Here is a 55,742-nt window from a genome sequence, read left to right on the forward strand (position 1 = left end):
GGTGCCGGCCGGCACCCGCATGATGGACGACGACCAGCTCGAGATCCCGGCCTTCCTGCGCCGCCAGGCGAACTGACGGCACCCGGCGGGGCCCGGCCGGGCCCCGCCGGAAGGAGAGGCTGACCAGGGTGCTCCTGGGTCAGCGGGAGTGCCACGATCCCGCCACGGAGGCGGGAGGTGCCGCCCAAAAGACACACCCCGAGGCCACCCGGCCTCGGGGTTTACGCGTCGTTCAAGTGTTTGTGGAAAAACGGCTTTTCGCGACCCGACCGCGGCCGCTGGGCTGTTACAGAGCGTAAGAATCCGTGATTTGGCCGTGCTTGAGAGCGCGACTATAGGTGTCCTACGCACAAGGGCGAAGGCCGCGCCACCCGCCGGCACTGACACCCACAGGGGCTTCAAGCAACGGACGGATCGCCTCGAACGTGAGCCTGGAAACGGGCCACGCTGGTGAGTCGCGGCCGAGGGCTGAGGTAATGAGAACAAGTCAGCAGACGACCCTACGCTCGGCCGCGAGCCTTTCAGGCATCGGCGTCCATTCCGGTAACCCCGTCTCGATCACGCTCCATCCCGCGGAGGCGCATCACGGCATCGCCTTCCTGCGCACCGGCCTCCCCGGCGGCCACGACCGCCTGATCCAGGCCCATCACGCCCAGGTCAGCGCCACCGAGCTCTGCACCGTCATCGGCAGCCGCGAGACCGGCGCCGTCGCCACCATCGAGCACCTGATGTCCGCCCTCTACGGGCTCGGCATCGACAACTGCCTCGTCGAGATCGACGGGCCCGAGATGCCGATCCTCGACGGCAGCGCCGCGCCCTTCGTGACGGCGATCGAGGCAGCCGGCACCACCTCCTGCGGCACGCCCCGCCGCTTCATCAAGGTGCTCAAGACCGTCCGGACCGAGAAGGGCCGCGCCTTCTCCGAGCTGCGCCCGTTCGAGCGCGGCTTCCACCTCGACGTCGAGATCGATTTCGAGAGCCCGGTCATCGGCCGCAGCCGCAAGGCGCTGACCCTCACCCCCGCCGCCTACCGCCGCGAGATCGCCCGCGCCCGCACCTTCGGGATGATGCGCGACGTCGAGCGCTACTGGAAGGCGGGCTTCGCGCTGGGCGCGTCGCTCGAGAACACCGTCGCGGTCGGCGACGGCGGCGTCGTCAACCCCGAGGGCCTGCGCTACCCGGACGAGTTCGTCCGCCACAAGCTCCTCGACGCGGTCGGCGACCTGGCGCTGGCCGGCCTGCCGATCCTCGGTGCCTACCAATCCTACTGCGGCGGCCACGGCCTCAACGTCGCGGTCCTCACCGCGCTCTTCGCCGACCGGGCGAACTACGCCATCGTCGAGGGTGCGCCGTCCCGGCGCGAGCCGGTCTTCGCCGAGTTCGGCGTCGGCCTCGGCGCCGCGGTCTACGCGCCGGAACTCTGAGCTCGTCGCGGCGGGCTGTTGCGATCTGGCCACAGCTGGCCGTTTTCGCCGCCGTGCGGCGCAGGCTCTACCTCTCCGCGCCGTCTTGGCGCCCTATTCGCCCCGCAGGGTTAAGAGGTTCCTGACCGACGGCCGTCCGCCCCTGGGTACGGTGGCCGTCACGGGCTTGGCGCGCCGCGCCGGCCTGGGCTAAGGGGCTCGTGGATCAGCGGCATCACAAGCCGCCTGCTTGGGGAAGAACCCGAATGTCGTTCGCCCACCCGCTTCGCGACGCGAAGGTGACCGTTCTGCGGACCGTGCTGCTCGCGGCGTGCGGCCTGGGGCTCGCCGGCTGCGACGCGATCGATTCCATCAATCCGTTCGCGAACGAGAAGTACAAGACCGAGATCGTTCCCGACGTTCCGGCCGACAAGCTCTACAGCCAGGGCCTCGCCAAGCTCGAGGACCGCGACTACGACGCCGCGACGAAGAAGTTCGAGGACCTCGACAAGCAGTACGCCTATTCCGACTGGTCGCGGAAGGCGGTGCTGATGACGGCCTACGCCAACTACGAGGGCGCCCGCTACGAGGACGCGATCACCGCGTCGCGGCGCTACCTCCAGCGCCACCCGGGCTCGAAGGACGCGGCCTACGCCCAGTACCTGCTGGCGATGTCGCACTACAAGCAGATCCCGGACGTGACCCGCGACCAGGACCGCTCCGAGAAGGCCCTCGTGGCGCTCACCGAGCTGGTGCAGAAATACCCGACCTCGGAATACGCCGCCGACGCGAAGACCAAGATCCAGATCACCCGCGACCAGCTCGCCGGCAAGGAGATGGAGATCGGCCGCTACTACCTCGAGCGGCGCAACTTCCCGGCGGCGATCAACCGCTTCCGCGACGTGGTGAGCAAGTACCAGACGACCCGCCACGTCGAGGAGGCGCTGGAGCGCCTGGCCGAGGCCTACATGGCGCTCGGCATCACCGGCGAGGCGCAGACCGCCGCGGCGGTGCTCGGCCACAACTTCCCCGACTCGCCCTGGTACAAGGACGCCTACAGCCTGCTCCAGAACGGCGGCCTGCAGCCGCGCGAGGAGAGGTCGTCCTGGATCAGCAAGGCGTTCCGCGGCATCGTCGGGGTGGACACCCGCACCGCCGAGGCGCAGTAAGGCCCGCGCGGCTCCCCTGCCGGGACATGCGGCCGTGGCGCGCACTCGCGCCGCGGCCCGTTCGGCTCTAGATACCCGCCCCGTTCCCTCCTGATCGTCCCGGCAAGGGTGGCATGCTGGTTCAGCTCGCGATCCGCGACATCGTCCTGATCGATAAGCTCGAGCTGAACTTTCGCGAAGGCCTGAGCGTCCTGACCGGGGAGACCGGCGCCGGCAAGTCGATCCTCCTCGACGCCTTCACCCTCGCCCTCGGCGGGCGCGGCGACGGTCGCCTGGTGCGGCAGGGCGAGGCGCAGGGGCAGGTCACGGCGGTGTTCGACGTCGCCCCCGACCATCCGGCCCGGGCGCTCGCCGCCGCCGCCGAGATCGACACCGAGGGCGACCTGATCCTGCGCCGGATCCAGGTCGCGGACGGGCGCACCCGCGCCTTCGTCAACGACCAGCCGGTCGGCGTGCAGGTCCTGCGCGCCATCGGGGCGGCGCTCGTCGAGATCCACGGCCAGCACGACGACCGGGCGCTCTCCGACTCGACCACCCACCGGGCGATCCTCGACGCCTTCGGGGGCCTGAGCGCCCGCCAGGCCGCGGTGGCGGAGGCCGCCCGCCGGGTCCGCCAGGCCCGCAGCGCCCTCTCCGAGCATCGCGCCCGGGTCGAGGCCGCCCGCAAGGAGGTCGACTTCCTGCGCCACGCCGTCGAGGAACTCGCCGCCCTCGACCCGAAGCCGGGCGAGGAGACGGAGCTGGCCGAGCGCCGCACCGCGATGCAGCAGGGCGAGAAGGTCGCCCGCGAGCTCAACGAGGCCCTCGACGCCGTCGCCGGCCAGGGCTCGCCCACCGCCCACCTCTCGGCGGCCCTGCGCAAGCTCGAGCGGCGGGCCGCCCTCGCGCCGGGCTTGGTCGAGCCCAGCATCGCCGCCCTCGACAACGCGCTGGTCGCCCTCGACGAGGCCCGCACCAGCCTCGAGGACGCCCTGCAGGCGGCGGAGTTCGACCCGCGCGAACTGGAGCGGGTCGAGGAGCGCCTGTTCGGCCTGCGCGCTGCGGCACGAAAGTACAACGTCGCGGTCGACGATCTCGCGGCCCTCCGCGAGCGCTACGAGGGCGATGTCGCCGTCATCGATGCCGGCGAGGAGGCGCTCGGCCGGCTCGAGGCCGACCTCGCGAGTGCCGACGCCGCCTACCTCGAGAAGGCGCAAGGCCTGAGCAAGGGCCGGCGCAAGGCGGCCGCCGCCCTCGACAAGGCGGTGCAGGCCGAGCTGCCGCCGCTCAAGCTCGAGCGCGCCCGCTTCATCTCCGAGATCGCCACCGATCCCGAGGCCCGCGATCCCGCAGGCCTCGATCGCGTCGAGTTCTGGGCCCAGACCAATCCGGGCACCCGGCCGGGGCCGATGATGAAGGTCGCGTCCGGCGGCGAGCTGTCGCGCTTCATGCTCGCCCTCAAGGTCGTGCTGGCCGACAAGGGCTCGGCCCCGACCCTGATCTTCGACGAGATCGACACCGGCGTCGGCGGCGCCGTGGCCGACGCGATCGGCGCCCGCCTCGCCCGGCTCTCGGCCCGGGTCCAGGTCGTGGCCGTCACCCACGCACCCCAGGTCGCCGCGCGGGCCACGACCCACTTCCTGATCGCCAAGGAGGCGGTGAAGGGCTCGGACCGGGTCGCGACCCGGGTCAAGCCGCTCGCCGCGGTGCCGCGCCAGGAGGAGATCGCCCGGATGCTCGCCGGCGCCACCGTGACGGAGGAGGCCCGGGCGGCCGCGGCCCGGCTGCTCCAGGCCGCCGAGGCCTGAGGGCGGGCACCCGGTTCCGACCCGGGGCCGGTTCGGTCCTCGACAGGCGTTGCCGTTCGGTTAAGCTTTACCGGTGATTCGGCGGCCGGGCCTTACCGCCCGCGGTATGGTGAACAAAGAACAAATTTTAACACTTTCTTCACCATATCCGGCGAGGCTGTTTCGTCTCGGCACGGGTCGGCCTTCCCTCGGACCCGCGCCATCGCACGGGGCCAGCGGTCCGATGAAGCAGGTCGTGAGTCAGTCCAGAGAATCCACCCAGGAGCCGATCCTGCCGGCGCTCTGCACCGAGGCGCAGCACCGGCTCGGACGGACGCTGCGCTCATTCTACGAGCGCACGGTGGACGGCCAGCCGATTCCCCTCGATCAGGTCGATCTGCTCCTGCGCTTGCGGCATCGCGAGCGCGAGTTGCAGCGCCAGCGCTGACGCGCGGCGGACGTCACCGGGATCGGGGAAGGGGGCTCCGCCAGCCGGCGAAGCGAGGAAGCAACTTGTAACGAAGGACCGGCGGGCGCCGGTCCGACGCGCTCCACCGGGAAGAGGGGAGGGCGCGTTCAGCGCCGACGGCGGTCGCGCACCCGCACCGGGACGAGGGCCGGGGCCTGCGCCCGTGAGCCGGCGAGCGCGAGGGCCCCCGCGAGGCCGAGCGCCGCGACGACACCGGTGATGACCATCGGCGAGGCCGTCAGGAGACCCGCCAGCAGGGCGAGCAGCACGAGGCCGGCACGCGGGGCATTGGAACGGATCATCGTTAAGCCTCCATCCAGACGCCGATGAGAACGTGTGGTGCGAAACGGGAGTTCCGCGCCGCAGCCACCGGCCACAACCGAGATGTGGGGTGCCCAACCCGTTCGTGCCACCTGCGACAAAGCGGAACCTCAACTCAGGCTTGACGTTGTCTGCTCACGATCGGCCGAGGGCCGAGAGAGATCAGACAAGAGGGGTCGCGCCATGCTGGGTTGGGCTATCACGTTCCTGGTCGTGGCTCTGGTGGCCGCGCTGTTCGGCTTCGGCGGGATCGCCGGAACGGCCGTCGAGGCCGCCAAGCTCATCTTCTTCGTCGCCGTCGTGCTGTTCGCGATCTCGGCCGTGGTCGGCCTGATGCGGGGCCGCTCGCCGACGCTCTGAACGTCCCGGCGCCACCCTGCTCGCGGGGCGGCGTCATCGCGCCGTCGGACGAATCGGTTCAGGATTCCGACGGCGGCTTGCCGGAGCTGCGCTCCAGTTCGGCGAGCAGGTCGACGAACCGGTCGGGAATAGGTTGCTGCATCAGTTCGTCATACATGGCACGCAGGTGTGAGCCGATCCGTCCCTGCACGTTGCGGTCGAGAGCAGGCTGCTCGGGCCCGGCGACGGGGTCATCCTCCCCCGAGGCCGCCCGCTCCCCCCGGGGCGCCTGAGGGCCCTGCATCCCCTTGCAATCGATCATGCAATTCCCCTTCGCTCGTCCTGGACACGCGGACAGAGCGATGCCATGGCGCCCGGTGTGCCGGGTCGCGCGCTTGCGGCGACAACGCACGCCGGCGGCGTCAGTTCCGCGCCGGCTCGGAACGAAAGCGCCGTCAAGGCGTTGAGGGCCAGGGCCGACGCGCGAACGACAACACCAAGGGGACCTGAATGTCGACAGCACAACTCGTGGTGCAGCACCTGCCTTACCTGCGCCGCTACGCGCGCGCCCTCACGGGCAGCCAGGTGGCCGGCGATGCCTACGTGGCCGCGACGCTCGAGACGCTCGTGAACGAGCCCGAGACCCTCGGGCGCAGCACCAACGTCAAAGCCGACCTGTTCCGCGTCTTCACCCGGATCTGGAACTCGCTCTCGGTCAACGGCCAGACCGAGCAGGCGCAGCACGACCTGCCGGCCGAGGTGCGCCTGGGCCAGATCACGCCGCTGCCGCGCCAGGCCTTCCTGCTCTCCTGCCTCGAGGGCTTCTCCGAGGAGGACGCCGCGACCATCCTGGGCGTGGACGTCTCGGAGGTCCGCGACCTCGTCGACGAGGCCGGCCGCGAGCTCGCCGCCGACATGGCGACCGAGATCCTCATCATCGAGGATGAGCCGCTGATCGCCATGGACCTCGAAGCCCTGGTCGAGGGCCTGGGCCACAACGTCACCGGCGTCGCCCGCACCCGCACGGAGGCGGTCAAGCTCGCCTCGACCAAGCGCCCCGGCCTGATCCTGGCCGACATCCAGCTCGCCGACGGCTCCTCCGGCCTCGACGCGGTCAACGACCTGCTGAAGTCGTTCGAGGTGCCGGTGATCTTCATCACCGCCTACCCGGAGCGCTTCCTGACCGGCGAGCGGCCCGAGCCGGCCTTCCTCATCGCCAAGCCGTTCCAGCCCGCCAACGTTTCGGCGGTCATCAGCCAGGCCCTGTTCTTCCAGCAGAGCGCCCGGCGCCGCGAGGCGCGCGCGAGCGCCTGACCGCGCCCGCCGCCAGCCCAACGTCACGCGCGATCAACCGTCAGAAGTCCCGGGCCCGCCGCAGGCGGGTGCCGGGACTTCGTCGTTCCGGGGCTTCCCGAGAAGCGGGACAGCTCGGGTGGAGGGTGAGAGCCATCGCGGCGACGACGCCGGGCTCTCGCATTCGTGACATGGGGCCGGCGAACCGCCTCGCGACCGAATCGCCGATCGAAGCTTGGCCGAAAGGGGGAAGGGCCCGGGCTGCCCTGCGATCCTTCGGGTGATCTGGATCTTTGGATAGACTTGGCCTTAACGAAAAGGCGGGGTCCAATACAAAAGAACGGGCCGGATCGGGATCCGGCCCGTTAAAAGAGTTTCCGGCCAATGCACAAGGGGAATGCGGGGAGGACCAGGTGGCCGGGTTGCCATATCAACCGGAATCACGCCGGTAAGGTTCCGTGCGGCGGCGCGAATTCCATCTTTTCCGTTGCCTGTGGCGAAATTGCTTCGCTTGATTCCTGGCGCCGGCGCCTCCCGAGGGGTTAACGAGCGGTTGATGGGATGCTCGGCATTCTCGGTATGAACTGTCCCGTCCGGGCACGGGCGCGGGAACTACTTGGACGGCGAGCGCGTTAAGGAAGCATTCTCAAGCTTCGCCGCGAGGGCCACGCGTATGCTCCGCCCGCAATTCTTCCTCGGCATTACCGTTCCGGCCGCGTTCCTCGCCCTGGTCGGGCAGCCGCTGATCGAGCACTCCGTGGGCGCGCTCGCCCGTCCGGCCGGCGTGGAGCAGGCGGCGATCAAGGGCGACCGCCTCGAGCCCGTCCGGCCGGCCGCCAAGGTGCAGGTCCCGGTCGCGGTGGAGATCACCGGGCTCGGCGCCGCCAAGGTCACCCTGCGCAACGCGGCCGGCGACGTCCTCTACCAGACCGACGCCACCCGCAACACGACCCTGGTCGCCCGCGACACTGCCATCCCCCACGTGACCGTGCGCGAGCGCGCCGGCGCGCCGGTGGCGCAGCGCGAGCCCGCCGCATCCGGCCAGACCGGGCGGCGCATGCTGGAGGGCTGCGAGGGTGCGATCAGCGGGCTCGCCGGCCACGAGGCCCGCAGGCTGCTGCCGAGCCGCTGCCTGGCCGATGCCGGCGGCGTCATTCCCGCCCGGGTCGCGACGCTCTAGCGGGCGCGGGCCATCAGACAAGGATCGAGCACGCCATGCTGGACCTGCGCGAGTACGAGGCGCCCTCGCCTCAGCCGCTTCCCCCGGAGCGGGGCCACCGCGAGACGAACGTGGAGCCGGATGTCGACCGGCTGGTGAGCCTGCTGGCCGGCGTCACCGCAGTCCGGCCCGTCGACGACGTGATCTGCGCGGCTTTGGCGCGCCGCAACCTCGTGGTCACCGCCCGGCCGCTCGCCGCCTGACGAGGCTCAAGCTCGAACGAAGCACCCCGGGCGGTTCGCCGCCCGGGGTGCTTCGTCGCGTTCCGACCGCCGCTACGGCCCACGCTCATGCGCCGGAGGAGAGACGGGCTCCCTCCGGCGCATGAGCGTGGGTCTCAGGTGGTCCACGGTGCGGGCTGCCGCAGGCCGGGCCGGGCCCGGTCACGCGGGTGAGGTCTTCCGGCGGGCGAGGACCGCCCGAGGACGACCACGCTCCGCTCACTCCTCGTTGGCGCGGCCGCTGCCCGAAGCCTGGCCGCCCTTGCGGCCGGCGGACGAGGCCAGCTCGCGATCCTGCGAGAAGGACCGCTTCTCGGCCGGCACGCTGCGGCCGCCCTTGCTGGCGATCTCGCGCTGCCGCTCCAGGTCCATGGACGCGAAGCCGCGCTTCGAAGTCGAATTTCCGGTAGCCATGATTGCCTCCTTGGCCGGTGTTCTCAGTCCGGACAACCTTCAGCGGAAATGATGGTTCCTGCCACGCATGCGCGACGCGCGAGCCGAAGATCCCGATTCGGGGCAGTACAGCCCGGTCGGCGCGCCGCCGGGCCGGGTCCGAAACTTGATCCATCCCGCCCCGCACTGCGAAACCCGGCCGGCCGTGCTGCCGCAAGGGGGCCGGAACCGGGCGGGCTGACCGGCGTTCGCCCCTGACCCGAGCGCCGGGAGACCCGTGCGGACGTTGAGGCCCGCGGGCCGCGTCCCGGCGATCACGACCGCGTCCGGAGCAGCCCGATGACCAACAAGTCCATGGTGAGCCGCGAGGCCGCCGCGCACCCGGAAACCGCCCCGGCGCCCAACGGCGGCGCCTTGCCGCCGATGCCGGCCGAGGAGGGCAGCCCCCGCCCGACCACCCTCGAGGAGCCGCACGACTCGCCCCAGCCCAATCCGCAGTTCGGCGGCAAGCCGAAGGGCGGCCTGACGACCCGCAAGGAGTAGCGGCGCCCGGCCCCCGCGTGGCGGTTTCCAGTCCCGCTCCGGCCCTCTACACAGGCAGGCGGGATCTGGGGCGGCGGACCATGAGCGGCGGGGCGGGGGCGGCGGGGCAGACGGGCACGGGCGCGTCCCGGGCGGCGGGCGAGACCCCCGCCGGCGGGCGCACGGCGCCCGGCCGCGCCGTGGGCCAGGAATCCTTGGATAAGAAATCCGTCGACAAGGCGTCCGCAGGCCAGGCGTCCGTGGCGCCGGACCCCGCCGCCCGGGCCGGCAACGACCCGGAGGCGACGGACGCCGCCGGCGGCCTCGACCGCAGCCTGTTCCGCTACATCTGGCGGCACTCGAAGCGCGACCAGATCCTGATCTGCTCCGTCGTGCTGGCCTCGCTGCCGCTCTACTTCGCCTCCCTCGACCTGCCCCGGCGCATCGTCAACGAGGCGATCCAGGGTCACGCCTTCGAAAAGGGCAACGAGACCGCCAAGTTCCTGGTGCTGCGGCTGCAGATGCCGGACTGGTTCGGTCACGATCTCTCGCTGTTCAACGGCTTCGACGTCGACCGCTTCGAGCTCCTGTTCGGGCTGTCGTCGATGTTCCTGCTGCTGGTGCTGATCAACGGCGCCTTCAAGTACTGGATCAACGTGGCCAAGGGGGCGCTCGGCGAGCGCATGCTGCGCCGCCTGCGCTTCCAGCTGTTCTCGCTGATCCTGCGCTTCTCGCCGAACGCCGTGCGCCAGACCAAGCCGTCCGAGGTCGCCACCATCATCCGCGACGAGGTCGAGCCGATCGGCGGGTTCATCGGCGACGCCTTCATCCTGCCGGCCTTCCTGGGCACCCAGGCCGCCACCGCCATGGCGTTCATCCTGCTCCAGAACGTCTGGCTCGGGCTCCTGGCCGCCGGGGTGGTCGGCGTGCAGTTCGTGGTGATCCCGCGGCTGCGCCGCGAGCTCCTGCGCCTCGGGCGCCAGCGCCAGCTCGCCTCGCGCCGCCTCGCCGGCCGGGTCGGCGAGGTGGTGGACGGCATCGAGGCGGTGCATGCCAACGGCGCCGAGGCCTGGGAGCGGGCCGAGATCGGCCACCGCCTGTCCGGGCTCTTCGACCTGCGCCTGCGCATCTACCGGCGCAAGTTCATGGTCAAGTTCCTGAACAACCTGCTGGCCCAGATGACGCCGTTCCTGTTCTACTGCATCGGCGGCTACTTCGCCCTCAAGGGCCAGCTCAGCATCGGCCAGCTCGTGGCGGTGATCGCCGCCTACCGCGACCTGCCGCCGCCGCTCAAGGAGCTGATCGACTGGGACCAGCAGCGCCTCGACGTGCAGGTGAAGTACGAGCAGGTGCTGCAGCAATTCCTGCCCGAGCGGCTGATCGGCGCCGACGGGACCGGCCTCGACGAACCCCTGTGCGGCCGCCTCGCCGCGGAGGGCCTCGGCGTCCAGGAGCCGCACGGGCCGGTCCTCGCCGGCGTCTCGCTGACGCTGCCCTTGCCGGCCCTCGTCGGCATCGTCAGCGACGGGGGACCGGCGGCCTCGACCTTCGCGCGGGTCCTGGCCCGGCGGGTCGTGCCGTCGTCGGGCCGGATCACCATCGAGGGGCGCGACCTCTCGGACTGGTCCGGAGCGGCGCTCACCCGGCGCATCGCCTTCGCGGGGGTTGATCCGGTGCTCTTTCCGGGCTCGCTGCGCGACAACATCGTGTACGGCCTCAACCGCCGCCCGCCGCCAATGGCCGAGGCCGGCCCGGATGGCAGAGACCTCGCCAAGGACCTCGCCGAGGCGCGGCGCACCGGCAATCCCGTCGAGCCGTTCCCGGCGGACTGGATCGACTACGAGCAGGCCGGCGTTGCGGACGCCGCCGCCCTCGACGCCCTGATCCTCGACTGGCTCGCCCGGATCGGCATGGGCGAGGAGGTCTACCGCTTCGGGCTGCTCGGCCAGGTCGACCCCGACCGGCATCCGGAGCTCGCCGCCCGGCTGATCGAGGCCCGGGTCGCCTTCCGCGAGCGCCTGGCGGCGGAGGGACGGGCCCACCTCGTCGAGCCGTTCGACCCGGCCCGCTACAACCGCCAAGCCACGGTGGCCGAGAACCTGCTATTCGGGGTGCCGACGACCCCGTTCCTGACCGGCCGGGCGCTCGCCGAACACCCGGTGGTGCGCCTCGTGCTCGACCGGGCCGGCCTCACCGACGACCTCGTCACCATGGGCGAGCGGATCGCCGCCACCATGCTGGAGATCTTCCGCGGCCTGCCGAGCGGGCACCCCTTGTTCGAGCAGTTCTCCTTCCTCGCCGCCGACGAGCTGCCGGAATACGAGGCGATCCTCGCCCGCCGCACCGCCACCGAGGCCTCGGCCGCCCGCCACGGCGGCTCGGCGTTCAACCGGATCCGGCGGCGCTGGATCGGGCTCGGCCGCTACGGCTCGGCGGACGCGACCCGGCTGATCGCCCTGCCGCTCGCCTATATCGAGCCCCGCCACCGCCTCGGCCTCATCGACGACGCCTTCCGCGACCGGGTCGTCGAGGCGCGGGGAGAGCTGCGCACCGCCCTCGAGGAGGTCGGGGGCGTCGACTTCTACGATCCCGACCGGGTCTGCGCTGCCGCTCCGTTGCGCGACAACCTGCTGTTCGGCCGCATCAACCAGTCGGTCGCCGACGCCGTCGAGACCGTGACGGCGACGGGCACCGCCCTCGTCCAGGAGATGCGGCTCGCCCCCGCCATCACCCGGGTCGGGCTCGACCACCAGGTCGGCCCGGAGGGGCGCTTCCTGTCGAGCGGCCAACGGGCGGTGGTGAGCCTCGTCCGGGCCCTGATCCGCCGGCCGGACCTGCTCGTCCTCGACGGCGCCCTCTCGCCGATGGGCGAGAACCGCGCCCGCACGGTGCTGGGCCTGCTGCTGGAGCGGTTCGGCCGGGAGAACAGCCTCGTGGTGGTGCTGTCGAACGACCGCCTGGCCGACCGCTTCGACCACGTGCTGCGCGCCGCCGGCACGCAGATCCACGCGCCGGACGCGCCAGCCCCCGGCGCCGGTGGCGATGTGTCCGGCACCGGGAGCAACGCTTCCGGCGGACAGGGGCCGGCGGGGGCTGGCGCTGCGGCGCCGGCTGCGGCAGTCTCCGGGCGCGCCGGGACCGAGACGGGGCCGGGGCCGGCGCGCGTCGACCAGGATGTGAAGGCATGACGCTTGAGACCGAGGTGCAGTCGCTGCGCCAAGTGCCGATGTTCCGCGAGGTGGACCCGGCCCGCCTGAAGCTGCTCGCCTTCACCAGCGAGCGGGTGCACTTCGCCAGCGGGCAGCGCTTCTTCGACCGGGGCGACGCCGCCGACGCGGCCTACCTGATCCTTGAGGGGGAGGCGGCCGTGACCCTGGAGGGGCCGCAGGGGCCGATCCGCCTGGCGCTGCTCGGCGCCAACGCGCTCGTCGGCGAGATGGGCATCCTGGCCGACCAGCCCCGCTCCGCCACGGTGACGGCGGAGGTGCCGACGACGGCCCTGCGCATCGACCGGCGGGTCTTCCTCGAGCTGCTGAGCCAGTTCCCGCAGATCGCCATCGCGGTGATGCGCGAGCTCGCCCACCGCCTCGAGATGACCAACCAGCAGCTCGCCCAGATGCGGACCGGCTGACCGACGCGAATTGTGTGCAGGCGCGCCCGCCAAGAGACGCGCCCGACGATTGGGGAAACGCCATGGATCTCGGAGCCGGCCTGAAAGGCCGCCACATCCTCGTCACCGGCGCCTCAAGCGGCCTCGGCGACCATTTCGCCCGCCTCTGCGCCGGGTGCGGCGCCGCCGTCACGGTGGCGGCGCGGCGCAAGGACCGGCTCGATGACCTGGTGCGCGACCTCAAGGCCGCCGGCGCCGCCGAAGCCCGGTCCGTCTCCCTCGACGTCGCCGACCCGGATTCGATCGCGGCGGCCTTCGGGGCGCTGCACGCCCTGCCGGACACAGTGGTCAACAATGCCGGCATCGCCGAGGGCGGGGCGGCGATCGACCTCGACCTCGCGGCCTTCGACCGGGTGATCGACACCAACCTGCGCGGGGTCTGGGCGGTGTCCACCACCGCGGCCCGGGCCTGGCGGGACGCGGGCCGCAGCGGCGTCATCGTCAACGTCGCGTCGATCCTCGGCCTGCGGGTCGCCGGCGGGGTCGGGCCCTACACGGTGTCGAAGGCCGGCGTGGTGCAGATGACCCAGGCGCTCGGCCTCGAATGGGCCCGCTACGGCATCCGCGTCAACGCGCTGGCGCCCGGCTACATCGGCACCGACATCAACCGGGAGTTCTTCGAGACGCCGCCCGGCCAGGCGATGCTCAAGCGCATCCCGATGCGCCGGCTCGGCCGCCCGCAAGACCTCGACGGCGCCTTCCTGCTGCTCGCCGGCGACGCCTCCGGCTGGATGACAGGGGCCACGATCCCGGTCGACGGCGGCCACCTCGTGTCGGGCCTGTAGGGGCTCTCAGTTCGTCAGCCGGACCTGCGCGAAGGTGTTGACGAGCTTCGCCATCGCCTCGCCGATCGAGCCGGTCTTCGAGGCGTCCATGTAGAGGTCGCTGCTGCTGGCGCAGGCGGTCAGCCGGGCGGGGATGTCGTCGAGGCGCGTGCCCTTGCCGCCGATCTGGCTCGGCTGCCCGAGGGTGGCGTTGTAGCCCCAGTCCCAGGGCATCGCCAGGTAGGGCGTGTAGATCACCCCGACGGAGACCGGCAGCCTGGCCGGCCCGCCCGGGGTCTTGAGGGCCGCACACTGGGCCGGATCGAAGGGTGCGACGGCGGCGCGCTTGGGCACGTCCCAGGTCCAGGACCGGCCCGGATCGGCCACGCCGTCGGTCGCCAGGATCACGAGCTTCTTCGGCGTCGTGACGCCGTCCCCGCTCGTGCCGACCGCCTTGGTGAATTGCGGCATGATGGTGGTGAACAGCGTCGCGCCGTCGCTCTCGCCCGAGGCGCTCGGCGCCTTCGGCAGGTTGCTGGCCACCTGCGACAGGTCGCTCGTCAGGTCAAGCACCTTGGTGAGCGTCGTGCTGAACGCGTAGATCGAGATCCGCATCCGCTTGCTGACCGCATCCTGCTGGCGCAGCCAGCTGACGAAGTCGAGGATGCCCTGGTTCATCTCGTCCAGCCGCAGGGTGATGCCCTTCGACTTGGCCCATTGATAACTGTCGAGCTTGGTGTCCTTGACCTTCACGCCGTCGTGGCAGGCGAAGGCGCAGTTCAGGTTGGCCTGGAGCGCGCTGATGTCGGCCGGCGTCGCCCCCAGGGCCATCGAGCCCGACACGTCGATCAGCAGGTAGACGTCAATCAGCGGCGACAGGTCGACACTGGCCCTGGCGCTGCCGGAGAACCCCATCGTCCCGACGCCGGCGATGCCCATCACGGTCGTCCTGGTCGAGGCCGCGTAGGTGCCAGAGACCGTGACGCTGCGGCCGGAGAGGGTGACGTCGAAGCGCGGCTGCGGCGCGTTGGCGGCGATCGCGGCCGGCGAGAACGTGGTGAAGACCTGCTGGGCGGCGTTCGCGCCGGCCTGGCGGATTGCCGCGTCCGGCTGCCCCTGGGAATCCGCCGCCCTCACCGCCTGGGCGCCGGCCAGCACGGCGGCATCGAGGGCGGCATTGAGGCGCGCCTCGTCCTTGCGCACCCGGGCGTAGTCGATCCCGGCGCCCGTCAGGACCACGAGCACGAGGGCCGTCAGGCCCGTGACGACCGCGATCCCGCCCCGGCGGTCGCGCCCGAAGGCCAGGATCTTTCCTGCCAGAATCTTGCCCATCAGGCCGCCGGCCCACGGACCGGCGAGGCGGCCGCGGGCGCGCCGCAGGCGCGTCGGAGCGACCAGGTACCGGGCGCCGCGCACGCGTGCGGCGCGATCGGGCGTTGCTCTGACGGGGGAAGGCCGGGGATCTGACATGGCGACGTCACCAGGAGGACGCCGTCGTCATCTCACGGCAAGTGTTGCCCAGGTGTAAATTGAATGACGGAGAGTCCCGGGGGTCCTGGTCTAAGATGTCGGATAAGTGATGAATTCCAGGAGCGAACCGTCCGGATCGCGGAAGTAGACGCTGATGCCGGACCCTACGGCGCCGTGGCGCGGCACCGGGCCCAGCTCCACCGGCACCCCGTGCCGCTCCAGGTGCGCCACCGCCTCCTCGATCGGGCCGGGCCAGCGGAAGCAGAGGTCGCTGTTGCCGGGCATCACCGGCAGCCGGGCCCGGGGCTCGCCGATCTGGCCCGGCCCGTGGCAGTTCAGCTGCACGCCGCCGAAGCGGTAGGCGTAGCCCTTCCCGACCGGGACCGGCTCGGCCCCGACGACGTCCCGGTAGAAGGCAGTGGAGCGTTCCCAGTCCGAGACGTGGATGACGCAGTGGTCGAGGTGGATCGCCGGGCGCACGGCGACCTCCGATGCCTCGGCGGCGAGTTCGGGGAGGGTCTCGGTCTCCGGCATCGTCTGGCTCCCTCGGCGTCGGTTCGAAGAATATCCGGCAAGGCGCGGGACGGCCCGGCCCGAGGGCCGAGTCTGCCGCGTGCCGCGGGCCCTGGAAAGCGCCGCCCCGCTACTGCGACAGCCGGACCGGCTGGTCCCGCGGCGGCCCGACGCCGGCCGGCACCGGCACGCTCGAGCCGGCATAGTTGGAGTTGATGGTGAGGTTGGCGCTCCCCTCCGTCCGGATCGTCCGGGCCACCACGACCGTCCAGGGCGACTGATCGGCGACCTTGTTGTTGTTGCCCTTCACGGTGAGATCGGCGTTCGGCAGGTAGATCGTGCCGAGAAGCTTGCGGGCGTTGCTGGTCGAGAGCTCGATATCGCCGACGTAGCTGCGGTCGGTGATCAGGACGAAGCCTGCGTAAGGACCGCTCTTGCGGCCCTCCAGCTGCAGGACGGAGCTGCCGGTGACCTGCGCCGTCAACACTCCCTTGAAGATGATTACGACGTCGCTGCCGGTGATCGTCGTGTTGCCGCCGATGCTGAAGCTGGGTCCGACGAAGTAGTGATCGCCCGGGGCCAGCACGAGGTTCGCATTGCCGAGGATCGAGATGGCGCCGCAATGCACGCCGGGATTGAGGTAGAAGGTGCCGCTTCCGAGGCTGAGGGCGAGCGAGTCGCACAGGAGCGGCACGCTGATCTTCATCGCCGCGAAGGGGTCCTGCACCGCCGGGGCGTCCGTTACGGGATCGGGGCGGATCGGGCCGGTGGCGCTGCCGGCGGCGCGCACCTCGCCGGCCGACAGGCTGGCGCCCCTGCCCGCCGTCAGGTTGGCGTTGCTCTGGACCAGGCAGTCGCTCGCGGTGATCGAGGAACTGCCCTGCAGCTCGATGCTGGCCTGGCTGCCGGCCTGGGCTCCGAGCACGCAGAGCGGCTTGCGCGCCGTGCGGATCGCCGTCGCGGTGACCTGGAGGTTCCAGCCGCCCGGCGGCAGCAGGCTGCCGAAGAACGAGGCGCGGCTCGCCTTCTGCTGCACGGTGACGGCGCGCGTCGCAGGATCGATCGAGGCGGTCGAGGCGATCGTCCAGCGCAGGCGCAGGGGCTCGGCCATGGCGTCGGCGTAGAGGCGGGTACGCTCCACCGTGGCGGCGGACTGGTCGACGCCGAACTCGCCGGCCCCCTGGATCGCCGCCGCGTCGACGTAGCGCTGGAGCTTCGTCCGCGCGAGCATCACCTCGGCAACCTCGGCGACGCCGACCGATCCCATCCCCAGGATCGGCAGCAGCAGGCTGAGCAGCACGATCACCGTGCCACGCTGGCACTGCCAGAACCGTCGGCCGAGGAGTCGGGCAGGGTCCGGGATGGGGCTCATCGTTGGGGCGAACGTCGACACAGGTCGCGGCCGGACCTGCTGCCGTCAGGAGTTTCTTTCCCGGTGCCCGCATAGCCAGCTCAGCACGTCTTTCTGCGGGGCAACTTCCGAACAAATACCTAACGCAGCCAGGCGGTTGAATTCACGCGGCGCGAACCTCGCCCGCAGGTTGCGGTGCCCGACGCCGCCGCCGGCCGGAGGCGGCGCCGGGCGGCGGCGTCAGCTGCTCACGTCGTGCTCGATCGCCCCGAAGATCGAGTGCCCGCCGGCATCCTTCATCTCGACCCGCAGGCGGTCGCCTGCCGTCAGGTAGGGCGTGCGCGCCCAGCCGGCCGTCAGAGCCTCGGCGGCGCGGGCTTCGGCGAGGCAGGCATAGCCGGCCCCGCCCTCCTCCGCGGGGCGGCCCGGGCCGCCGTCGATGCCGCGGTTCGAGACCGGGCCCGCGGTGATCAGGGTGCCGGCCCCGAGGCCGCGGTGCCGCGCCGCCTCCGCCACCAGGGCGACGAGGCTGCGCCCGAGATCGGCGCCGGCATCGGGGCAGCCGAGCGCCTTGCCGTTGCGGCTCACCAGGAGCGGGCGGTGCAGGCTGCCGTCCCGCCAGGCGGCCCCGAGCTCGTCGGGGGTTACCGCCACCGGCCCGAGGCTCGCCGCGAGGGCGGGTGCATCCGCGCCGTCGAGGTCGAGCCCGTCCGGACGCAGCCGGTCGTGGCGGATCACCTCCGCCAGCAGCGTCACCAGCCGGATGGCGCCCTCGGCGGCGTCGGCACCTCGGGGCACGTCCCCGGTGATCGCCGCGAGGCCGGCCGAGAGGTCGAGGGAGGCCGCCGGATCGTCGGCGCTGAGCGTGTCGCGGGGGCCCAGGAACGCGTCGGAGGCGGCGTGGCGCAGGCCCCCCGCCTCGCCGGCCGGCGCCTCGGCCCCCGCGGCCTGGCGCAGCAGCGCCGGGTAGCCGGGCCAGGCCGCGGCGTGCCGGCGGGCATAGGCCCGGGGCAGGGGAGCCGCGCAGGCATGCTCGTGGAAGCGGAACGAGGGTACCGAGCCGTGCTCGAGCTGCTCGGCCAGGGCCTCCAGGGCGGGGGCGCAGCGCTCCCACTCGTCGAGGGCCTGCTGCAGCGTCGGCACCACGATGAACGCGTCGGTGGCGCGGGTGAGATCGCGCGAGACCACGACGAGGCGGCCGTCGCGGCCGTGCTTGAGGCTGGCGAGCTTCATTCGGCGTTCCTCCTGGCCCGCCGTCGCGGGCGGTTCGGCCCGATTGGTCCGGGCGCGTTGGCCCATCATGGACCGCCCCGGCCGCGGAGGCTACGGCCGAGGCGCGGGAAGGCTGCCCCAGCGTCAGATCGTGCCGTGGACGAGGCCGTGGATGAAGCCGAGCTTGCCGATCACCGGCGGCGCCAGCACGAAGGGGTAGAGGTCGCCCTGGCCCATCGCCCGGTTGACGCTGTTGAGGGCGAACACGAAGGGCAGCCAGGCGCCGATGATCTGCTCGATGCTCTGCGCCTGGTAGGGGTCGAAGTCGATCCGCGCGGCGAGCTCGCCGCCCGCGTCGAGGAGCGGGTGGATTTGCATGCCGAAGGCGCTCGCCATCTCCAGCGTGTCGACGATGTGCAGGTAGTGGGCCCAGGTCTCGGCGAAGTCCTCCCACGGATGGGTGGTGGCGTAGGCCGAGACGAAGTTCTCCTGCCAGTTCGCCGGCGTGCCCTGCTCGTAGTGCCGCTGGAGCGCCGCGTTGTAGTCCTGCGAATCGTCGCCGAAGACGGCCCGGCAGGCGTCGAGCCGTCCGGCGTCGCGCACCAGCAGGTCCCAGTAATGGTGCCCGACCTCGTGGCGGAAATGCCCGAGCAGGGTGCGGTAGGGCTCGCCCATCTGCCGCCGGCGCTTCTCGCGCTCGGCGTCGTCGGCCTCGACGAGCGCGATGGTGATGACGCCGTTGTCGTGCCCGGTCATCACCTTCGGGCCCTGGTTCTCCGGCGGGTCGGCCAGGAAGTGGAAGATCAGCCCGTGCTCCGGGTCCTCGGCCCTGGTCTTCAGCGGCAGGTTCCAGCGCAGCAGGCTGTAGAACAGCCGGTGCTTGGCGAACTCCATCTCGCGCCACTTGGCGAGGTATTCCGGATTCGACACGTCCGGAATCGTGCCGTTGTGGCGGCAGGCGAGGCAGAACGCGTCGCCCGAGCCCGGCGGCACCAGCCAGTTGCAGGCGTCGTGCACCGCGTTGGCGCAGAACCGGCTCGGCCGGTCGCGGACGGCGAGCGGCGTCCAGTCCTCACCCCCGGCGGGCTCGAGCGCCGAGAGCGTGCCGGTCTCCGGCAGGTAGGCGAGGCGGTGCCCGCAGCGCTGGCAGGTGCGGTTCTCGAAGTACAGGATGTTGCCGCAGGACTGGCACTGGAACAGCTTCATCGGGATCTCCACCGGGCGCAGGCGGCCGCACGGTGCAACGAACGTGCTAGGGGTGCGGGGGTTGCGATGGCGGCTGACCCGGCATGGCCCAACAGCCCTTGAGGTCGCGCCGCACTCCGCGGCGCGGCAGGCGGCATGGACGCGGATCGCCCTTCCTCGCCGCTACGCGGCGTGCCGCAGGGTGCCGGCCATCGTCTCCAGGTCCCTGATCAGCCCGGCCACGTCTTCCCGCGAGACCACGGTACGCAATCCGCCATGCACGATCTCGTTCCTGAGGCGTGCCAGGGACCGCAGCCGACGGGCATCGTCGTCGTCGATGTAGCCTTCCTGAACCAGGATCTGCACGGCTTGGATCGGTGAGAGGGGCTTGGCCGGGTCGATGCCGCGCTGGTCCATGACCAGGCGGGCGATGGCCTCCAGCGCCGCCCACCCCATCACGAACGCGGCCCGCTCATGGCCCGTCTCGTCCAGAGCACGGACCTCGGTAATGCCCGACGCGATCGCCTCGAATGTCAGCGGGGGAGGCGACGTCTCGATCTGACCGGGCGTGTTCGCGTAGAACATGCGAAACGACCAGCCAGGCTGTTCGGAAACGCGCTTCGCGATGTCGGCCAGATGACCCCTCAGGGCTAGATCTTTTCGGTTGGTGATCTCGATCATGATTCCGCCGTCGGGGGTGATCACCATGGCGTCAGGCTCGTAACCATCCGCGAAGCCGGGAATCGCCTCCTTCGGCGGCGCCACGTAGAACGTCCAGCCGCGCCGTTCCGCATCCTGCCTCAGGTTGTCCAGCAAACGCCGCGTCTGAAGCGTCAACTCTTCTTCAGACAAGGACTCGAATGTCATGGCACTCGCCTCCAACTGGTGTCGCTGCTGACCCTCACGTACACCATCGGAGGGTCCATGGCGGCAGCGTGCTGCAGCATGTCCGTGAGAGAATTGAACTCGACGTAGACACCCGGTTCGAATTTCTGAACAACCACTCTTTCGATGACTTGATCGTCTCGATAGACGATGCTCCTCATCCCGTCGAGAATCGGCTTCACGATGTTGTCGACGTCGCCCTGCATGGGCGCCGGCGGGAAATAAAAGATCGTCACCGATAAAGGTCGCTCATCCAGGAAAGTGAATTCCCGGCTCGCGGCAATGCGGTTCCTGGCGGCCTCGCCGACCATCGACTTCCAGGTCTCCCTCGCACTCTTCGAGGCCTGGAGCGAGCGAGGTGTCGCCTGGATCGTGAATTCGAGCGGGAACGGTACGGCGAGGTCGTCGTCCCAGTCGTGCATTCGAAAGCAGGCTCGCGCTTGGGTTATCAAGGCGCGACCACGCCCTGCTCAAACTATCACCGCCTGCGCGGCGGGTCACCGTGAAACCGAGTGCCAAGCGGCCACCCACCCATGCCCCCGAGGCACTCACGGCCCACAGCGAAATCTCCTATGACCGGAGCGCAAGACCCGAACCGGGCCGCCAGATGCCCGCGCGAGAGGAGACGCCGATGGCGATGAACGGGGCCGAGAGCCTGGTGCGCACCCTGGTGGCGGGGGGCGTGGAGGTGTGCTTCACCAATCCGGGCACCTCGGAGATGCACTTCGTCGCCGCCCTCGACCGGGTCGAGGGGATGCGGGCGGTGCTGTGCCTGTTCGAGGGCGGCGCCACGGGTGCGGCCGACGGCTACGCCCGCATGGCCGACAAGCCGGCCTCGACCCTGCTCCACCTCGGCCCGGGCCTCGGCAACGGCATCGCCAACCTGCACAACGCGCGCCGCGCCCGCTCTCCGCTCGTCAACATCGTGGGCGAGCATGCCACCTATCACCGCGCCTTCGACGCGCCGCTGACCTCCGACATCGAGGGTCTGGCCGGCCCGGTCTCGGCCTGGGTCCGCACCGGCATGAGCGCCAAGGCGGTGGCGGCGGACGGGGCCGACGCGATCGTCGCCGCCCGCACGGCGCCGGGCGGCGTCGCCACCCTGATCCTGCCCGCCGACACCGCCTGGGAGGAGGGTTCCGGCATCGCGCCCCTGCCGGCGATCCCCGAGCGGCCGCGGGCGAGCGACGAGGCGATCGCGCACGCGGTCGCGGCGCTCCGCAGCGGCGAGCCGGTGCTGCTCCACCTCGGCGACCGGGCGGTGCGCGACGAGGGCCGGCGCCTCGCCGCCCGCATCGCGCAGAAGACCGGCGCCAAGCTGCTGGCCATGACCTCGAACGCCCGCATCGACCGCGGCGCCGGCACGGTGCCGATCGAGCGCCTGCCCTATCCGGTCGACCCGGCCCGCGAGGTGCTGGCGCCCTACAAGCACGTGATCCTGGTCGGCGCGACGCTGCCGGTGGCGTTCTTCGCCTATCCGGGCAAGCCGAGCGCGCTGGCGCCCGCCACCTGCGACGTCTTCGCCCTCGCGACCCCCGAGCAGGACCAGATCGACGCGCTGGAGCGCCTCGCCGAGGCGGTCGGCGCCCCCGCCGAGGCGCCGCTGCCCGCAGGGCCCCGGCCCGTCCTGCCCGGCGACGGGCCCCTCGACCAGGACGCGATCGGGCGGGTGCTCGGCGCGCTGATCCCCGAGGGCGCGATCATCTGCGACGAATCGGTCACGACCGGGCGCAACTTCTTTCCCGCCACCCACGCGGCAGCGCCCCACACCTGGCTCCAGCTCAACGGCGGCTCGATCGGGCTCGGCATCCCGATGGCGACCGGCGCCGCGGTGGCCTGCCCGGACCGCAAGGTGATCTCGCTCCAGGCCGACGGCAGCGCCCTCTACACCGCCCAGGCGCTGTGGACCCAGGCCCGCGAGCGCCTCGACGTGGTCACGTTGATCTGGTCGAACCGTTCCTACGCGATCCTGCGCCACGAGCTGACCAATGTCGGCGCGAATCCCGGCCGCAAGGCGATCGACATGCTGACCCTCGACGATCCGCCGATCGACTGGGTGAGCCTGTCGCGGGGCTACGGCGTCGAGGCGCGCCGGGTCGAGACCCTGGCGCAGCTCGTCGACACCCTGACGGGGGCGCTGTCGCGCCGCGGCCCGTTCCTGATCGAGGTGGCGCTCGGGTAGGATCCGGCGTCCCGACCCGGAGAGCGCTGAATCGTGGCGTAGCCGGCTCAACTTAACCTTCCGGAAGATCCGCAGGTCCTATCCCGGACGGGCTGCGGGGCCGGATCGGACGGGATGAGCGGGAACGCGACGCGCGACGGCACCGAGGGGCTGCTGCACCGTTGGCACGCCGCCCGTGCCGCCGCCTGCGGGCTGCCGACCTACGAGGACGTGGTCCTCGGCAATCTCGGCCGCATGGCGAGCCACGCCGCCCTGGTGGGCGGGTGGCCCGGCAGCCCCCGCCTGCTCTGGGTCGGCGAGGCGTTCGAGGCTTGGCTCGGCCGCGAGGGGGCGGGCCTCGTTCTCGATGACCTGCCGGGCGGCCTCGCCCCCGCCCTGCGCGAGATCATCGGCGACGCGCTCGCCGGCGGCGCGCCGGTCCGCGCCCCCTGCGCCCGGGTGGCGGGCGGCGTCGCTCACACCACCGGGATGCTCGGCATGCCGCTGGCGGCGCAGGGAGGCGGGCGCCTGGTGCTGCTGTGCCTTGCCGGCGAGACCGCGCGGACGAACCTCCTCAAGACCCTGTTCCGCTCGACCCGGCAGGGCATGGCGGCCGTCGCGGCGGTGCGGGACGGGACCGGTGCGACGCAGGACTTCCGGATCCTCGCCCTCAACGAGGCCGCCGCCGCGATGATGCACACCACCGTCGATCGCGCGCAGTGGCAGCGACTGACCGCGCTCCTACCGCCCGCGGCGGTCGCGCCCATGCTGGAGCGGCTGACGGCGGCCCTCGACGGGGGACGGCGCAGCTACGAGGTGTCCCACGTGCTCCTCGACGGGAGCCCGCTGCACCTGCGCGTCGAGATCGCCGCCATCGGCGACCTGCTCGGCGTGACCCTCACGGATATCGGCGACCTCAAGGCGCGGGAGGCCTCGGCCCGCCTGCTGTTCGAGCACAACCCGGTGCCGATGTGGCTCTCGGGCGCGGACGGCGCGGTGCTGGCGGTCAACGATGCCGCCACCGGCCATTACGGCTTCTCCCGCGAGGACTTCCTGGGTCTCTCGGCCGGCGACCTCGTCGCTCCGGCGCCGGAGGCGAGCGGCCCCGCCCAGCGCCACCGCCGCCGCGACGGCAGCGTCATCGACGTCGAGGTGTTCTCCGGCCCGATCCCGTTCGAGGGAGGGAGCGCCACCCTGACCGCCTGCGTCGACGTGACCGAGCAGCGCCGGGCCGAGCAGCGCATCGCCCACATGGCCCACCACGACGCCCTCACCGGGCTGCCGAACCGCGTCCTGTTCCACCGCCGGCTGGCCGAGGCGGCGGCGGACGCGCGGGCGACGGGGGCTCCGCTCGGCCTGCTCTGCCTCGACCTCGATCACTTCAAGATCGTCAACGACACCCTCGGCCACCCGGCCGGCGACGCGCTGCTGCGCCAGGTCGCCGAGCGCCTGCGCGCCTGCCTCGGCGCCGACGGGCTGGTGGCGCGGCTCGGCGGCGACGAGTTCGCGATCCTCAGCCCGGCCGGGCTGCCGGCGCTGCCCGGGCTCGCCGACCGGATCATCGCCGCGATCGGCCGGCCGTTCACCCTGTCCGGCCAGGACGTCACGGTCGGGGTCAGCATCGGCATCGCACTGGCGCCCGAGCACGGCGACGACCCCGACGTCCTCCTGCGCAAGGCCGACACGGCGCTCTACGCCGCCAAGGCCGACGGGCGGCGCACCCGGCGCCTGTTCGAGGCGGCCATGGATGCGGCCCTGCAGGGCCGCCGCGCCCTCGAACGCGACCTGCGGGCGGCGGTCGCCGCTGAGGCGCTGGAGGTCCACTTCCAGCCCCTCGTAGCCGCCGGCAGCCTCGCGGTGACGGGCTGCGAGGCGCTGCTGCGCTGGCGCCACCCCGAACGGGGCTTCGTCTCGCCGGCGGAGTTCATCCCGGTCGCCGAGGAGACCGGGCTGATCGCGACCCTGGGCGAGTGGGTGCTGCGGCAGGCCTGCCGCGAGGCCGCTGGCTGGCCCGGCGGCGTGCGGGTCGCCGTCAACCTCTCGCCGGTGCAGTTCCGCACCCCCGACCTCGTCGGCACCGTGGCCCGCGCGCTGGCCGAATCGGGCCTCGACCCGGCCCGGCTCGAGCTCGAGATCACCGAGCAGGTGATGCTCGAGGAGAGTGCCGCCAACGTCGCGGTGCTGCACCGGCTGCGCGACGTCGGCGTGCGCATCGCCATCGACGACTTCGGGACCGGCTACGCCTCGCTGAGCTACCTGCGGGCCTTCCCGTTCGACAAGATCAAGATCGACCGCTCGTTCACCATGGCGCTCGGCCGCGAGGCGACGGCGGTGGCGATCGTGCAGGCGGTGATCGGGCTCGGCGCCAGCCTCGGCATCACCACGGTGGCGGAGGGGGTCGAGACCGAGGCGCAGCTCGCCGCCCTGCGGCGCAGCGGCTGCGGCGAGATGCAGGGCTTCCTGTTCAGCCGGCCGGTTCCGGCGGCGGAGGTGCGCCGGCTGGTCGCGGCCCGGAAGGCACCCTGGATGACGAGGCCCCGGATGGCGGCGGCCTGACTTTCCCGGCGCTTGAGTCCGGGAGGACACAACCTGTGCGGCTGTGAGAGGCTAGGCATGGATCGTCAGTCCTGCCGAAAGGTCATGCCCGATGGTCCCGCGCCGCCTCGTCCTCGCCCTCCTCGCCGGGCTGCCGCTCGCGGCCTGCAACGCCCGCGGGCCCGCATCCGTGGCGGCGGTGGATCCGGACGCGGCTTGGTACATCGGCAGCATGCCCGACCAGCCCTTCGACGTGCCGCTGGTCGACCGCAGCCGGATGGACCCGAAATACCGGCGCCAGACCGTCGCCTATATGGGCCTGGAGAAGCCCGGCACCGTCGTGGTCGACATCGACGAGCGCCACCTCTACCTCGTGCAGGAGGGCGGCCAGGCGATCCGCTACGGCGTCGGGGTCGGCAAGCTCGGCTTCTCCTGGAAGGGCACCGCCACGGTCGGCCGCAAGGGCGTCTGGCCCGACTGGGGCCCGACCGCCAGGATGGTCAGCCTCAACCCCGACCTGCCGCGCACCCGCAAGGGCGGCCTCGACAACCCGCTCGGCGCCCGGGCGCTGTACCTCTACCAGGGCGGCCGCGACATCCTGTTCCGCATCCACGGGACCAACGAGCCCTGGAGCATCGGTGAGCAGATGTCCTCGGGCTGCGTGCGCATGCTGAACGAGGACGTGGTCGACCTCTACGGTCGGGTGCCGGTGGGCACGACCGTGCTGGTCAAGCGGCACGGGAAGTACCGGGTGTAGGGCTCGCGCGTCCGGACGAAACCGTCCGGACGCGGCGCTCCGGGCGTCGTCGCCGGACAAAGCCGCGGCTCGGCCGGATGCTTCCGGCCGGCCTCCGCTCGCGCGGGCGTTCGACGTCATCCATGTGGACGGTCCCCTGACCGCCGTGGGCCAGCGGCCGGGGCCGTCAGGGAGCGGGCCGACGGGCCCCGGCGTTCCCGGCTCCTCACCGTCCGGGGCGGAGCGCGCGGCGGCGACCTGCGCGGTGCCCGGTCAGGCGCTGCCGCGGCGGCGCATCAAGATGGAGGACGCGAGCACCGGAGCCGTCGTCGAGCGGGCACGGACAGGGCGCGGCCTCCATCTGGTGCTGGCGACGATGGAGCCGGCCGGATCGCGGAGCGGACACCTGCTGCGGTTGCGCTTCACCGACAAGTTCGAGAGGCTGTTCGGGGTCACGCCGTCCGCGCTCAGGACGACCAGGGTGCCGTCGCCGGGACGCCGCGCCCCGCCATTGCGATCCTGCCCGGATGCCCGCCGGAGATCGGCCGGCCGCGATGCGCCTTCGCCATCTCGCCGATCGCGGGACACGACGCCTGGGGCTGCTCGCGGCATGGATCGGCAAGGTGAGGCATCGTTGCCGCACCCGACAAATCTCGCCGTCCCTGCGGAACCTAACTGGTTGTGCCGTCTGTCATGACGAATAGAATTTTCTTCCTAACGCAAGTGCCGTTGGGTTCATCATCCGTTAGGCGATGGTCTTCAGAACTCATGTCAGACCATGTCGGCCCGGTATCTGCCGGCCGCAATTTCCCTGTCGCCTCCGTGAGTGTGCCCCCATGTCGCTCCGTCTCAGTCATCTGCCGCTCGCCGGGAAGATCGCCGCGGCCCTGGCTCTCCTGCTCCTCGTCAGCCTGGCCGCCTCGGCCGTGTCCTGGCGCAACCTCCAGACGATCGAGGATACCGGGCGCTGGGACATGCACACCCGGGAGGTGCTGCAGGCCGTCGACCGCACCCTCCTGGCGATGATCAACCGGGAGGCGGGCCTGCGCGGCTACCTGCTGTCGGGGCAGGACTCCTTCCTCGAGCCCTACCGCGCCGGCGAGGCCGGGTTCGCCGAGGCGCTGGGGCGGGCCCGGACGCTGACGGCGGACAATCCGGAGCAGCAGGCGCGGCTCGCGGAGCTGGGTCGCCTCGAGCGGCAATGGACCGGCGAGGTCGCCGCCCGGGCGATCCGCCTGATGGGCGCGCCCGCCACCCAGGCCGAGGCGCGGCAGATCGAGGTGTCCGGATCGGGCAAGGCGGCGATGGACGCCCTGCGGGCCAAGGTCGCCGAGGTCGCGGCGGTCGAGAAGGCCCTGCTCGCGCAGCGCAGCGGTGCCTCCGCCGAGGCGGCGAGCCAGTCGCGGATCGTGACCCTTGTGGGCCTCGGCGTGATGGTCGTCGCGGCGGCAGGATCGCTCCTGCTCCTGCATCTCGGCCTCGCCCGGCCGATCCGCGGCATGACGGCGACGATGGACCGGCTCGCGCGCCAGGATCTGGCGGCGGAGGTGCCGGGCATCGGGCGGCGCGACGAGATCGGCGCGATGGCGAGCGCCGTCCAGGTGTTCAAGGAGAGCATGGTGCGCGCCCGCGCCCTGGAAGAGGAGACCGCGCTCGCCCGCGCTTCGGCCGAGGAGCAGCGCCGCGCCGGCATGCGCCAGATGGCCGACGCCTTCGAGCAGGCCGTCGGCGGCATCGTTCGCACGGTCTCCGCCTCGGCCACCGAGCTGCAGGCCACCGCCCAGACCATGACCACCACCGCGTCCCAGACCGCCGTCCAGTCGACCGCCGTGGCCGCCGCCGCCGAGGAGGCGTCCTCGAACGTCGGCACCGTCGCCGCCGCGGCGGAAGAGCTGGGCGCGTCGGTGGTTGAGATCGGCCGCCAGGCCGACGGCTCGGCGCGCCTGGCGCAGAGCGCCGTGGCCGAGGCCGGGCAGACCGCGCATCAGGTCCGGGCGCTCACCGAGGCCACCGCCCGCATCGGCGACGTGGTCGGGCTGATCTCCTCGATCGCGGCCCAGACCAACCTGCTCGCCCTCAACGCCACCATCGAGGCGGCGCGCGCCGGCGCGGCGGGACGGGGCTTCGCGGTGGTCGCGGCCGAGGTCAAGGAGCTGGCCGGCCAGACCGCGAAGGCGACCGAGGAGATCACGAGCCAGATCGCGGCGATCCAGGCCTCGACCGGCCAGGCGGCGGGTGCGATCGGCCAGATCACGGCGCGGATCGAGGAGATCTCGGGCGTGGCGACGAGCATCGCGGCGGCGGTGGAGCAGCAGGGTGCGGCGACCCAGGAGATCGTGCGCAACGTCAGCCAGGCGGCGGCCGGCACCGGCGAGGTGACGGGCAACATCGCCGGGGTGGCGGGGGCGGCGGAGGAGACGGGTGCGGCGGCGAGCCAGGTTCTGGCCTCGGCGTCCGAGCTGTCGCGCCAGTCCGAGCACCTCTCGGCCGAGGTCGCCCGCTTCCTCGACACCGTGCGGGCGGCCTGAGGCCCGTCCCTCTCACCCCTCAGCAGGGCCGCGCGGAACGCGCGGCCCGGGCAGCCCCGTCAGCGGGCCGCCGCGTCCCGGCCCGTGTCCGGCTCCGCCCCGGGGGCCAGCCGTAACTCCGTCGAGGCGAGCTGGCGCAGGAGATCCTGCAGCAGGCCGGCCCGCTCGGGCCCGAAGGCCGCGTCGAAGTGCCCCTGGGCACTGCGCCACAAGGGTGTCGCCTCCGCGAGCTTGGCGGCGCCCCCCGCCGTCAGGGCGATGCGACGAGCCCTACGGTCGCGCGGGTCAGGCACCACGCTGACGTGGCCGTCGCGGGTCAGGGGCTTGAGGGTGTGGGCGAGGCCCGAGAGGTCCATCACCATCGCCTCGGCCAGCTCGCCCATGGTCGGCGTGCCGAGGCTGCGGATCGTGGCGAGCAGGCCGTACTGGGTCGCCCGCAGGCCGCTCGGCGCCAGGGCCTCGTCGTAGAGCTGCCCGACGCGGCGCGTCGCCCGGCGCAGGGCCGCATTGCTGCAACGGGTCGGATTGGTCGTCACCCACGCCTCCGCATCCCTGCGCGGTCGCGGCCGCGGGGATGCGGACGGATATGCGGCTTCGTCGCCCGCGCCGCAATGCGCCCCGCCCTCCCGGTCCCGCCGATCGTCGCGGGTGCGAGGATGGAGACGGGCCGCCGGCGTCCTCTATATGGGGAGAGAGGCAGAGACCTGCCGGCCCTCGCAGGCCGGCGGGGACGATGGTCGAACGACATCCCGTGCGGCGCCCGTCGGGCGGTGCCGACCGGAGGGCCGTGCGGGGGCGGACGGATGGGAGAGGAATGACGGACCCCGGACACGGCCGCGTGCCGGATCTGGTCGCGGAGAACGAGCGCCTGCGCGCCGCCCTGGCGGCGGCGGAGCGTGCGCGGGCCGCGGCCGAGGCCGATGCCGCGGCGGCGCGGGCCGCCCTCGCGTCCCGGGGCGGCGCGGGGGCGCGCGGCCTCCTCGACGATCCGCGCCTGCGCACCGCGCTGAGCATCGAGACCGTCGGGGCGATCGTCTTCGACATGGCGGGCCAGGTGCTGGAGGCCAACGACGCCTTCCTGGCGATGAGCGGCTACAGCCGCGAGGACCTGGCCGGAGGCCTGCTCTCGGGCCGCACCCTGGTGCCGCCGGAATGGCAGGCCACCTCCCAGGGCGTCATCGCCGAGCTCCAGGCCCACGGCCGCTCTGACCCGACCGAGCGGGAATACCTGCGCCGGGACGGCTCGCGCTTCTGGGGCCTGTGCGCGGCCAAGCGCCTCGACGACGGCACCGGCTTCGAGTTCATCATCGACATCACCGCCCGCCGGCACGCCGAGGAGGCCCTGCGGCAGAGCGAGGCACGCTACCGGACGCTGTTCGAGGCGATCGACGCCGGATTCTGCGTCATCGCCCTGCGGTTCTCCGCCGAAGGCCGGGCCGAGGATTACTGCTTCCTCGAGGTCAATCCCGCCTTCGCGCGCCATACCGGCCTTGCCGACGCGGCCGGCCGCTGGATGCGCGACCTCGCCCCCGACCACGAGGAGCACTGGTTCGACCTCTACGGCCGGGTGGCGCTGACCGGCGAGCCGGTGCGCTTCGTCCAGACGGCCCGCGCGCTCGGAGAGCGCTGGTACGAGGTGCACGCCTTCCGGGTCGACCCGCCGGAGGCCCGGCACGTCGCGCTGCTGTTCAACGACATCACCGCCCAGCGCCGGCTCGAGGACGCCCTGCGCGGCCTCAACGAGACCCTCGAGCGCCAGGTCGCGGCCCGCACCGCCGAGCGCGACCGGATCTGGCAGGTGAGCCGCGACATGCTCGGCGTCGCCGATGCCGACGGCGTCTGGCGCAGCGTCAACCCGGCCTGGACCGCGACCCTGGGCTGGCAGCCCGAGGAGGTGGTCGGGCGCACCTCCGCCTGGCTCGAGCACCCGGACGACCAGGACCGGACCCGGGACGAGGTCCGGCGCCTCGCCGGCGGCGAGCCGACCCTGTCGTTCGAGAACCGGTTCCGCACCCGGGACGGGAGCTACCGCACCCTGTCGTGGCGGGCGGTGCCGTTCGAGGGCAACCTCTACTGCGTGGCGCGCGACGTGACCGAGCAGCGCGACCGGGCCCACCGCCTTCTCCAGGCCGAGGAGGCGCTGCGCCAGTCGCAGAAGATGGAGGCGGTGGGCCAGCTGACCGGGGGCGTCGCCCACGACTTCAACAACCTGCTGACGATCATCCGCTCGTCGGTCGACTTCCTGCGCCGGCCCGAGCTGCCGGAGGCGCGCAAGGCGCGCTACCTCGACGCGGTCTCCGACACCGTCGACCGCGCCGCCAAGCTGACCGGCCAGCTCCTCGCCTTCGCCCGCCGCCAGGCCCTGGCGCCTGAGGTGTTCGACGTCGTCGCCCGCCTGCAGGGCGTGGCAGACATGCTCGACACGGTCACGGGCGCGCGCATCCGCGTGGTCACCCAGGCGCTGGACCGGCCGTGCTTCGTGCGGACGGACCTGAGCCAGTTCGAGACGGCGCTCATCAACATGGCGGTCAACGCCCGCGACGCCATGGAGGGGCAGGGCACGCTGACCCTGGCGGTCGCCTGCGGCGTGAGCAAGCCCGAGATCCGCGGCCACGCCGCCGCGGCCGGCCCCTTCGCGGCGATCTCGCTCACCGACACCGGCACCGGCATGACACCGGCGGTGATGGACAAGATCTTCGAGCCGTTCTTCACCACCAAGGAGGTCGGCAAGGGCACGGGCCTGGGCCTCTCCCAGGTCTTCGGCTTCGCCAAGCAATCGGGCGGCGACGTCGACGTGACGAGCCGCGTCGGCGCCGGCTCCACCTTCGTCCTCTACCTGCCGGAGGTGGCGGCCCCGGCCGACCCCGGACGGCCCGCCCCTGCCGACGAGGGCATGGCGCCGGCCCGGGCCGGCCAGCGGGTGCTGCTCGTCGAGGACAATGTCGGGGTCGGCCGCTTCGCCGCCCAGATCCTCAACGACCTCGGCTACGTCACCACCTGGGTCACCAACGCCGAGGCGGCCCTCGACACGCTGGCCGACGATCCCGGCTACGACGCGGTGTTCTCCGACGTGGTGATGCCGGGCATGGGCGGCATCGAGCTCGCCAAGGCCCTGCGCCAGCGTCATCCCAGCCTCCCGGTGCTGCTCACCTCCGGCTACAGCCACGTCCTCGTCCAGGAGGGCTCCCACGGCTTCCCCCTGTTGCACAAGCCCTACTCGGCCGAGCAGCTCTCGCGCATGCTGGCGACCGCGATCGGCCAGCGCCGGGCGCACCGCGCCCCGGCCGGCTGACGCCTCACGGCCGCCGCCCGGCAAAGCTCCGGCGGTACGCCGCCGGGATGGTGCCGCGGCGCAGGCGGATGTGGTGCCGCAGGCCGGCCGGACCGAGCCGCCCTGCACCTCGCCGGGCTCGGCCTGCCCGTGAAGGTGATGATCGGTGGCATCACCGGCTGGGCGGACGAGGGCTACGCGTTCGCGGACGATCACGCGGTCGGGGCGGCCGCCGCTGCCTCATGCAAAGCTGCAGCGCTGCATCAGGCAGTGCCGGCCGACCGCACATCTGAATCGGGCTGCCAAGAATGAGTCGAACATAGACGAACCGGACCGGCGAGTGCGCGTTGTCTGGTCCAGGATCCCACTCGATCCCCGACCGACAGGAGAACAGCATGCGTTCGATTCTCGCCGGCCTCGCCGCCGGTCTTCTCGTCGTGGGCGCCGCCTCCGCCCAGACCGCCGCTCCCTCCACCGCCCCCGGCACCGGCACCGGCATGGGCACGGGTCCGGCCACGACCGGCACCGTCGCGCCGATGCCGAACAACACCGGCGGTGGCGGTGGCGGCGTCGTGGCCCCCGGCTCGACCGGCGCCTCGACCATCACGGGCAACTCGGCCGCCGGCGGCAACGCGGGCCAGCCGGAGCGCGCGGTGCCGCAGGGCAGCAGCGGCAGCGGCAACCGCTGAGGGGCGCGGGCGGGCGCCATACCCCGTTTCTATCGCGCCCGCCCGTCGATCGTATTGGAACTGTCCCTCCCGGCGCGGTAACACCTCGCCCAAGAGCAGGCCGGCCGCCGTCAGCGGCGCCCGCCCACGGGAGGTCAACGACATGAACGCCCACCAGCACTTCATCGGCGGCACCTGGACCGGCAGCGAGGCGACCCTGCCGGTCATCAACCCGTCGCACGGCCAGGAGATGGCCCGCATCGCCCGCGGCGGCGCGGCCGAGATCGACGCCGCCGTCAAGGCCGGGCAGGCCGCCATGGACGGGGAGTGGGGCCGGCTCGACGCGGTGTCCCGCGGCCGCCTGATGCTGAAGCTCGCCGACCTCATCCGCCGCGACGCCGAGATCCTGGCCCGGATGGAGAGCGAGGACGTCGGCAAGCCGATGACGCTCGCCCGCAACGACGCCCAGGTCTGCGCCCGCTACTTCGAGTATTACGGCGGCGCCGCCGACAAGGTGCACGGCGACACGATCCCGTTCCAGAACGGCTTCACGGTCATGACCGTCTACGAGCCGCACGGCGTCGTCGGCGTCATCGTGCCGTGGAACTATCCCCTCCAGATGACCGGCCGCTCGGTTGCCCCGGCGCTCGCCATGGGCAACGCCGTGGTGCTGAAACCGGCCGAGGACACCTCGCTGTCCGCCCTCCACCTCGCCAAGCTCGCGGCGGAAGCCGGCTTCCCGGCCGGCAGCCTCAACGTGGTCACCGGCCTCGGCGAGGAGGCGGGCGCGGCGCTCGCCGCCCACAAGGGCATCCACCACATCAGCTTCACCGGCTCGCGCGAGGTCGGCACGCTGATCCAGGCGGCGGCGGCCAAGAACACGATTCCGGTCACGCTCGAGCTCGGCGGCAAGTCGCCCCAGGTCGTCTTCGCCGATGCGGACCTGTCGGATGCCGGCAGCGTCATCGTCAAGGCGATCACCCAGAATGCCGGCCAGACCTGCTCGGCGGGCTCGCGGGTGGTGATCGAGGACAAGATCTACGACAGCTTCACCGCCGACCTCGCCAGGCGCTTCAAGGACCTGCGCGTCGGCTCCGGCGAGCAGGACCTCGACCTCGGTCCCGTCGTCAACGCCAAGCAGTGCGAGCGGGTGCAGGGCTACATCGACCTCGCCCGCCGCGACGGTCTGACCATCCTGGCCGAGGGCGAACTCGGCACCAACGTGCCGGGCGACGGCTACTACGTCCGCCCGACCCTGATCGGCGACGTGCCGCCGGACCACCGCCTGGCCCAGGAAGAGATTTTTGGGCCCGTCCTGGTGGCGATTCGGGTGCGCGACGAGGCCGAGGCCTTGGCGGTCGCGAACGGCACCGAGTACGGGCTCGCCGCCGGCATCTGGACCTCGGACCTCGGCCGGGCGCTGCGGCTGTCGCGCGGCATCAAGTCGGGCCAGGTCTTCGTCAACAATTACGGCGCCGGTGGTGGCGTCGAGCTGCCCTTCGGCGGCGTGAAGGGCTCGGGCCACGGCCGCGAGAAGGGCTTCGAGGCGCTCTACGGCTTCGGCGCCATGAAGATGATCGCGATCAAGCACGGGGCCTGACGATGGCGGCGGGGAGTGGGGTCCGGCCGCTGGCCGGCCTGACCGTGGTGGCGCTCGAGCAGGCGGTGGCGGCCCCCTACTGCTCCTCGCGCCTGGCCGACGCGGGCGCCCGCGTCATCAAGATCGAGCGGCCGGAGGGCGATTTCGCCCGCGGCTACGACGCGGCGGTGAACGGCCTGGCGAGCTACTTCGTCTGGCTCAACCGCGGCAAGGAGAGCCTGGTCGCCGACATCAAGGATCCGGGCGACGCGGCCCTCCTCCACGCCGTCCTCGCCAAGGCCGACGTGTTCATCCAGAACCTCGCACCGGGTGCGGCCGCACGCGCCGGGTTCGGCTCGGAGGAACTGCGGGCGCGCTATCCGCGGCTCATCACCGTGGACGTCACCGGCTACGGCACCGGCCACTCCTACTCCGACATGAAGGCCTACGACCTCCTGGTCCAGGCCGAGAGCGGGCTCGCCGAGATCACCGGCCACCCGGCGGGTCCGGGCCGGGTCGGGGTGTCGGTCTGCGACATCGCCTGCGGCATGGCGGCCCATGCCGCGGTGCTCGAGGCCCTGATCGCGCGCGGCATCACCGGCGAGGGCACCAAGCTCGAGGTCAGCCTGTTCGACGGCATGGCCGACTGGATGAACGTGCCGCTGCTCTACTTCGAGGGCACCGGCCGGGCGCCGCAGCGGGTCGGCCTCGCCCACCCGTCGATCTGCCCCTACGGCGCCTTTCCGACCCGGGACGGGGCCATGGTGCTGCTCTCGATCCAGAACGAGCGCGAATGGGCGAAGTTCTGCGCCGCGTTCCTGCGCCAGCCCGACCTGCCCTCGCGCGCCGGCTTCGAGAGCAACAACGCCCGGGTGGCGAACCGCCCCGAGGTCGACGCCGTGGTGGCGCGGGTCTTCTCTGAGCTGAGCCGCGACGAGGCGGCGGACCGGCTCAGAACCGCTGGCACTGCCTATGGCTTCGTCAACGGCCTAGCCGACCTCGTCCATCACCCGGCCCTGCGGCGGGTCACGGTCGAGACCCATGCCGGCCCGGCCTCGATCGTCGCGCCGCCGGCCCTGAGGAACGGCCAAGCCCCGGTCCTCGGCCGCGTGCCGGGCATCGGCGAGCACAGCGAGGCAATCCGGCGGGAATTCGCGGCATAAGGGTCGAGATCCCGACCGTTTCCACCTCTCAAGGGTCATCCCGGAGCCGCGCAGCGGAGCCCGGGATCCAGAACCTCAGGTCGTTCAGGAAAGGCGGAGAGCTTTCCGCTTGATCCTGTACCATCCGCGTTTCTGGGTCCCGGGCTCCGCTGCGCGGCCCCAGGATGACGCAGTGCTTGTCGAAGCGGTATAGACTCTCCGAACTTCATAACGAACCGGGAGGACCACCATGGCCACCATCCGCGAAGACGACCTGGTCTCCTCCATCGCCGACGCCCTGCAGTTCATCTCGTACTATCATCCGGCGGACTACATCCAGAACCTCGCCGACGCCTGGCGGCGCGAGGAGAGCCCGGCGGCCCGGGACGCGATGGCGCAGATCCTGGTCAATTCCCGCATGGCGGCCTTCGGCCGGCGGCCGATCTGCCAGGATACCGGCACCGCGCAGATCTTCATGAAGGTCGGGCTCGGCGCCCGCATCGTCTCGAACCGCTCGCTCCAGGAGATCGTCGACGAGGGCGTGCGCCGGGCCTGGCGCGAGGAGCGCAACCCGTTACGCGCCTCGGTGGTCTCCGAACCGCTCTTCGGCCGCCGCAACACCGGCGACAACGCGCCCGCCATGCTGCACGTCGAGATGGTGGCCGGCGAGACGGTCGAGGTCCACGTCGCGGCGAAGGGCGGCGGCTCGGAGAACAAGGCGAAGTTCGCCGCCCTCAACCCGAGCGACTCGGTGGCGGACTGGGTGGTGCGCACCGTCGAGACGCTCGGCGCCGGCTGGTGCCCGCCGGGCATGCTCGGCATCGGCGTCGGCGGCTCGCCCGAGAAGGCGATGACGCTGGCCAAGCTCTCGCTCCTCGACCCGATCGACCTGCCGCAGATCCGCGCCCGCGGTCCGTCCTCGAAGGAGGAGGAACTGCGGCTTGAGATCTTCGAGCGGGTCAACGCGCTCGGCATCGGCGCGCAGGGTCTCGGCGGGCTCACCACCGTGTTGGATGTGAAGCTCAAGACCTTTCCGGTCCACGCCGCCTCGCTCCCCGTCGGCCTGATCCCGCAATGCGCCGCCGACCGGCACGCCCACTTCACCCTCGACGGCAGCGGCCCGGCCGTGTTCACCCCGCCCTCCCTCGACCTCTGGCCGCAGGACATCAGCGTCGCCACGGCGGCCGGGCGCCGGGTCGATCTCGACCGGCTGACCCGCGAGGAGGTGGCGACCTGGCGCGCCGGCGAGACGCTGCTCCTGTCCGGCCGCCTGCTCACCGGGCGCGACGCGGCGCACCTGCGCCTGACCCGGATGCTGGAGGCCGGCGAGCCCCTGCCGGTCGACCTGCGCGACCGGGCGATCTACTACGTCGGCCCGGTCGATGCCGTGGGCGACGAGGCGGTGGGCCCGGCCGGCCCCACCACCGCGACCCGGATGGACAAGTTCCTCGAGCCGATCCTGTCGCGGACCGGCCTTCTCGTCATGGTCGGCAAGGCCGAGCGGGGACCCGCCGCCGTCGAGACCATCGCCCGCCACGGCGCGGCCTACCTGATCGCGGTGGGCGGGGCGGCCTACCTCGTCTCGAAGGCGATCAAGTCGGCACGGGTGCTGGCCTTCGAAGATCTCGGCATGGAGGCGATCCACGAATTCATCGTCGAGGACATGCCGGTGACGGTGGCGGTCGACGCTGCCGGCACGTCGGTCCACCGCGATGGGCCGGCGCGCTGGCGGCGGCCGGTGCGGGAGATGGCGCCGGCGTGAGGGGGCTGCCTGCCATCAGCTGACCGCGGATCTCTCCCCGCCCACAGAAGGGGGAAGGGTTTATGCTCGCCACCCTCGCGTCCTTCCTGTCCCGTCACCGTTCAGTCACGCGGCCGTGCTGAATCACGCGGAACAAGGAGAACCGCGTGACCGGCACCCCCCGCTACGCCCTCTACTTCACGCCGAAGCCTGACTCGGACCTCGCCCGGTTCGGCAACGCCGTTCTTGGTTACGACAACCACACCGGCGCCGAGGTGCCCCGCCCCGACGGGATGGCCGACCTCGCGGGCGTGACCGACTCCCCCCGGCTCTACGGCTTCCACGCCACCCTGAAGGCGCCGATGCGGCTTGCCCTCGGCGTGACCGAAGCTGACCTTCTGGACGCCGCCGCCGCCCTGGCGGCGGATCACCCGCCGGTCCCGGCGGGGCGCTTGCACGTCGCGACCTTGGGCGCCTTCACGGCCCTGATCCCGCAGGCCCCGCCCCCGGAGCTCGGCCTCTTCGCGGCGGAATGCGTCGCCGCCTTCGAGCCCTTCCGTGCCCCCCTGACCGAGGCCGAGACGGCGCGCCGCCGCCCCGAGCGCCTGACGCCGCGCGGCCGCGCCCTGCTGGCGCGCTGGGGCTACCCGCACGTCTTTGAAGATTTCCGCTTCCACATGACCCTCACCGACGCCCTGCCGGAGGAGGCCCGCGCGCCCTGGCGCGAGCGCCTCGCCGTGGCCTACGGCACGGGCGAACCCCTCACCCTCGACGCCCTGTCGGTGCTGCGCCAGGACGGCACGGCGCCGTTCCGGGTGGTTCAGCGCATCCCGTTCGGAGGTTGATCGCATGGCCGGACAGCTCGGGCTCGAGCCCGCCATCGACCCGACCGCCACGGTCAGGGAATGCCGCCTCGGTCGCTACACCGAGGTCGGTCCGCGCACGCAGCTCACCGAGACCGTGCTCGACGACTACTCCTACATCGGCAACGACGGCGAGGTGATCTACACCACGATCGGCAAGTTCTGCTCGATCGCCGCGATGGTACGGATCAACCCGGGCAACCATCCGATGGAGCGGGCCTCGCAGAGCCACTTCACCTATCGGGCCGCCTCGTACTGGCCGGAGGAGGCGAACGAGCCGGCCTTCTTCGACCGGCGCCGGGCGAGCCCCGTTACCATCGGCCACGACGTCTGGATCGGTCACGGTGTCGTGGTGCTGCCGGGGCGCACCATCGGCACCGGCGCCGTGGTCGGGGCGGGCGCCATCGTGACCCGGGACGTCGCGCCCTACAGCATCGTGGTCGGTAACCCGGCCCGCCCGGTGCGTCCCCGCTTCGACGCGGCGACCGCCGATCGCCTCGAGCGACTCGCCTGGTGGGACTGGGACCACGCCCGCCTGCGCGCCGCGCTTCCCGACTTCAGACAGCTTCCAATCGTGGACTTCCTTGACAAGTATGCCGGCTAAGCAATGACGGACTGTCATCCTACCGTCGCTTAACCGGCGTTTACGTTCGCCCGAACAGCGAAATCGGGCGAGCGGATGCTGGTTGTCGAGAACCTCACGCGCCAATACGGGGCGCGCCGTGCCGTGGACGGCGTCAGCCTCTCCATCGAGCGCGGCAGCTTCGTCGGCGTGATCGGGCGCTCGGGCGCCGGCAAGTCGACCCTGCTGCGGATGCTCAACCGCCTCGCCGATCCCACCGGCGGGCGCATCCTGTACGACGGCACCGACGTGACGGCCCTGCGCGGCCGGGCCCTGCGGGCCTGGCGCGCCCGCTGCGCGATGATCTTCCAGCAGTTCAACCTCGTCGGCCGGCTCGACGTGATGACGAACGTGCTGATGGGCCGGCTCAACCCGATGCCGGCCCACCGCTCGCTCCTCAAATTGTGGAGCGAGGAAGACAAGGCGCTGGCCCTCGCGGCGTTGGAAAACTTCGACATGGGGGCGTTCGCCGCCAACCGGGCTGACCAGCTCTCCGGCGGCCAGCAGCAGCGGGTGGCCATCGCCCGCGCCCTGGTTCAGGAGCCGGAGATCATCCTGGCCGACGAGCCGGTGGCCTCCCTCGACCCGCGCAACACCCGCCTGGTGATGGACGCGCTCGCCGACGCCAACAAGCGGTACGGCATCACCGTGCTGTGCAACCTGCACTCCCTCGACCTCGCCCGCGCCTATTGCGACCGGCTGATCGGCCTCTCGGCCGGCCGGGTGGTGTTCGACGGCCGCGGCTTCGACCTCACCGAGGACGTCGCCCGCACCCTCTACGGGCTCGAGGCCGGCGAGGTGATGGACCGGGCCGAGCCTGAACCCGAGCCCGCCGTGGCGCCGCGGCCGGTCCGCCACGCCGAGGCGCTGAGCGCCTAGACTGTCACGTTCCAGGAAGGATCCGATCGATGCTGAACCGCCGCACCCTCGTGGGCGCCGTCACCCTCGCGCTAGCCGCCGGCCCCGCTTTCGCCCAGGACTGGAAGGCCAAGTACCCGGAGCTGACCCTCGGGGTGATCCCGGCCGAGAACGCCTCCGGCACCGTCGACCGCTACACCCCGCTCACCGCCTACCTCTCGAAGGAGATCGGCGTGCCGGTGAAGCTGCGGGTCGCCAACGACTACGCCGCGGTGATCGAGGGCCAGCGCGCCGGCAACATCCAGCTCGCCTTCTACGGTCCGGCCTCCTTCGCCCGCGCGGTGATGACCGGCGTGAAGACCGAGCCGCTGGTCAACCAGAAGCACGACAACGGCGTGTCGGGCTACTACTCGGTGATCTACGTCCGGGCCGACAGCCCGTACCAGAAGGTCGAGGATCTGAAGGGCAAGAGCCTCGCCCTCGTCGACCCGAACTCGACCTCCGGCAACCAGGCGCCGCGCTTCTTCATGCAGAAGGCCGGCCACGACGTCGACAAGCTGTTCGGCAAGACCTTCTACGCCGGCAGCCACGAGAACGCCGTGCTGGCGCTGGTGCAGGGCACCGCCGACGCCGCCGCCAACTTGTACAACTCCGAGAACGACACCGCCGTCACCCGCATGGTGACCAAGGGCATGCTGAAGAAGCCCGACGGCTCGCCCATGGCGCAGTCGGACTTCCGCGTCGTCTTCAAGTCCGAGTTCCTGCCCGAGGGCCCGTTCACTGTGCTCTCGAGCCTGCCCGACGACCTGAAGCAGAAGATCCGCCAGGCCTTCATCGACCTGCCGACCAAGGACAAGGCCACCTTCGACAAACTGTCGGACGGCAAGGACCTCGGCCTCAACCCGGTGACGCTGAAGGACTACCAGCCGATCATCGAGATGCTCCGCTACAACGACGAGCAGCGCAAGCGGTCGTAACGCTCGTCGAGTCCCGGAGCGTCGTTCCCCCGGGAGCAGGAAGAGCGCAGGCTTTCCCCTCTCCCCGCCAGCGGGGAGAGGGGAAAGCCTGCGCTCAACTTCTCTGCCGGGTGGTTCTGCCCTCACGTGCACTTTCCTTCCGGCACCGGAGACCCGAACCCCCGTGACCGCCCACATCGACGGACTGCCCCCCGACCGCGAGAGGACGCTGCTCGCCGCCTACGCGGGCGCCGTCGCGTCGAGCCGCCGCCGCACTCTCGCGGTCTTCGTCGTCGTCGTGGCGCTGTATCTTCTCGCCGGCTGGATGGCCGAGGTGCGGCCGCTCACCTTCCTCGACAACATCCAGAACTTCTCGGCCTACGTCGCCCAGATCCTGCCGCCGCTGACCCTCGCCAATCTCCCGGCGGACCTGGCGGCCTGGTACTGGGGCCTGCCGAAATGGCTTGGGCTCCTCGCCGAGACCCTGCTGATGGCCTATCTCGGCACGCTGTTCGGCGGCATCGCGGCCTTCGGCCTGTGCTTCCTCGCCTCCGCCAACCTGGTGCGCTCGGCGACGCTGCGCTTCTGCGCCCGGCGCTTCCTGGAGGTGTGCCGCACGGTGCCGGAGGTGGTCTTCGCCCTCATCTTCGTGATCGCCTTCGGGCTCGGGCCGATGGTCGGCGTCCTGGCGCTGGCCATCCACACCGCCGGGGCGCTCGGCAAGCTCTTCTCCGAGGTGGTCGAGAACATCGACATGAAGCCGGTCGAGGGCCTGACCGGCACCGGCGCGAGCTTCGTCGAGACCGTGCGCTTCGCGGTGGTGCCGCAGGTGCTCTCGAACTTCGCCTCCTACGCGCTGCTGCGCTTCGAGATCAACGTGCGGGGGGCCGGCGTCATGGGCTTCGTCGGGGCCGGCGGCATCGGCCAGGAATTCCTGGTCGCGATCCGCAACTTCTACTACTCGGACGTGAGCGCGATCCTGCTCCTCATCATCCTCACCGTGGTGACGATCGACCTCGCCACCGAGCGCCTGCGCCACCACCTCCTCGGCCGGGAGGCCCACGCGTGAGCCGCCCGCCCTCCGCCCTGCGCCAGAGCTCCTTGCGCCAGACGGCCCTCGCCGACCTCGAGGGCTTGCGCCGGCGCCATCGGGACGTGTTCCGGCCCTCGTGGCGCCGCCGCGCGGTGGTGATCGGCACCCTCGCCCTCGTCGTCGGCCTCGCCGTCCTCGGCATGGTCCGGCTCGACTTCTCGCTCCTGCGCATCCTCCACGGCCTGCATCGCCTCGGCGAGTTCGCCGGCATGATGCTGCCGCCCTCGACCGGCGGGCGCTTCGCGATCTTCATGACGGCGCTCGGGGAGACGCTCGCCATCGCGTTCCTGGGCACGCTCACGGCAGCCTGCATCGCCTTCCCCGTCGCGTTCCTCGCCGCCCGCAACGTGGTGCCGAACCCGTTCGTGCGCTTCGGGGTGCGCCGCGGCTTCGACGTGATCCGCTCCGTCGACGTGCTGATCTGGGCGCTGATCTGGATCAACGTCGTCGGCCTCGGCCCCTTCGCCGGCGCGCTCGCCATCGCCTGCTCGGATGTCGGGGCACTCGGCAAGCTGTTCTCCGAGGCGATCGAGACCGCCGACCGCAAGGCGCAGGAGGGCGTCACGGCGTCGGGCGGCAGCCGGCTGCACCGGGTCCGCTTCGGCCTGGTGCCGGCGGTGCTGCCGGTGCTGGCGAGCCAGGTGCTGTACTTCTTCGAGTCGAACACCCGCTCGGCCACCATCATCGGCATCGTCGGGGCGGGCGGCATCGGCCAGTACCTGACCGAGCTGATCCGGGTGCTGGAGATGCAGCAGGTCGCCTTCCTGGTGCTGATGATCCTGGTCACCGTGGCGCTGATCGACCTCGTCTCGGGCCGCCTGCGCCGGGCGATCATCGGCGGCGCGGCCCACTGAGACCCCGCGGGTTAGGGGCCTGATTCCACCGCGTTTTCGCGCCTGCGAACGGATTTTCGCAGGGCGCGAAATCCCGTCTGCGACGATTGTCTTCCCCCGCGGCGGGCGCCTATAAGCCGGCTGTCTCACACGCCCCTTGCGGCGTCGAGAGCCCCGCCGGGCGCTCTCCGCGCGCAGGGTCGATCTTCCGCCGGGGAGCGCCATGGCCGGGCATTCACAGTTCAAGAACATCATGCACCGCAAGGGCCGCGTCGACGCGGTCCGCTCGAAGGTGTTTTCCAAGCTCGCCCGCGAGATCACGGTCGCGGCCAAGCTCGGCACGCCGGACCCGTCGATGAATCCGCGCCTGCGCGCCGCCATCCTGGCGGCCCGGGCCGAGAACATGCCCAAGGACAACATCGAGCGCGCCATCAAGAAGGCGGCCGGCGGCGACGCGGAGAACTACGAGGAGATCCGCTACGAGGGCTACGGCCCCGGCGGCGCCGCCTTGATCGTCGAGGCGCAGACCGACAACCGCAACCGCACGGCCTCCGACGTGCGCTCGGCCTTCACCAAGTCCGGCGGCAGCCTCGCCGAGACCGGCGCGGTATCGTTCATGTTCGACCGCGTCGGCCTCGTCGCCTTCGACGCGAAGGTCGCCGACGCCGACACGATGCTCGAAGCCGCCATCGAGGCCGGCGCCGACGACGTGAAGTCCGACGAGGGCGGCCACGAGATCACCTGCGACCAGGGCGCCCTCGGGGACGTCTCCAAGACCCTCGAGGCCCGCTTCGGCGAGCCCCGCCGCACCGCGCTGATCTGGCGGGCCCAGAACACCGTCGACGTCGACGACGAGACCGCCGAGAAGCTGATCCGCCTCGTCGAGACCATCGAGGACCAGGACGACGTGCAGAACGTGTTCGTGAACTTCGCGGTGTCGGACGCCATGATGGCGAAGATGCAGGGATGAGGGGAGGGCGGCTGCTCCCGTTTCGAGTGCCGCCCCTTTCCCGGACGACCGGGGCGCCAGCGTAAGGAGATCCGGGAAAGGGGCGGCGTGCCTAAGGGTATTTATCCCGGCAACCGCAGCCGGGCCCGCAAGCCCCCCATCTCCGACCGGTCGAGCTCCAGTCCGCCGCCGTAGAGTTCGGCGAGCTCCGTCGTGATCGCCAGGCCGAAGCCGTGGCCCGGCACCGTCTCGTCGAGGCGCCGGCCGCGCTGCGCCACCGCCGCCAGGGCCTCGGGCCCGAGGCCGGGTCCGTCATCCTCGATCGCGATCACCACGTCGCTCCCGATCGCGTCCGCCGCGACCCGCACCGCGCCGGTGCACCACGTGCAGGCGTTGTCGATCAGGTTGCCCAGCATCTCGTCGAGGTCCTGCGGGTCGCAGGCGACGGCCAGGCCAGGGGGGATCGCGCAGGTCACCCGCACGCCCTTCTCGGCGTGAAGCCGCTCCAGGGCGCCAGCGAGGTCGGCGACCGGCCCGGCGAGGGTGGTGCGCATCCGGGTCGCCCCGGCGAGCGCGGCGCTGCGGGCCCGGCGCAGGTGGTGGCGCAGGCCGCGGTCGAGGCTGGCGACGAGGTGCGACAGGCGTCCGTCCGGGTCGCGGCCGGGCTCCGACAGGGCGAGGCTGAGGGTCGCGAGCGGCGTCTTGAGGCCGTGGGCGAGGTTCGCCACGTGGGTGCGGGCCTGGGCGAGCTGGGCGGCGTTCTGGTCGAGGAGCGCGTTGATCTCGGCGGCGAGCGGCCGGACCTCGGCGGGCTGGGGCTCGGGCACCCGCTCGCGCCGGCCCGCCCGCACGGCTTCGAGCTCCTGGCGCAGCCTGTCCAGGGGGCGCAGGCCGAGTCGCACCTGCACCAGTCCTGCGCCGGCAAGGACGAGGCCCAGCACCACGAGGCTCGCGGCGAGCGCCAGGCCCGCCTCCCGCAGGGGTCCGTTGAGAGCGGCGCGCGGCGCGCTCGCCGCCACCACGGTGCCGTCCGGCAAGGTCAGGACCCGCAGGATCAAGGGCTCGCCGCGCGGGCCGGTGCCGTCCGCCGGGCGGGGGCGGTCGTCGTCCCCGCCCGGCAGCGCCGGCACGGCGAGGAGGCGCTCCCCGAGCGACGCGGAGCGCAGGACCGCGTTGCCGCGCCGAACCTGCCAAAACCAGCCCGAGCCGGGCCGGTCGAAGGGCGGCGCGTCGAGGTCGCGGGCGAGCCGCAGGCGCGGACCGCTCTCCAGCCCCGAGACCAGGGAGACGATCTGCGCGTCGAGCCGCCCGTCGATCTGCCCGCGTACGAACCGGGCGAGGATCAGCCCGATGGCCAGGCCCGCCACGACCAGGGCGGCCACGATCAGCGCCAGCACCCCGACAAGCAGGCGCCGCCTTAAGGAGCCGATCTGGCCCAGGCCCGTCTGGTTCGGGCCCGTCACGGCGCCTCGCCGGCGGTGAGCCTGTAGCCGTGGCCGCGCACGGTCTCGATCCGGGCAGGCGCGATCTTGCGGCGCAGCCGCGTGATGATGACCTCGACCGAGTTCGAATCGACCTCGGCATCGCCCTCGTAGACCCGCTCCATCAGCTCGCCCCGCGGCACCACCCCGTCCCGGCGCAGGATCAGGCAGGACAGCACCCGCCACTCGAGCCCGGTGAGGCGCAGGGGCAGCCCGTCGCGCGAGAAGGCGCCGAGGCCGGGATCGAAGCTGACCGGCCCGCAGGTCAGCGTGGTCGCCCCGTGGGCGGCGGCGCGGCGCACCAGGGCGCGCAGGCGGATCACCAGCTCCTCGACCCGGAACGGCTTGACCAGGTAGTCGTCGGCCCCGGCCTTGAAGCCCGCTACCTTGTCGCTCCAGGCGTCCCGGGCGGTGAGGACCAGCACCGGCAGGGTCCGGCCCGCGGCGCGCCAGCCCTGCAGCACCGCGATCCCGTCGCGCTTCGGCAGGCCGAGATCGAGCACCGCGGCGTCGTAGGTCTCGGTGTCGCCGAGATGGGCGCCGTCCTCGCCGTTGCGGGCATGGTCGACGGCGCAGTTCTCGGCGCGCAGGACCCGCAGGATCTCGGCCGCGAGGGCCGCGTCGTCCTCGACGAGCAGGAGCTTCATGGTGGGACGAACCGGGTATCTGGAACGGATTCCGCCGTAGTCCCGGCGGTTTAACTGAACCTGAACGGCGGGGTTCAGGCCCGGTTCCCGGGGCCTGACGTAGAAGGAGAACCGACCCGAGAGGGCCCCACCAGAGGAGCGACACAGATGACCGATCACACCACCATCGAGGGCCAGGCGAACGACGTGAAGGCCGCTGAGACCCCCGCCGCCCCGCGCCGGCCCCGCCGCGGCCTTCTCGTCGGCGCCGTGGCGGCGCCGCTGGCGCTCGGCGCCGTCGGGCTCTCCCTGGCCCAGCCGGCCGAGACGCCCCTGACCCCCGTCGCGCCGGTCGCGGTCGGCGCGCTCCAGCCCTCCGGCGCCATCGCCGCCAAGGGCGAGGTCGCCGAGATCTTCGGCAACAAGTTCATCCTCGCGGACGGCACCGGCCGCGCGCTGATCGAGACCGGCAAGGCCGGGGAGGGCGGCACCCTGGTCGCCAAGGGCGAGACCGTGACGGTGCAGGGCCGGTTCGAGAACGGCTTCCTGCATGCCGGCACGCTCACCCGCGCCGACGGCCGCGTGGTGCCCCTCCGGCCGATGGGTCCGCCGCCCGGCGGCCTTGACTGGGCCAAGGACAAGGTCGGCCTCGGCCCGACCGTCGACGTTCCGGCCCTCACTGCCGCGGTGACGGCCGCCGGCTACTCGGACGTCCACGTCGCCGGCCGCGGCCCGCGCCACCTCGACGTCGCGGCGAAGGGCCAGGACGGCCGGGAGCGGATGCTGCATGTCGGCTTCGACGGCAAGATCCGCGAGAAGCGCATGTTCTGAGGTTCCGGGACGATTCGGGCGCGACGCTCCCCGGCGCCCTCCGACCGATCCGGGGTCCCGCGACGGCGGGCGCGTGGTTCCAGTATGGCTTCCGCACCACCCGCAACGTCCTTGCCCGCGGGCCGGCGGTGATCGATCGCCGGTCACGGCCGGTCGCGCGGGGCGAGCACGGATAAGCCGGCGAAAACCCTCTTCGCGAGTTCCGCCGGCGGTCAGCTCGGCCGCGATCCGGGCGGCATCCGCGACCGCAGCACCGGCGCGATGGCGTCCCGCCCGTCATCCGCCCGCGCCGTTCGCGCGGGCTGGGGGAGGTTGACCGGTGGAAAAAGGTCCTGCAGCCCGCGCGACACGCCGGTGAGGACGGGAGCGAAAGGCCCGACGAGCGGGGAGGGAGGGCCGTCGGCCTTGACGAATCGGGAGCTGGACATGTCGCGGTGCAAACCTCGGGGTTTTGCTCAACGCGCTGCACCATGATTTGGTTCACTGCCGCCATGCGGGGGAGCGTCGGCCCGAGATTTCGAGAGAGCAGGCAAACTCGGCCGTCCCCGCAACATAGGCTGTCTCGGCGCGATGCTGTCATCCCGTATAGAGGGCCGCAGGTTTCCGAGCGGGAGCGATCCGTCACGATGCCCATCCGGCCCTTCGGGTCCGCCACCGCCTGGCGCGCCGCCGCTCTGCTCGGGCTGATCAGCAGCACCTTCTCGACCCTCGTGAGCCAGTTCACCGCCGCCCGCATCGGCCGCGATGCGATGGTGGACTGGATGGTGGTGGCGGCGATCCCTTTGCGGGACGCCGCGCTCCAGGCCGAGCCCTCGTGGGCCGTCGTCGTGGCCGGCATCCTCTTCCACCAATGGGCGGATTTCTCCTGGGCGCTGGTGTTCTTCGGGCTCCTCGGGCGCTGGACGGCGGGCCTCTCGCCCGCCACGCTGCTGGTCCTGTGCGTGCCCTGGGCGCTGCTGACCTCGTGCCTCGAGTGGTTCGTTCTGGTGCCGCTGCTGCCGTTCCGCCAGCCGCTCTTCACCCTCGAGCAGCCCTACTGGATCGGCTTCCTCGTCCACCTGACCTCGGCGTCGATCTACCCGCTCTTCCCAGCCTTGCGCGACCGGGTCGAGGGGCGTCGTCCCTCGCCGCACCGGCGCTTCTGCGCTCTCTGGGCCGGCCTCGCCGCGGCGGGCGCCTCCGGGCTCGGGGTGCTGGCGCTCCTCGGCTGGCTTGGCTGGGAGGTGCCGCATCTCGGCGACGAGGTCGCCTACGACCAGAGCTACCTGCGGCGGATGACCGAGCACCATGAGCAGGGCGCGCAGCTCGCGGCCCTGGCGGCGGAGAGGGCCGAGGACCCGCGCCTTCGCGCCCTCGCCGGGCTGATGGCGGCGGCCCAGGCCGGCGAGATCGCCGTGATGATGCAGTGGTGGGACAGCTGGTTCGCCCCGGCCTCGCCCCTCTGCACGCCGCAGGAGCGGGAGGCGATGCCCGGCATGGCGCACCCGGAGCAGGTCGCGGCCCTGCGGCGCAGCGAGGGGCGGGACTTCGACGCCCTGTTCGTCGCCCTGATCAGCCGCCACCACGCCGGGGCGGTGCAGATGGCCGACGAGGCCCTGGCGCGGGCCGGCGACCCGCGGATACGCCTCCTCTCCCACGCCATCCGCCACCAGCAGCGCGGCGAGATCGACCTGATGCACGGGCGCCGGGACCTCGCGGCGGTCGCGTCGGCGACGCGCAACCTCCTCCTGCCCTTCGGCCGCGTCGACGCGGACCGCGCCCTCACCGACGCGGCGGGGCCGTGAGGCGGCCCCAGGCACCATTCGCCGAACCGGCGACCGGTTCGGCGAATGGTGCGACAAACAACAATCCAGGCAGAGTCGCGCCGTGCAACGCTGCTCAGCTGCTCGCCGTCGGGGCGATCAGCGTCTCGGTCGCGCCGGCCGGGTCCATGCCGATGCGGCCCCAGCCCGGCAGCTTCAGGGCCGGCCGGCGCAGGTCGAGCCCCGCCACCGCGCCGAGCACGTTGACCTCGATCCCCTCGACCCAGCCCAGGGTGAGGCCGAGATAGCCCCGGGCCGAGAGCTGCACGCCGGTGCGGCTCGGGGTCCAGGCGATCGGGCGGTCGGAGAAGTCCTTGCCGAGGGCCGTGGGCGGCAGGGCCACGGCGAGCTCCGGCACCGCCCGCAGCACGTGGGCCACGAAGGTGTTGGAGTTCGGCCCCGGCCAGGCGCTGTAGGTGCCGGCGGCCTGGTGCGGATAGGTCGCGACCGCGTCGCGGATGCGCGGCACGGCGCGGGCCGCCGCCTCGCCGTCGAGGGCGAGCACCACCTGGGGCGGGTTGCCGAACCAGCGCGCATCGGCCGCGTAGGCGTCCTTGCGCACCGGAAGGCCCCAGCCGACCACGTCGTAGCGGGTGTAGCGCGGGGCGCCCGCCTCCTTGACGACGATCCAGGTGTGGTGGGCGAAGATGCCCCGCCAGCGCCCGACCCGGGCGGCGTAGATCCGCACCTTCGCCTCCGGCGCCGCGGCAGGGGCAGGCAGGAGCCGGGCGCTCGACCAGTCGGCGGTGGCCCAGTCGGGGGCGAGGTCGTCGCGGCTCCACCACCACAGGGCGTGGGCCGCGAGCGGCAGCAGGAACAGGAGAACGAGCGCGAGCACGATCGTGCGCGCGAGCCAGGCCAGGGCGAGCAGCATGACCGTGAAGATGGGCGCCGGAGCGTGGCCGCGCAAGCGCGGGCCCGATCCGACGCCCTGGGCGAACCGGAGCCGGGCGAGACCGTTGTCGGCAAAGATGATTGCCGCGGATCGGTACGGGAGGGCGCGATGGCTGAGGTGAAACGGGTGGTGGATGCCCTGGTGCGCAGCCGGCGCGGCGGGCTCGCGGCCTCCGCGGCCCTCGGCGGGCTGGCGCTGCTCGCCGGGCTGTCGGTGCGGGCGCTGCAGCGCGAGGCGCCGGCACCGGCCGCGACGCCGACACCGACGCCGTTCGACGCCGGCGCGATCAGCGACGACGAGGCGACCCTGTGCCTGCGCATCATGGTGGCGGCGACGGCGGCGGACGGGGTGATCGACGCCCAGGAGCGCCAGCGCCTCGACGCGGCGGTCGCCGAATCCGGCCTTGACGTCGCCGGCCGGCAGTGGCTCGCCCGCGAGCTCGAGGATCCCGCCTCGATCGACGAGATCGCCGACCGGGTGCAGGACCCCGCCACGGCGGCCCGGGTCTACGCCGCCGCCCGCCTCGCGGTGGACCCGGACACGATGCAGGAGCGCACCTTCCTGCGCATGCTGGCCGAGGCCCTCGACCTCGACGACGACGCGGTCGCCCGGGTCGAGTCCGGCCTCACGGCCTGAGCGGAGCACCGCCCATGCGCCCCGACGGCCGGCAAGCCCTCGAACTGCTCGCCCGCCTCGGCTATGGCGCCCGCGGCATCACCTACTGCCTCGTCGGCGGCCTCGCGGTGCTGGCGGCGATCGGCGTCGGCGGTCAGACCGGGGGCAGCCGCAGCGCCCTTCTGATCCTGCTCGAACGACCCTTCGGCTGGATCCTGCTCGGCCTCGTGGCCCTGGGCCTCGCCGCCTTCGCGCTCTGGCGCGTGGTCGAGGCGGTGACCGACGCCGACGGCTACGGCCGCTCGGCCAAGGGGCTGGCGACCCGGGCCGGCCACCTCGTCAGCGGTGTGATCTACGGCGGCCTCGGCCTGTCGATGATGCGGGCGGCGCTCGGGCGCGGCACCGCCGGTTCCTCCGACGACCAGGGCGCCCGCGACTGGACCGCCTGGCTGCTGCAGCAGCCCTTCGGCCAGTGGCTTGTCGGCGCGGTCGGGCTGGTGGTGATCGGCGCCGGCCTCGCCTTCGCCCTGAAGGCCTGGAAGGGCGACGTGACCCGGCGCCTCTCCGTGCCCCACGACGCCCGCGACTGGGCAAAGCGCGTCGGCCGTTTCGGCTACGCCGCCCGGGCGCTGACCTTCGGGCTGATCGGCGGCTTCCTGATCTCCGCCGCCATCGCGAGCCGCTCGAGCGACGTGAAGGGGCTCGGCGGCGCCCTGCAAGCCCTCCGCGGCGAGCCTTACGGCTGGGTGCTGCTCGGCCTCACCGCCGCGGGCCTCGCCGCCTTCGGGGTGTTCGGCCTCGTCCAGGCCCGCTACCGCCGCATCGACCCGCCGGACCTCGACGCGGCGCGCCGGGCGGTGAAGGATATCGCCCGATAGACGATTTCCGGAGGAGACCCCATGGACGCGCCGCTGCCGCTCAACACCGAGTTCCTGTTCCGCATCAGCCTCACGGTCGGCGCGCCGCAAGCGATCGGCCCCTCCCGCGGCACCGAGCTGCGGGTCGTGCCCGTCACCGGCGGCACCGTCTCGGGCCCGCGCCTCACCGGCGAGGTCCTGCCCGGCCCGGCCGGCGACTGGCTGCGGGTCGAGCCCGACGGCACGACGCATCTCGACGTGCGCCTGACCTTCCGGACGGCCAGCGGCGGTCTCGTCTACTGCCACTATAGCGGCCTGCGCGCCGGTCCGCCGGAAGTGCTGGCCCGCCTCGGCCGCGGCGAGGCGGTGGCGCCGGAGGACTACTACTTCCGCACGGCCCTCCGCTTCGAGACCGGGGCGACGGACCTCGCCTGGCTCACCCGGCTCATCGCCGTGGGGGTCGGGCAGCGGCTGCCGGAGGGGCCGGTTTATGATGTGTATGGGGTGATGTGAGGCGGCTTCGACACGCGCCGCGTCACCCCGGGCTCCGCGGCGCGGCCCCGGGATGACGCTGGCGGGAGAGGCATCCGTCGGCGAAACCGACGGATCGTCGAGGTCAACGCCGGTTCCCCTCCAGGAACGCGCCGATCCGCTCCAGCGCGCGGGAGATGTTCTCCGCCGAGTTGGCGTAGGACAGGCGCAGGTAGCCCTCGCCGTGGATGCCGAAATCCGGGCCGCCGATCGTCGCGACGCCGGCCTCCTCCAGGAGCGCCGAGGCCAGGGCCTTGGCCTTCCAGCCGGTGCCGGCGATGTTCGGGAAGGCGTAGAAGGCGCCCTTCGGGGTGATGCAGGAGACGCCCGGCAGCCGGTTCAGCCCCTCGACCACCAGCAGGCGGCGGCGGTCGAACTCCGCCATCATGGCGGCGACGCAGTCCTGCGGCCCGTCGAGGGCCGCGATGCCGGCCCATTGCGTCGCGGCGTTGACGCAGGAGAACGAGTTCACCGCGAGCTTGCGGGCGGCGTCGTAGAGCGGCGCCGGCCAGACCGACCAGCCAAGGCGCCAGCCGGTCATCGCGTAGGTCTTCGAGGCGCCGTCGAGGTAGATCAGCCGGTCGCGGATCTCCGGATAGGCAAGCAGCGTGTGGTGGCGCTCGCCGTCGTAGGTCATCGTGCCGTAGATCTCGTCCGACAGGATGGCGACGTCGGGATGCGCCGCAAGGCCGGCGACCAGCGCGTCGATCTCGGCCTTCGGGGTCACGCCGCCGGTCGGGTTGGCGGGGGAATTCAGGATCAGCAGGCGGGTGCGCGGGGTGATCAGCCCCAGCGTCTCCTGCGCCGAGAAGGCGAAGCCGTTCTCCTCGCGGATCGGCACCGGCACCGGCGTGGCGCCGGTGAACTCGATCATCGAGCGGTAGATCGGGAAGCCCGGATCCGGGTAGAGGATCTCGGCCCCCGGCTCGCCGAACATCAGGATCGCCATGAACATGGTGACCTTGCCGCCCGGCACGATCATCACGCTGTCGGGCGAGACCTGGACGCCCAGCCGCCGGTCGAGGTCGCGGGCCACCGCCTCGCGCAAGGGCAGGATGCCGACCGCCGGGGTGTAGCCGTGGTGACCGTCGTGCAGGGCCTTCACCGCCGCCTCGACGACGTGGGGCGGGGTCGGCATGTCGGGCTGGCCGATGCCGAGGTTGATCACGTCGCGGCCGGCCTGGGCGAGGGCGGTGGCGCGGGCGAGCACCGCGAAGGCGTTCTCCTCCCCGATGCGCGAGAAGGCGGGGACGACGGCGGGCATGGCGGTCTCTCGTTTCCTCTGGATCACTCGCGGCGGGGCGCTGTCGCCCCGCCGTCGTGCGCCCGCGGCCTTCGTGGTGCCGTCGGGGCGGGCTTCTCCGCCGCTCAGCGCGGCGTGTTGCGCTCGGCGAGCCGGCTGACGCCGAACGAGATCGCGCCGCCGAGGACGATCAGGATGATGCCGGTCTTGATCGACGACCAGAGCAGCGAGCGCTCGATGCCCGGATCGGTCAGCATCAGGAGCAGACAGACGAGTACCGGGATCGCCACCACGATGGCGATCGGCACGAGCGGGTTGGACGGCGTCTCTTGGCTCATCGGCGGCTCCCCGGCGTTGTCGAGCGGTATGGTTCGAGCCGGCCTCATAGCACCGCTGGCCGGCGTTGCGACAGCGCCCGCGCGACAAACTTTGGGCCCGGGCGCTTGCCCCCGCCGGGGCTCCGGCCATGCGCCGCACGGTGTTGCCTTCCTGCACCGGCCGGGTCCATAGCTTCCTGCGAACGGTTCTCGACAAGAACGGACTCGGGAAGGACGACCCCGCCATGGCCCAGACGCCGCGCCCCCGCATCGACGCCAGCCGCCTGCGTTCGCGCCTCTGGTTCGACAACCCGGACAACCCGGGCATGACCGCGCTCTACCTCGAGCGCTACCTCAATTTCGGCCTCACCGTGCAGGAGCTGCGCGGCGGCAAGCCGCTGATCGGCATCGCCCAGACCGGCTCGGACCTGTCGCCGTGCAACCGCCACCACCTCGAGCTGGCCAAGCGCGTGCGCGAGGGCATCACGGCGGCGGGCGGCGTGGCGTTCGAGTTCCCGTGCCACCCGATCCAAGAGACCGGCAAGAGGCCGACCGCCTCCCTCGACCGCAACCTCGCCTACCTGTCGCTCGTCGAGGTGCTGTACGGCTATCCCCTCGACGGCGTCGTGCTGCTCACCGGCTGCGACAATACCATGCCGGCCTGCCTGATGGCCGCCGCGACCGTGAACATCCCGACGATCTCGCTCAATGTCGGCCCGATGCTGAACGGCTGGAGCCGCGGCGAGCGCACGGGCTCGGGCACCGTGGTGTGGAAGGCCCGCGAGCGCCATGCCGCCGGCGACATCGACTACCAGCAGTTCCTCGACATCGTGGCCTCATCGGCGCCCTCGACCGGCCACTGCAACACCATGGGCACCGCCTCGACCATGAACGCGCTCGCCGAGGCGCTGGGCATGGCGCTGCCGGGCTCGGCGGCGATCCCGGCGCCCTACCGCGAGCGCGGCCAGGCCGCCTACGCCACCGGCCAGCGCATCGTCGAGATGGTGTGGGAGGACCTGAAGCCCTCCGACATCCTCACCCGCGAGGCGTTCGAGAACGCGATCGTCGCCAACACGGCGATCGGCGGCTCGACCAACGCGCCGATCCACATCAACGCCATCGCCAAGCTGATCGGCGTGCCGCTCTCCTGCGACGACTGGGAGCGCGTCGGCTACGACGTCCCGCTCCTCGTCAACATGCAGCCCGCCGGCCAGTATCTCGGCGAGGAGTACTTCCGCGCCGGCGGCCTGCCGGCGGTGATGGCCGAGCTGCTCGAGGCCGGCAAGCTCCACGCCGACGTGATCACCTGCAACGGCCGCACGGTGGCGGAGAACTGCGCCGGCGCCAAGACCTGGGACCGGGACGTCATCAAGCCCTACGGCGAGCCCCTGCGCGAGCGCGCCGGCTTCCTCAACCTCAAGGGCTCGCTGTTCGACTCGGCGATCATGAAGACCAGCGTGATCAGCCGCGAGTTCTACGACCGCTACCTCGCCAACCCCGAGGACCCCTACGCCTTCGAGGGCCGGGTCGTGGTGTTCGACGGGCCGGAGGACTACCACCACCGCATCGACGATCCGGCCCTCGAGATCGACGCGCACACGATCCTGATCATGCGCGGCGCCGGGCCGATCGGCTATCCGGGTGCCGCCGAGGTGGTGAACATGCAGCCCCCGGGCGAGCTGATCCGCAAGGGCGTGCTGTCGCTGCCCTGCATCGGCGACGGGCGCCAGTCCGGCACCTCGGGCACGCCCTCGATCCTCAACGCCTCGCCGGAGGCGGCGGCCGGCGGCGGCCTCGCCCTGCTCCAGAACGGCGACCGGGTCCGCATCGACCTCAACAAGCGCACCGCCGACATCCTGCTCCCCGAGGAGGAGATCCGGCGCCGGCGCGAGGACCTGAACGCCCGGGGCGGCTACCCCTACCCGGCGAGCCAGACCCCCTGGCAGGCGATCCAGCGGGCGATGGTCGACCAGCTCTCCGAGGGCATGATCCTGAAGGGCTCCGAGGCCTTCCAGCGCATCGCGCAAGTCCACGGCGTGCCGCGGGACAACCACTGACGACGTCGGGTCGCCTCGCGAGGTGACCCCCTGTGTCCGGGCTCCGCGCGGAGCCCGGTTTACAGCCGCGCTCGTGGCGTGTGAGGAAGGATCCGGACACCCGGGAGGGGAAGCCCCGATGACCGATCTCGCCGCGCGCCGCGCCGCCTTCCGGCGGCTCCACGAGTCCGGCTGCTTCGTGATGCCGAACCCCTGGGACATCGGCACCGCCCGCTACCTCGCGGCGATGGGATTTCCCGCGCTCGCCACCACCAGCTCCGGCTTCGCCTTCACCCGCGCCCTGCCGGACACCGACTGGGCGGTGCCGCTCGATGCGATGCTGGCCCACATCGCCGAGATCGCCGCCGCCACCGACCTGCCGGTCAACGCCGACTTCGAGTCCGGCTACGCGCACGATCCCGAGGGCGTCGCCCGCAACGTCGCGGCCTGCGTGGCGACCGGCGTCGCCGGCCTGTCGATCGAGGACGCCACCGGCGATCCCGCCCGGCCGCTCTACGACATCGCGGAAGGAGCGGAGCGCATCCGCGCCGCCCGGGCGGCGATCGACGCGGCCGGCGGCGGCGTGGTGCTGACCGGCCGGGCCGAGTGCTACCTCACCGGCCATCCCGAGCCCCTGCCCGAGGCGATCCGCCGGCTCCAGGCCTATGCCGAGGCCGGGGCCGACGTGGTCTACGCGCCCGGCCCGAAGCGGCGCGAGGAGATCCGCACCCTGGTGGACGCCCTCGCCCCGGTGCCGATCAACATCCTGATGAGCACCAATCCGGGCCTCAAGGTCGCCGACCTCGAGGGCCTCGGCGTGCGCCGGATCAGCGTCGGCTCGTCGCTGGCCCGGGCCGCCTGGACCGGCTTCATCCGGGCGGCGCGGCGCATCCACGACGAGGGCAGCTTCGGCGGCTTCGACGGTTCGGTGAGCTTCTCGGAGCTCAACGGCTTCTTCCGCCAGGACCTCAAGGATCGGGGAGGCGCATGAGCCCCGACCGCGATGCCGTGACCGGCCTGCCGATCGGCCATCCCGTCGCCCAGGCCGGTCCGGCGCCCGCGCCGGAGCGGATCGCCTTGCACGGGCGCCACGTCGTGATCGTCCCCCTCGACGCGGCGGCCCACGGGCCCGACCTCGCCGGGGGCGCGGTCGGGCCCGGCAAGGAGGCCCTGTGGCAGTACATGGCGGCGGGGCCGTTCGACGATCGCGCGGCCTTCCAGGCCTACCTCGAGGGCTGCGCCGCCTCGTCCGATCCGCTGTTCTACGCCATCCTCGACTCAGCGACCGGGAAGGCCATGGGCCACGCCTCGCTGATGCGGATCGACCGGGCGAACCGGGTGATCGAGGTCGGCAACATCCTCTACACCCCAGCCCTCCAGCGCACCCCCGGCGCCACCGAAGCGATGCGGCTCCTCGCCGGCTACGTCTTCGACCTCGGCTATCGCCGCTACGAGTGGAAGTGCAACGCCCTCAACGCGCCCTCGCGCCGGGCCGCCCTGCGGCTCGGCTTCTCCTACGAGGGGCTGTTTCGCCAGGCGGTGATCGTGAAGGGGCGCAACCGCGACACGGCCTGGTTCGCGATGCTCGACGGCGAGTGGCCGCAGATCCGCCAGGGCTTCGACCGCTGGCTCGACCCGGCGAACCTGCCCGAGGGCGGCCAGCGCCTGGGCCTCGGCGCGCTCAACCAGGCGACCATACCGGGCACGGCCCTTCGCCGGGCGACGAGCGCCGACGCGGAGGCCTTCGCGGCCCTGCAGGTCGCCGCCTACGCGCCGAACCGCCCGCTGCTCGGCGTCGAGCCGGTGCC

General features: G+C 72.2%; 53 protein-coding genes (1 of these 53 running past the window's edge). 37 read left to right on the forward strand and 16 right to left on the reverse strand.

The genetic code is table 11. The features are described 5' to 3' along the window. Positions 1-476 precede the first annotated feature (476 nt). The 4 genes from lpxC (at position 477) to VQ02_RS22995 (ending at position 4,786) form a co-directional block, all read left to right on the forward strand. Complete coding sequence (gene lpxC / locus VQ02_RS22980) at positions 477-1,424, forward strand: UDP-3-O-acyl-N-acetylglucosamine deacetylase (protein ID WP_048446551.1); 948 nt, start codon at positions 477-479, stop codon at positions 1,422-1,424. Between the two features lie 245 nt (positions 1,425-1,669). Continuing rightward, a complete protein-coding gene (locus VQ02_RS22985) occupies positions 1,670-2,572 on the forward strand; it encodes an outer membrane protein assembly factor BamD (RefSeq protein ID WP_048446552.1) in 903 nt (300 codons plus the stop codon). Positions 2,573-2,685: 113 nt separating this feature from the next. Continuing rightward, on the forward strand, positions 2,686-4,359 hold the full coding sequence (recN, locus tag VQ02_RS22990) for a DNA repair protein RecN (protein ID WP_048446553.1): 1,674 nt from the start codon (positions 2,686-2,688) through the stop codon (positions 4,357-4,359). A gap of 235 nt (positions 4,360-4,594) precedes the next feature. Next, positions 4,595-4,786 carry a hypothetical protein gene (locus tag VQ02_RS22995; protein ID WP_342447846.1) on the forward strand — a complete coding sequence of 64 codons (192 nt, stop codon included), beginning with the start codon at positions 4,595-4,597 and terminating at the stop codon, positions 4,784-4,786. 128 nt (positions 4,787-4,914) lie between these two features. On the opposite strand, the gene VQ02_RS23000 is transcribed toward VQ02_RS22995, so the two are convergent. Further along, a complete protein-coding gene (locus VQ02_RS23000; RefSeq protein ID WP_048446555.1) occupies positions 4,915-5,109 on the reverse strand; it encodes a hypothetical protein in 195 nt (64 codons plus the stop codon). A gap of 202 nt (positions 5,110-5,311) precedes the next feature. Between VQ02_RS23000 and VQ02_RS35980 the strand changes: the two genes are divergently transcribed. Then, a complete protein-coding gene (locus tag VQ02_RS35980; protein ID WP_048446556.1) occupies positions 5,312-5,488 on the forward strand; it encodes a DUF1328 domain-containing protein in 177 nt (58 codons plus the stop codon). A gap of 58 nt (positions 5,489-5,546) precedes the next feature. Here the strand turns inward: VQ02_RS35980 and VQ02_RS23010 are convergent, their stop codons facing one another. After that, positions 5,547-5,789 carry a NepR family anti-sigma factor gene (locus VQ02_RS23010; protein WP_048446557.1) on the reverse strand — a complete coding sequence of 81 codons (243 nt, stop codon included), beginning with the start codon at positions 5,787-5,789 and terminating at the stop codon, positions 5,547-5,549. Positions 5,790-5,977: 188 nt separating this feature from the next. Between VQ02_RS23010 and VQ02_RS23015 the strand changes: the two genes are divergently transcribed. From VQ02_RS23015 to VQ02_RS23025, 3 genes are all read left to right on the forward strand, one after another. Further along, complete coding sequence (locus VQ02_RS23015) at positions 5,978-6,781, forward strand: response regulator (protein WP_048446558.1); 804 nt, start codon at positions 5,978-5,980, stop codon at positions 6,779-6,781. A gap of 652 nt (positions 6,782-7,433) precedes the next feature. Then, positions 7,434-7,940 (forward strand): hypothetical protein, encoded by a 507-nt coding sequence (locus VQ02_RS23020; RefSeq protein WP_048446559.1) that lies wholly within the window; start codon positions 7,434-7,436, stop codon positions 7,938-7,940. A gap of 35 nt (positions 7,941-7,975) precedes the next feature. After that, on the forward strand, positions 7,976-8,182 hold the full coding sequence (locus VQ02_RS23025) for a hypothetical protein (protein WP_048446560.1): 207 nt from the start codon (positions 7,976-7,978) through the stop codon (positions 8,180-8,182). Positions 8,183-8,419: 237 nt separating this feature from the next. Here VQ02_RS23025 and VQ02_RS23030 read toward each other — a convergent pair whose 3' ends face one another. Further along, on the reverse strand, positions 8,420-8,614 hold the full coding sequence (locus tag VQ02_RS23030; protein WP_048446561.1) for a con-10 family general stress protein: 195 nt from the start codon (positions 8,612-8,614) through the stop codon (positions 8,420-8,422). A 318-nt stretch (positions 8,615-8,932) separates the two neighbouring features. On the opposite strand from VQ02_RS23030, the gene VQ02_RS23035 reads away from it, so the two are divergent. From VQ02_RS23035 to VQ02_RS23050, 4 genes are all read left to right on the forward strand, one after another. Further along, on the forward strand, positions 8,933-9,136 hold the full coding sequence (locus VQ02_RS23035) for a hypothetical protein (RefSeq protein ID WP_048446562.1): 204 nt from the start codon (positions 8,933-8,935) through the stop codon (positions 9,134-9,136). 194 nt (positions 9,137-9,330) lie between these two features. Beyond that, positions 9,331-12,303: an ABC transporter ATP-binding protein/permease gene (locus tag VQ02_RS23040; protein WP_245239826.1), complete on the forward strand. Its 2,973-nt coding sequence runs from the start codon at positions 9,331-9,333 to the stop codon at positions 12,301-12,303. Then, entirely contained in the window at positions 12,300-12,746 is a 447-nt protein-coding gene (locus VQ02_RS23045) for a Crp/Fnr family transcriptional regulator (protein ID WP_048446563.1), read from the forward strand. The genes VQ02_RS23040 and VQ02_RS23045 overlap by 4 nt, the downstream gene beginning before the upstream one ends. Positions 12,747-12,808: 62 nt before the next feature. Next, positions 12,809-13,570 carry an SDR family NAD(P)-dependent oxidoreductase gene (locus VQ02_RS23050; protein ID WP_048446564.1) on the forward strand — a complete coding sequence of 254 codons (762 nt, stop codon included), beginning with the start codon at positions 12,809-12,811 and terminating at the stop codon, positions 13,568-13,570. Between the two features lie 6 nt (positions 13,571-13,576). Here the strand turns inward: VQ02_RS23050 and VQ02_RS23055 are convergent, their stop codons facing one another. From VQ02_RS23055 to VQ02_RS23085, 7 genes are all read right to left on the reverse strand, one after another. Beyond that, a complete protein-coding gene (locus tag VQ02_RS23055) occupies positions 13,577-14,965 on the reverse strand; it encodes a pilus assembly protein (protein WP_048446565.1) in 1,389 nt (462 codons plus the stop codon). Between the two features lie 144 nt (positions 14,966-15,109). Beyond that, complete coding sequence (locus tag VQ02_RS23060) at positions 15,110-15,553, reverse strand: VOC family protein (RefSeq protein ID WP_048446566.1); 444 nt, start codon at positions 15,551-15,553, stop codon at positions 15,110-15,112. Between the two features lie 109 nt (positions 15,554-15,662). After that, positions 15,663-16,904, reverse strand: a complete 1,242-nt coding sequence (locus tag VQ02_RS23065) for a pilus assembly protein TadG-related protein (protein WP_083469393.1) — start codon at positions 16,902-16,904, stop codon at positions 15,663-15,665. A gap of 219 nt (positions 16,905-17,123) precedes the next feature. Beyond that, positions 17,124-18,116: a fumarylacetoacetate hydrolase family protein gene (locus VQ02_RS23070; protein WP_048446568.1), complete on the reverse strand. Its 993-nt coding sequence runs from the start codon at positions 18,114-18,116 to the stop codon at positions 17,124-17,126. Positions 18,117-18,239: 123 nt separating this feature from the next. Then, complete coding sequence (locus tag VQ02_RS23075; protein ID WP_048446569.1) at positions 18,240-19,301, reverse strand: zinc-binding metallopeptidase family protein; 1,062 nt, start codon at positions 19,299-19,301, stop codon at positions 18,240-18,242. A 162-nt stretch (positions 19,302-19,463) separates the two neighbouring features. Beyond that, positions 19,464-20,147 (reverse strand): HepT-like ribonuclease domain-containing protein, encoded by a 684-nt coding sequence (locus VQ02_RS23080; protein WP_048446570.1) that lies wholly within the window; start codon positions 20,145-20,147, stop codon positions 19,464-19,466. Next, entirely contained in the window at positions 20,144-20,587 is a 444-nt protein-coding gene (locus VQ02_RS23085; RefSeq protein ID WP_048446571.1) for a RusA family crossover junction endodeoxyribonuclease, read from the reverse strand. Before VQ02_RS23085 ends, VQ02_RS23080 begins: the two co-directional genes overlap by 4 nt. Positions 20,588-20,796: 209 nt before the next feature. Between VQ02_RS23085 and VQ02_RS23090 the strand changes: the two genes are divergently transcribed. From VQ02_RS23090 to VQ02_RS23105, 4 genes are all read left to right on the forward strand, one after another. Continuing rightward, entirely contained in the window at positions 20,797-22,347 is a 1,551-nt protein-coding gene (locus tag VQ02_RS23090; RefSeq protein ID WP_048446572.1) for an acetolactate synthase large subunit, read from the forward strand. A gap of 114 nt (positions 22,348-22,461) precedes the next feature. Beyond that, positions 22,462-24,882 (forward strand): putative bifunctional diguanylate cyclase/phosphodiesterase, encoded by a 2,421-nt coding sequence (locus VQ02_RS23095; protein ID WP_063838511.1) that lies wholly within the window; start codon positions 22,462-22,464, stop codon positions 24,880-24,882. Positions 24,883-24,973: 91 nt separating this feature from the next. After that, positions 24,974-25,618 carry a L,D-transpeptidase gene (locus VQ02_RS23100; protein WP_048446573.1) on the forward strand — a complete coding sequence of 215 codons (645 nt, stop codon included), beginning with the start codon at positions 24,974-24,976 and terminating at the stop codon, positions 25,616-25,618. Between the two features lie 815 nt (positions 25,619-26,433). Beyond that, entirely contained in the window at positions 26,434-28,125 is a 1,692-nt protein-coding gene (locus tag VQ02_RS23105; RefSeq protein WP_048446574.1) for a methyl-accepting chemotaxis protein, read from the forward strand. Positions 28,126-28,184: 59 nt separating this feature from the next. Here VQ02_RS23105 and VQ02_RS23110 read toward each other — a convergent pair whose 3' ends face one another. Then, the gene (locus tag VQ02_RS23110; RefSeq protein WP_048446575.1) at positions 28,185-28,661 is read right to left on the reverse strand and encodes a MarR family winged helix-turn-helix transcriptional regulator; all 477 of its coding nucleotides are present in this window, start codon (positions 28,659-28,661) and stop codon (positions 28,185-28,187) included. 278 nt (positions 28,662-28,939) lie between these two features. Between VQ02_RS23110 and VQ02_RS23115 the strand changes: the two genes are divergently transcribed. From VQ02_RS23115 to VQ02_RS23170, 13 genes are all read left to right on the forward strand, one after another. Then, positions 28,940-31,417 (forward strand): hybrid sensor histidine kinase/response regulator, encoded by a 2,478-nt coding sequence (locus VQ02_RS23115; RefSeq protein ID WP_048446576.1) that lies wholly within the window; start codon positions 28,940-28,942, stop codon positions 31,415-31,417. Between the two features lie 129 nt (positions 31,418-31,546). Continuing rightward, positions 31,547-31,708: a hypothetical protein gene (locus VQ02_RS40085; protein ID WP_425339920.1), complete on the forward strand. Its 162-nt coding sequence runs from the start codon at positions 31,547-31,549 to the stop codon at positions 31,706-31,708. 83 nt (positions 31,709-31,791) lie between these two features. Beyond that, the gene (locus tag VQ02_RS23120; RefSeq protein WP_048446577.1) at positions 31,792-32,085 is read left to right on the forward strand and encodes a hypothetical protein; all 294 of its coding nucleotides are present in this window, start codon (positions 31,792-31,794) and stop codon (positions 32,083-32,085) included. Positions 32,086-32,227: 142 nt separating this feature from the next. Then, complete coding sequence (locus VQ02_RS23125) at positions 32,228-33,664, forward strand: aldehyde dehydrogenase family protein (RefSeq protein ID WP_048446578.1); 1,437 nt, start codon at positions 32,228-32,230, stop codon at positions 33,662-33,664. 2 nt (positions 33,665-33,666) lie between these two features. Continuing rightward, positions 33,667-34,806 carry a CaiB/BaiF CoA transferase family protein gene (locus VQ02_RS23130; protein WP_048446579.1) on the forward strand — a complete coding sequence of 380 codons (1,140 nt, stop codon included), beginning with the start codon at positions 33,667-33,669 and terminating at the stop codon, positions 34,804-34,806. A 229-nt stretch (positions 34,807-35,035) separates the two neighbouring features. Next, complete coding sequence (locus VQ02_RS23135) at positions 35,036-36,547, forward strand: fumarate hydratase (protein ID WP_048446580.1); 1,512 nt, start codon at positions 35,036-35,038, stop codon at positions 36,545-36,547. A 146-nt stretch (positions 36,548-36,693) separates the two neighbouring features. After that, on the forward strand, positions 36,694-37,371 hold the full coding sequence (locus tag VQ02_RS23140; RefSeq protein WP_048446581.1) for a DUF1045 domain-containing protein: 678 nt from the start codon (positions 36,694-36,696) through the stop codon (positions 37,369-37,371). A gap of 4 nt (positions 37,372-37,375) precedes the next feature. After that, the gene (locus VQ02_RS23145) at positions 37,376-37,993 is read left to right on the forward strand and encodes an LbetaH domain-containing protein (protein ID WP_048446582.1); all 618 of its coding nucleotides are present in this window, start codon (positions 37,376-37,378) and stop codon (positions 37,991-37,993) included. Between the two features lie 75 nt (positions 37,994-38,068). Continuing rightward, positions 38,069-38,890, forward strand: a complete 822-nt coding sequence (gene phnC / locus VQ02_RS23150) for a phosphonate ABC transporter ATP-binding protein (RefSeq protein ID WP_048446583.1) — start codon at positions 38,069-38,071, stop codon at positions 38,888-38,890. Between the two features lie 29 nt (positions 38,891-38,919). After that, a complete protein-coding gene (phnD, locus tag VQ02_RS23155; RefSeq protein ID WP_048446584.1) occupies positions 38,920-39,846 on the forward strand; it encodes a phosphonate ABC transporter substrate-binding protein in 927 nt (308 codons plus the stop codon). Positions 39,847-40,009: 163 nt separating this feature from the next. Continuing rightward, the gene (phnE, locus tag VQ02_RS23160; protein ID WP_048446585.1) at positions 40,010-40,894 is read left to right on the forward strand and encodes a phosphonate ABC transporter, permease protein PhnE; all 885 of its coding nucleotides are present in this window, start codon (positions 40,010-40,012) and stop codon (positions 40,892-40,894) included. After that, on the forward strand, positions 40,891-41,772 hold the full coding sequence (phnE, locus tag VQ02_RS23165; protein WP_048446586.1) for a phosphonate ABC transporter, permease protein PhnE: 882 nt from the start codon (positions 40,891-40,893) through the stop codon (positions 41,770-41,772). Before phnE (VQ02_RS23160) ends, phnE (VQ02_RS23165) begins: the two co-directional genes overlap by 4 nt. A gap of 202 nt (positions 41,773-41,974) precedes the next feature. Beyond that, positions 41,975-42,721: a YebC/PmpR family DNA-binding transcriptional regulator gene (locus VQ02_RS23170; protein ID WP_048446587.1), complete on the forward strand. Its 747-nt coding sequence runs from the start codon at positions 41,975-41,977 to the stop codon at positions 42,719-42,721. Between the two features lie 101 nt (positions 42,722-42,822). Here VQ02_RS23170 and VQ02_RS23175 read toward each other — a convergent pair whose 3' ends face one another. Beyond that, positions 42,823-44,163, reverse strand: coding sequence for a sensor histidine kinase (locus tag VQ02_RS23175; RefSeq protein WP_048446588.1), 1,341 nt, complete (start codon positions 44,161-44,163; stop codon positions 42,823-42,825). Next, a complete protein-coding gene (locus VQ02_RS23180; protein ID WP_048446589.1) occupies positions 44,160-44,828 on the reverse strand; it encodes a response regulator in 669 nt (222 codons plus the stop codon). The genes VQ02_RS23175 and VQ02_RS23180 overlap by 4 nt, the downstream gene beginning before the upstream one ends. Positions 44,829-44,975: 147 nt before the next feature. Between VQ02_RS23180 and VQ02_RS23185 the strand changes: the two genes are divergently transcribed. Continuing rightward, entirely contained in the window at positions 44,976-45,638 is a 663-nt protein-coding gene (locus tag VQ02_RS23185) for a hypothetical protein (RefSeq protein ID WP_048446590.1), read from the forward strand. Positions 45,639-46,264: 626 nt separating this feature from the next. Next, positions 46,265-47,422, forward strand: coding sequence for a DUF305 domain-containing protein (locus VQ02_RS23190; RefSeq protein ID WP_048446591.1), 1,158 nt, complete (start codon positions 46,265-46,267; stop codon positions 47,420-47,422). Between the two features lie 94 nt (positions 47,423-47,516). Here VQ02_RS23190 and VQ02_RS23195 read toward each other — a convergent pair whose 3' ends face one another. After that, positions 47,517-48,314, reverse strand: coding sequence for a DUF3750 domain-containing protein (locus VQ02_RS23195; protein WP_048446612.1), 798 nt, complete (start codon positions 48,312-48,314; stop codon positions 47,517-47,519). A 129-nt stretch (positions 48,315-48,443) separates the two neighbouring features. Between VQ02_RS23195 and VQ02_RS23200 the strand changes: the two genes are divergently transcribed. The 3 genes from VQ02_RS23200 to VQ02_RS23210 are packed head-to-tail and all read left to right on the forward strand — an operon-like array spanning position 48,444 to position 50,320. Continuing rightward, on the forward strand, positions 48,444-48,971 hold the full coding sequence (locus VQ02_RS23200; RefSeq protein ID WP_048446592.1) for a DUF533 domain-containing protein: 528 nt from the start codon (positions 48,444-48,446) through the stop codon (positions 48,969-48,971). A gap of 14 nt (positions 48,972-48,985) precedes the next feature. After that, positions 48,986-49,828: a DUF1206 domain-containing protein gene (locus VQ02_RS23205; protein ID WP_048446593.1), complete on the forward strand. Its 843-nt coding sequence runs from the start codon at positions 48,986-48,988 to the stop codon at positions 49,826-49,828. A gap of 21 nt (positions 49,829-49,849) precedes the next feature. Next, positions 49,850-50,320 carry a DUF3237 domain-containing protein gene (locus VQ02_RS23210; RefSeq protein WP_048446594.1) on the forward strand — a complete coding sequence of 157 codons (471 nt, stop codon included), beginning with the start codon at positions 49,850-49,852 and terminating at the stop codon, positions 50,318-50,320. A gap of 103 nt (positions 50,321-50,423) precedes the next feature. Here VQ02_RS23210 and VQ02_RS23215 read toward each other — a convergent pair whose 3' ends face one another. After that, the gene (locus VQ02_RS23215; protein ID WP_048446595.1) at positions 50,424-51,602 is read right to left on the reverse strand and encodes a pyridoxal phosphate-dependent aminotransferase; all 1,179 of its coding nucleotides are present in this window, start codon (positions 51,600-51,602) and stop codon (positions 50,424-50,426) included. 104 nt (positions 51,603-51,706) lie between these two features. Next, positions 51,707-51,919: a hypothetical protein gene (locus VQ02_RS23220; RefSeq protein ID WP_048446596.1), complete on the reverse strand. Its 213-nt coding sequence runs from the start codon at positions 51,917-51,919 to the stop codon at positions 51,707-51,709. Positions 51,920-52,143: 224 nt separating this feature from the next. Between VQ02_RS23220 and VQ02_RS23225 the strand changes: the two genes are divergently transcribed. The 3 genes from VQ02_RS23225 to VQ02_RS23235 form a co-directional block, all read left to right on the forward strand. After that, positions 52,144-53,955 (forward strand): IlvD/Edd family dehydratase, encoded by a 1,812-nt coding sequence (locus tag VQ02_RS23225; protein ID WP_048446597.1) that lies wholly within the window; start codon positions 52,144-52,146, stop codon positions 53,953-53,955. Positions 53,956-54,073: 118 nt separating this feature from the next. Continuing rightward, complete coding sequence (locus tag VQ02_RS23230) at positions 54,074-54,925, forward strand: isocitrate lyase/PEP mutase family protein (protein ID WP_048446598.1); 852 nt, start codon at positions 54,074-54,076, stop codon at positions 54,923-54,925. After that, positions 54,922-55,742: the 5' portion of a GNAT family N-acetyltransferase gene (locus VQ02_RS23235; RefSeq protein ID WP_048446599.1), read on the forward strand. Its footprint extends 343 nt past the window's final position; only the first 821 of its 1,164 coding nucleotides appear in the window; it begins with the start codon at positions 54,922-54,924; the stop codon falls past the right edge of the window. The genes VQ02_RS23230 and VQ02_RS23235 overlap by 4 nt, the downstream gene beginning before the upstream one ends.

Source organism: Methylobacterium variabile (assembly GCF_001043975.1).
GTDB lineage: Bacteria > Pseudomonadota > Alphaproteobacteria > Rhizobiales > Beijerinckiaceae > Methylobacterium > Methylobacterium variabile.

Excerpts from the sequence above, each read along its gene's own strand:
- lpxC (WP_048446551.1), top strand. The coding sequence starts at position 477 with ATGAGAACAAGTCAGCAGACGACCCTACGCTCGGCCGCGAGCCTTTCA.
- VQ02_RS22985 (WP_048446552.1), top strand. The coding sequence starts at position 1,670 with ATGTCGTTCGCCCACCCGCTTCGCGACGCGAAGGTGACCGTTCTGCGG.
- recN (WP_048446553.1), top strand. The coding sequence starts at position 2,686 with ATGCTGGTTCAGCTCGCGATCCGCGACATCGTCCTGATCGATAAGCTC.
- VQ02_RS23000 (WP_048446555.1), bottom strand. The coding sequence starts at position 5,109 with ATGATCCGTTCCAATGCCCCGCGTGCCGGCCTCGTGCTGCTCGCCCTG.
- VQ02_RS35980 (WP_048446556.1), top strand. The coding sequence starts at position 5,312 with ATGCTGGGTTGGGCTATCACGTTCCTGGTCGTGGCTCTGGTGGCCGCG.
- VQ02_RS23010 (WP_048446557.1), bottom strand. The coding sequence starts at position 5,789 with ATGATCGATTGCAAGGGGATGCAGGGCCCTCAGGCGCCCCGGGGGGAG.
- VQ02_RS23015 (WP_048446558.1), top strand. The coding sequence starts at position 5,978 with ATGTCGACAGCACAACTCGTGGTGCAGCACCTGCCTTACCTGCGCCGC.
- VQ02_RS23020 (WP_048446559.1), top strand. The coding sequence starts at position 7,434 with ATGCTCCGCCCGCAATTCTTCCTCGGCATTACCGTTCCGGCCGCGTTC.
- VQ02_RS23025 (WP_048446560.1), top strand. The coding sequence starts at position 7,976 with ATGCTGGACCTGCGCGAGTACGAGGCGCCCTCGCCTCAGCCGCTTCCC.
- VQ02_RS23030 (WP_048446561.1), bottom strand. The coding sequence starts at position 8,614 with ATGGCTACCGGAAATTCGACTTCGAAGCGCGGCTTCGCGTCCATGGAC.
- VQ02_RS23035 (WP_048446562.1), top strand. The coding sequence starts at position 8,933 with ATGACCAACAAGTCCATGGTGAGCCGCGAGGCCGCCGCGCACCCGGAA.
- VQ02_RS23045 (WP_048446563.1), top strand. The coding sequence starts at position 12,300 with ATGACGCTTGAGACCGAGGTGCAGTCGCTGCGCCAAGTGCCGATGTTC.
- VQ02_RS23050 (WP_048446564.1), top strand. The coding sequence starts at position 12,809 with ATGGATCTCGGAGCCGGCCTGAAAGGCCGCCACATCCTCGTCACCGGC.
- VQ02_RS23060 (WP_048446566.1), bottom strand. The coding sequence starts at position 15,553 with ATGCCGGAGACCGAGACCCTCCCCGAACTCGCCGCCGAGGCATCGGAG.
- VQ02_RS23065 (WP_083469393.1), bottom strand. The coding sequence starts at position 16,904 with ATGAGCCCCATCCCGGACCCTGCCCGACTCCTCGGCCGACGGTTCTGG.
- VQ02_RS23070 (WP_048446568.1), bottom strand. The coding sequence starts at position 18,116 with ATGAAGCTCGCCAGCCTCAAGCACGGCCGCGACGGCCGCCTCGTCGTG.
- VQ02_RS23075 (WP_048446569.1), bottom strand. The coding sequence starts at position 19,301 with ATGAAGCTGTTCCAGTGCCAGTCCTGCGGCAACATCCTGTACTTCGAG.
- VQ02_RS23080 (WP_048446570.1), bottom strand. The coding sequence starts at position 20,147 with ATGACATTCGAGTCCTTGTCTGAAGAAGAGTTGACGCTTCAGACGCGG.
- VQ02_RS23085 (WP_048446571.1), bottom strand. The coding sequence starts at position 20,587 with ATGCACGACTGGGACGACGACCTCGCCGTACCGTTCCCGCTCGAATTC.
- VQ02_RS23090 (WP_048446572.1), top strand. The coding sequence starts at position 20,797 with ATGGCGATGAACGGGGCCGAGAGCCTGGTGCGCACCCTGGTGGCGGGG.
- VQ02_RS23095 (WP_063838511.1), top strand. The coding sequence starts at position 22,462 with ATGAGCGGGAACGCGACGCGCGACGGCACCGAGGGGCTGCTGCACCGT.
- VQ02_RS23100 (WP_048446573.1), top strand. The coding sequence starts at position 24,974 with ATGGTCCCGCGCCGCCTCGTCCTCGCCCTCCTCGCCGGGCTGCCGCTC.
- VQ02_RS23105 (WP_048446574.1), top strand. The coding sequence starts at position 26,434 with ATGTCGCTCCGTCTCAGTCATCTGCCGCTCGCCGGGAAGATCGCCGCG.
- VQ02_RS23115 (WP_048446576.1), top strand. The coding sequence starts at position 28,940 with ATGACGGACCCCGGACACGGCCGCGTGCCGGATCTGGTCGCGGAGAAC.
- VQ02_RS23120 (WP_048446577.1), top strand. The coding sequence starts at position 31,792 with ATGCGTTCGATTCTCGCCGGCCTCGCCGCCGGTCTTCTCGTCGTGGGC.
- VQ02_RS23125 (WP_048446578.1), top strand. The coding sequence starts at position 32,228 with ATGAACGCCCACCAGCACTTCATCGGCGGCACCTGGACCGGCAGCGAG.
- VQ02_RS23130 (WP_048446579.1), top strand. The coding sequence starts at position 33,667 with ATGGCGGCGGGGAGTGGGGTCCGGCCGCTGGCCGGCCTGACCGTGGTG.
- VQ02_RS23135 (WP_048446580.1), top strand. The coding sequence starts at position 35,036 with ATGGCCACCATCCGCGAAGACGACCTGGTCTCCTCCATCGCCGACGCC.
- VQ02_RS23145 (WP_048446582.1), top strand. The coding sequence starts at position 37,376 with ATGGCCGGACAGCTCGGGCTCGAGCCCGCCATCGACCCGACCGCCACG.
- phnC (WP_048446583.1), top strand. The coding sequence starts at position 38,069 with ATGCTGGTTGTCGAGAACCTCACGCGCCAATACGGGGCGCGCCGTGCC.
- phnD (WP_048446584.1), top strand. The coding sequence starts at position 38,920 with ATGCTGAACCGCCGCACCCTCGTGGGCGCCGTCACCCTCGCGCTAGCC.
- VQ02_RS23170 (WP_048446587.1), top strand. The coding sequence starts at position 41,975 with ATGGCCGGGCATTCACAGTTCAAGAACATCATGCACCGCAAGGGCCGC.
- VQ02_RS23180 (WP_048446589.1), bottom strand. The coding sequence starts at position 44,828 with ATGAAGCTCCTGCTCGTCGAGGACGACGCGGCCCTCGCGGCCGAGATC.
- VQ02_RS23185 (WP_048446590.1), top strand. The coding sequence starts at position 44,976 with ATGACCGATCACACCACCATCGAGGGCCAGGCGAACGACGTGAAGGCC.
- VQ02_RS23190 (WP_048446591.1), top strand. The coding sequence starts at position 46,265 with ATGCCCATCCGGCCCTTCGGGTCCGCCACCGCCTGGCGCGCCGCCGCT.
- VQ02_RS23195 (WP_048446612.1), bottom strand. The coding sequence starts at position 48,314 with ATGCTGCTCGCCCTGGCCTGGCTCGCGCGCACGATCGTGCTCGCGCTC.
- VQ02_RS23200 (WP_048446592.1), top strand. The coding sequence starts at position 48,444 with ATGGCTGAGGTGAAACGGGTGGTGGATGCCCTGGTGCGCAGCCGGCGC.
- VQ02_RS23205 (WP_048446593.1), top strand. The coding sequence starts at position 48,986 with ATGCGCCCCGACGGCCGGCAAGCCCTCGAACTGCTCGCCCGCCTCGGC.
- VQ02_RS23210 (WP_048446594.1), top strand. The coding sequence starts at position 49,850 with ATGGACGCGCCGCTGCCGCTCAACACCGAGTTCCTGTTCCGCATCAGC.
- VQ02_RS23215 (WP_048446595.1), bottom strand. The coding sequence starts at position 51,602 with ATGCCCGCCGTCGTCCCCGCCTTCTCGCGCATCGGGGAGGAGAACGCC.
- VQ02_RS23220 (WP_048446596.1), bottom strand. The coding sequence starts at position 51,919 with ATGAGCCAAGAGACGCCGTCCAACCCGCTCGTGCCGATCGCCATCGTG.
- VQ02_RS23225 (WP_048446597.1), top strand. The coding sequence starts at position 52,144 with ATGGCCCAGACGCCGCGCCCCCGCATCGACGCCAGCCGCCTGCGTTCG.
- VQ02_RS23230 (WP_048446598.1), top strand. The coding sequence starts at position 54,074 with ATGACCGATCTCGCCGCGCGCCGCGCCGCCTTCCGGCGGCTCCACGAG.